At 67.5% G+C, this 55561-nt stretch carries 56 protein-coding genes (1 of these 56 cut by a window edge); 24 read left to right on the forward strand and 32 right to left on the reverse strand.

Annotated elements, in window-relative coordinates; translation table 11 throughout:
* The first annotated feature begins 99 nt into the window (after positions 1 to 99).
* The gene (locus tag E8A74_RS56140) at positions 100 to 510 is read left to right on the forward strand and encodes a transposase (protein ID WP_420814233.1); all 411 of its coding nucleotides are present in this window, start codon (positions 100 to 102) and stop codon (positions 508 to 510) included.
* A 12-nt stretch (positions 511 to 522) separates the two neighbouring features.
* Here the strand turns inward: E8A74_RS56140 and E8A74_RS39175 are convergent, their stop codons facing one another.
* From E8A74_RS39175 to E8A74_RS39190, 4 genes are all read right to left on the reverse strand, one after another.
* A complete protein-coding gene (locus E8A74_RS39175) occupies positions 523 to 846 on the reverse strand; it encodes a DUF1330 domain-containing protein (protein WP_136934222.1) in 324 nt (107 codons plus the stop codon).
* A gap of 1728 nt (positions 847 to 2574) precedes the next feature.
* Positions 2575 to 2928, reverse strand: coding sequence for a hypothetical protein (locus E8A74_RS39180; RefSeq protein WP_136934223.1), 354 nt, complete (start codon positions 2926 to 2928; stop codon positions 2575 to 2577).
* A gap of 178 nt (positions 2929 to 3106) precedes the next feature.
* Positions 3107 to 3454, reverse strand: coding sequence for a helix-turn-helix domain-containing protein (locus E8A74_RS39185; RefSeq protein WP_136934224.1), 348 nt, complete (start codon positions 3452 to 3454; stop codon positions 3107 to 3109).
* A gap of 251 nt (positions 3455 to 3705) precedes the next feature.
* Complete coding sequence (locus E8A74_RS39190; protein ID WP_170229705.1) at positions 3706 to 5136, reverse strand: LA_2272 family surface repeat-containing protein; 1431 nt, start codon at positions 5134 to 5136, stop codon at positions 3706 to 3708.
* Between the two features lie 160 nt (positions 5137 to 5296).
* On the opposite strand from E8A74_RS39190, the gene E8A74_RS39200 reads away from it, so the two are divergent.
* Together E8A74_RS39200 and E8A74_RS39205 are read left to right on the forward strand one after the other, a co-directional pair.
* On the forward strand, positions 5297 to 6580 hold the full coding sequence (locus E8A74_RS39200) for a hypothetical protein (protein WP_136934227.1): 1284 nt from the start codon (positions 5297 to 5299) through the stop codon (positions 6578 to 6580).
* Between the two features lie 63 nt (positions 6581 to 6643).
* Entirely contained in the window at positions 6644 to 8203 is a 1560-nt protein-coding gene (locus E8A74_RS39205) for an aldehyde dehydrogenase family protein (RefSeq protein ID WP_136934228.1), read from the forward strand.
* On the opposite strand, the gene E8A74_RS39210 is transcribed toward E8A74_RS39205, so the two are convergent.
* On the reverse strand, positions 8196 to 8498 hold the full coding sequence (locus E8A74_RS39210; RefSeq protein ID WP_136934229.1) for a hypothetical protein: 303 nt from the start codon (positions 8496 to 8498) through the stop codon (positions 8196 to 8198). The genes E8A74_RS39205 and E8A74_RS39210 overlap by 8 nt on opposite strands.
* 222 nt (positions 8499 to 8720) lie before the next feature.
* Positions 8721 to 9113 (reverse strand): hypothetical protein, encoded by a 393-nt coding sequence (locus E8A74_RS39215; RefSeq protein ID WP_136934230.1) that lies wholly within the window; start codon positions 9111 to 9113, stop codon positions 8721 to 8723.
* A gap of 97 nt (positions 9114 to 9210) precedes the next feature.
* On the opposite strand from E8A74_RS39215, the gene E8A74_RS39220 reads away from it, so the two are divergent.
* The 5 genes from E8A74_RS39220 (at position 9211) to galE (ending at position 14606) form a co-directional block, all read left to right on the forward strand.
* Complete coding sequence (locus tag E8A74_RS39220) at positions 9211 to 9837, forward strand: M10 family metallopeptidase domain-containing protein (RefSeq protein WP_136934231.1); 627 nt, start codon at positions 9211 to 9213, stop codon at positions 9835 to 9837.
* 244 nt (positions 9838 to 10081) lie between these two features.
* Positions 10082 to 10846, forward strand: coding sequence for a hypothetical protein (locus E8A74_RS39225; RefSeq protein ID WP_136934232.1), 765 nt, complete (start codon positions 10082 to 10084; stop codon positions 10844 to 10846).
* 61 nt (positions 10847 to 10907) lie between these two features.
* Positions 10908 to 12371, forward strand: coding sequence for a hypothetical protein (locus E8A74_RS39230; RefSeq protein ID WP_136934233.1), 1464 nt, complete (start codon positions 10908 to 10910; stop codon positions 12369 to 12371).
* A 19-nt stretch (positions 12372 to 12390) separates the two neighbouring features.
* On the forward strand, positions 12391 to 13587 hold the full coding sequence (locus E8A74_RS39235) for a sodium/glutamate symporter (RefSeq protein WP_170229708.1): 1197 nt from the start codon (positions 12391 to 12393) through the stop codon (positions 13585 to 13587).
* Between the two features lie 23 nt (positions 13588 to 13610).
* Positions 13611 to 14606, forward strand: a complete 996-nt coding sequence (gene galE, locus E8A74_RS39240) for a UDP-glucose 4-epimerase GalE (protein WP_136934235.1) — start codon at positions 13611 to 13613, stop codon at positions 14604 to 14606.
* On the opposite strand, the gene E8A74_RS39245 is transcribed toward galE, so the two are convergent.
* From E8A74_RS39245 to E8A74_RS39260, 4 genes are all read right to left on the reverse strand, one after another.
* Positions 14603 to 16021, reverse strand: coding sequence for a glycoside hydrolase family 1 protein (locus tag E8A74_RS39245; protein WP_136934236.1), 1419 nt, complete (start codon positions 16019 to 16021; stop codon positions 14603 to 14605). The genes galE and E8A74_RS39245 overlap by 4 nt on opposite strands.
* 54 nt (positions 16022 to 16075) lie before the next feature.
* Complete coding sequence (gene galK / locus E8A74_RS39250; RefSeq protein WP_136934237.1) at positions 16076 to 17245, reverse strand: galactokinase; 1170 nt, start codon at positions 17243 to 17245, stop codon at positions 16076 to 16078.
* Positions 17246 to 17270: 25 nt separating this feature from the next.
* Entirely contained in the window at positions 17271 to 18296 is a 1026-nt protein-coding gene (locus E8A74_RS39255; protein WP_136934238.1) for a hypothetical protein, read from the reverse strand.
* A 123-nt stretch (positions 18297 to 18419) separates the two neighbouring features.
* Positions 18420 to 18755 carry a hypothetical protein gene (locus E8A74_RS39260; RefSeq protein WP_136934239.1) on the reverse strand — a complete coding sequence of 112 codons (336 nt, stop codon included), beginning with the start codon at positions 18753 to 18755 and terminating at the stop codon, positions 18420 to 18422.
* 365 nt (positions 18756 to 19120) lie between these two features.
* On the opposite strand from E8A74_RS39260, the gene E8A74_RS39265 reads away from it, so the two are divergent.
* A complete protein-coding gene (locus tag E8A74_RS39265; RefSeq protein ID WP_136934240.1) occupies positions 19121 to 20851 on the forward strand; it encodes a c-type cytochrome in 1731 nt (576 codons plus the stop codon).
* On the forward strand, positions 20848 to 21915 hold the full coding sequence (locus E8A74_RS39270; protein WP_170229709.1) for a hypothetical protein: 1068 nt from the start codon (positions 20848 to 20850) through the stop codon (positions 21913 to 21915). The genes E8A74_RS39265 and E8A74_RS39270 overlap by 4 nt, the downstream gene beginning before the upstream one ends.
* A gap of 62 nt (positions 21916 to 21977) precedes the next feature.
* On the opposite strand, the gene E8A74_RS39275 is transcribed toward E8A74_RS39270, so the two are convergent.
* From E8A74_RS39275 to E8A74_RS39285, 3 genes are all read right to left on the reverse strand, one after another.
* Complete coding sequence (locus E8A74_RS39275) at positions 21978 to 23084, reverse strand: M35 family metalloendopeptidase (protein ID WP_136934242.1); 1107 nt, start codon at positions 23082 to 23084, stop codon at positions 21978 to 21980.
* Between the two features lie 188 nt (positions 23085 to 23272).
* Positions 23273 to 23686 carry a SpoIIAA family protein gene (locus tag E8A74_RS39280; protein WP_136934243.1) on the reverse strand — a complete coding sequence of 138 codons (414 nt, stop codon included), beginning with the start codon at positions 23684 to 23686 and terminating at the stop codon, positions 23273 to 23275.
* Positions 23687 to 23932: 246 nt separating this feature from the next.
* A complete protein-coding gene (locus E8A74_RS39285) occupies positions 23933 to 24136 on the reverse strand; it encodes a hypothetical protein (protein ID WP_136934244.1) in 204 nt (67 codons plus the stop codon).
* A 136-nt stretch (positions 24137 to 24272) separates the two neighbouring features.
* Between E8A74_RS39285 and E8A74_RS39290 the strand changes: the two genes are divergently transcribed.
* Both E8A74_RS39290 and E8A74_RS39295 read left to right on the forward strand, forming a co-directional pair.
* The gene (locus E8A74_RS39290; protein ID WP_232379950.1) at positions 24273 to 25982 is read left to right on the forward strand and encodes a PHP domain-containing protein; all 1710 of its coding nucleotides are present in this window, start codon (positions 24273 to 24275) and stop codon (positions 25980 to 25982) included.
* A gap of 57 nt (positions 25983 to 26039) precedes the next feature.
* On the forward strand, positions 26040 to 26402 hold the full coding sequence (locus E8A74_RS39295; RefSeq protein WP_136934245.1) for a hypothetical protein: 363 nt from the start codon (positions 26040 to 26042) through the stop codon (positions 26400 to 26402).
* Positions 26403 to 26405: 3 nt separating this feature from the next.
* Here the strand turns inward: E8A74_RS39295 and E8A74_RS39300 are convergent, their stop codons facing one another.
* Both E8A74_RS39300 and E8A74_RS39305 read right to left on the reverse strand, forming a co-directional pair.
* A complete protein-coding gene (locus E8A74_RS39300) occupies positions 26406 to 26918 on the reverse strand; it encodes a hypothetical protein (protein WP_136934246.1) in 513 nt (170 codons plus the stop codon).
* Between the two features lie 53 nt (positions 26919 to 26971).
* A complete protein-coding gene (locus E8A74_RS39305) occupies positions 26972 to 27589 on the reverse strand; it encodes a rhomboid family intramembrane serine protease (RefSeq protein ID WP_136934247.1) in 618 nt (205 codons plus the stop codon).
* A gap of 200 nt (positions 27590 to 27789) precedes the next feature.
* Between E8A74_RS39305 and E8A74_RS53245 the strand changes: the two genes are divergently transcribed.
* Both E8A74_RS53245 and E8A74_RS39315 read left to right on the forward strand, forming a co-directional pair.
* Positions 27790 to 28185 carry a hypothetical protein gene (locus tag E8A74_RS53245; RefSeq protein WP_170229706.1) on the forward strand — a complete coding sequence of 132 codons (396 nt, stop codon included), beginning with the start codon at positions 27790 to 27792 and terminating at the stop codon, positions 28183 to 28185.
* Positions 28186 to 28370: 185 nt separating this feature from the next.
* On the forward strand, positions 28371 to 29399 hold the full coding sequence (locus E8A74_RS39315) for a DUF3570 domain-containing protein (protein WP_170229710.1): 1029 nt from the start codon (positions 28371 to 28373) through the stop codon (positions 29397 to 29399).
* Positions 29400 to 29412: 13 nt separating this feature from the next.
* Here E8A74_RS39315 and E8A74_RS39320 read toward each other — a convergent pair whose 3' ends face one another.
* The 3 genes from E8A74_RS39320 to E8A74_RS39330 all read right to left on the reverse strand — a co-directional run bounded on the left by E8A74_RS39320 (position 29413) and on the right by E8A74_RS39330 (position 31091).
* Positions 29413 to 30060 carry a hypothetical protein gene (locus tag E8A74_RS39320; protein WP_136934250.1) on the reverse strand — a complete coding sequence of 216 codons (648 nt, stop codon included), beginning with the start codon at positions 30058 to 30060 and terminating at the stop codon, positions 29413 to 29415.
* A gap of 106 nt (positions 30061 to 30166) precedes the next feature.
* Positions 30167 to 30382 (reverse strand): DUF4266 domain-containing protein, encoded by a 216-nt coding sequence (locus E8A74_RS39325; protein ID WP_136934251.1) that lies wholly within the window; start codon positions 30380 to 30382, stop codon positions 30167 to 30169.
* A gap of 46 nt (positions 30383 to 30428) precedes the next feature.
* Positions 30429 to 31091: a DUF2271 domain-containing protein gene (locus E8A74_RS39330; RefSeq protein ID WP_136934252.1), complete on the reverse strand. Its 663-nt coding sequence runs from the start codon at positions 31089 to 31091 to the stop codon at positions 30429 to 30431.
* 88 nt (positions 31092 to 31179) lie between these two features.
* On the opposite strand from E8A74_RS39330, the gene E8A74_RS39335 reads away from it, so the two are divergent.
* Complete coding sequence (locus E8A74_RS39335; RefSeq protein ID WP_136934253.1) at positions 31180 to 31737, forward strand: carboxypeptidase regulatory-like domain-containing protein; 558 nt, start codon at positions 31180 to 31182, stop codon at positions 31735 to 31737.
* Positions 31734 to 32240 carry a hypothetical protein gene (locus E8A74_RS39340; RefSeq protein WP_136934254.1) on the forward strand — a complete coding sequence of 169 codons (507 nt, stop codon included), beginning with the start codon at positions 31734 to 31736 and terminating at the stop codon, positions 32238 to 32240. Before E8A74_RS39335 ends, E8A74_RS39340 begins: the two co-directional genes overlap by 4 nt.
* Here E8A74_RS39340 and E8A74_RS39345 read toward each other — a convergent pair.
* The 3 genes from E8A74_RS39345 to E8A74_RS39355 all read right to left on the reverse strand — a co-directional run bounded on the left by E8A74_RS39345 (position 32228) and on the right by E8A74_RS39355 (position 34213).
* Entirely contained in the window at positions 32228 to 32575 is a 348-nt protein-coding gene (locus E8A74_RS39345) for a hypothetical protein (protein ID WP_136934255.1), read from the reverse strand. The genes E8A74_RS39340 and E8A74_RS39345 overlap by 13 nt on opposite strands.
* 141 nt (positions 32576 to 32716) lie before the next feature.
* On the reverse strand, positions 32717 to 33337 hold the full coding sequence (locus tag E8A74_RS39350) for a hypothetical protein (protein WP_136934256.1): 621 nt from the start codon (positions 33335 to 33337) through the stop codon (positions 32717 to 32719).
* Positions 33338 to 33388: 51 nt separating this feature from the next.
* Complete coding sequence (locus tag E8A74_RS39355; RefSeq protein ID WP_136934257.1) at positions 33389 to 34213, reverse strand: class I SAM-dependent methyltransferase; 825 nt, start codon at positions 34211 to 34213, stop codon at positions 33389 to 33391.
* A gap of 199 nt (positions 34214 to 34412) precedes the next feature.
* Between E8A74_RS39355 and E8A74_RS39360 the strand changes: the two genes are divergently transcribed.
* A complete protein-coding gene (locus tag E8A74_RS39360; protein ID WP_136934258.1) occupies positions 34413 to 35276 on the forward strand; it encodes an NmrA family NAD(P)-binding protein in 864 nt (287 codons plus the stop codon).
* Here E8A74_RS39360 and E8A74_RS39365 read toward each other — a convergent pair.
* From E8A74_RS39365 to E8A74_RS39390, 6 genes are all read right to left on the reverse strand, one after another.
* On the reverse strand, positions 35271 to 36206 hold the full coding sequence (locus E8A74_RS39365) for an alpha/beta fold hydrolase (RefSeq protein WP_211365555.1): 936 nt from the start codon (positions 36204 to 36206) through the stop codon (positions 35271 to 35273). The two genes, E8A74_RS39360 and E8A74_RS39365, sit on opposite strands and share 6 nt — an antisense overlap.
* 93 nt (positions 36207 to 36299) lie before the next feature.
* Positions 36300 to 37121, reverse strand: coding sequence for a helix-turn-helix domain-containing protein (locus E8A74_RS39370; RefSeq protein WP_136934259.1), 822 nt, complete (start codon positions 37119 to 37121; stop codon positions 36300 to 36302).
* Between the two features lie 58 nt (positions 37122 to 37179).
* The gene (locus E8A74_RS39375) at positions 37180 to 37719 is read right to left on the reverse strand and encodes a hypothetical protein (protein ID WP_136934260.1); all 540 of its coding nucleotides are present in this window, start codon (positions 37717 to 37719) and stop codon (positions 37180 to 37182) included.
* A gap of 456 nt (positions 37720 to 38175) precedes the next feature.
* Positions 38176 to 39078 carry a hypothetical protein gene (locus E8A74_RS39380; protein WP_136934261.1) on the reverse strand — a complete coding sequence of 301 codons (903 nt, stop codon included), beginning with the start codon at positions 39076 to 39078 and terminating at the stop codon, positions 38176 to 38178.
* A 44-nt stretch (positions 39079 to 39122) separates the two neighbouring features.
* Positions 39123 to 39953, reverse strand: coding sequence for a hypothetical protein (locus E8A74_RS39385; protein ID WP_136934262.1), 831 nt, complete (start codon positions 39951 to 39953; stop codon positions 39123 to 39125).
* Positions 39950 to 42505, reverse strand: coding sequence for a TonB-dependent receptor domain-containing protein (locus E8A74_RS39390; RefSeq protein ID WP_232379951.1), 2556 nt, complete (start codon positions 42503 to 42505; stop codon positions 39950 to 39952). The genes E8A74_RS39385 and E8A74_RS39390 overlap by 4 nt, the downstream gene beginning before the upstream one ends.
* A gap of 143 nt (positions 42506 to 42648) precedes the next feature.
* Between E8A74_RS39390 and E8A74_RS39395 the strand changes: the two genes are divergently transcribed.
* Positions 42649 to 43941 (forward strand): YncE family protein, encoded by a 1293-nt coding sequence (locus E8A74_RS39395; RefSeq protein WP_136934263.1) that lies wholly within the window; start codon positions 42649 to 42651, stop codon positions 43939 to 43941.
* Positions 43942 to 43949: 8 nt separating this feature from the next.
* Here the strand turns inward: E8A74_RS39395 and E8A74_RS54295 are convergent, their stop codons facing one another.
* The 4 genes from E8A74_RS54295 to E8A74_RS39415 form a co-directional block, all read right to left on the reverse strand.
* Positions 43950 to 44549 (reverse strand): hypothetical protein, encoded by a 600-nt coding sequence (locus tag E8A74_RS54295; RefSeq protein ID WP_211365556.1) that lies wholly within the window; start codon positions 44547 to 44549, stop codon positions 43950 to 43952.
* A 205-nt stretch (positions 44550 to 44754) separates the two neighbouring features.
* Positions 44755 to 44919 carry a DUF1826 domain-containing protein gene (locus E8A74_RS53250; RefSeq protein WP_170229711.1) on the reverse strand — a complete coding sequence of 55 codons (165 nt, stop codon included), beginning with the start codon at positions 44917 to 44919 and terminating at the stop codon, positions 44755 to 44757.
* A gap of 117 nt (positions 44920 to 45036) precedes the next feature.
* Positions 45037 to 45504 carry a hypothetical protein gene (locus tag E8A74_RS39410; protein WP_136934265.1) on the reverse strand — a complete coding sequence of 156 codons (468 nt, stop codon included), beginning with the start codon at positions 45502 to 45504 and terminating at the stop codon, positions 45037 to 45039.
* A gap of 133 nt (positions 45505 to 45637) precedes the next feature.
* Complete coding sequence (locus tag E8A74_RS39415; protein ID WP_136934266.1) at positions 45638 to 46024, reverse strand: MerC family mercury resistance protein; 387 nt, start codon at positions 46022 to 46024, stop codon at positions 45638 to 45640.
* A 537-nt stretch (positions 46025 to 46561) separates the two neighbouring features.
* On the opposite strand from E8A74_RS39415, the gene E8A74_RS39420 reads away from it, so the two are divergent.
* From E8A74_RS39420 to E8A74_RS39435, 4 genes are all read left to right on the forward strand, one after another.
* The gene (locus tag E8A74_RS39420; protein ID WP_136934267.1) at positions 46562 to 47548 is read left to right on the forward strand and encodes a nucleoside hydrolase; all 987 of its coding nucleotides are present in this window, start codon (positions 46562 to 46564) and stop codon (positions 47546 to 47548) included.
* A 20-nt stretch (positions 47549 to 47568) separates the two neighbouring features.
* Positions 47569 to 48696, forward strand: a complete 1128-nt coding sequence (locus tag E8A74_RS39425; protein WP_136934268.1) for an NADPH:quinone oxidoreductase family protein — start codon at positions 47569 to 47571, stop codon at positions 48694 to 48696.
* A 132-nt stretch (positions 48697 to 48828) separates the two neighbouring features.
* The gene (locus E8A74_RS39430) at positions 48829 to 50433 is read left to right on the forward strand and encodes an ABC-F family ATP-binding cassette domain-containing protein (RefSeq protein WP_136934269.1); all 1605 of its coding nucleotides are present in this window, start codon (positions 48829 to 48831) and stop codon (positions 50431 to 50433) included.
* A 1-nt stretch (position 50434) separates the two neighbouring features.
* Entirely contained in the window at positions 50435 to 51226 is a 792-nt protein-coding gene (locus E8A74_RS39435) for an NRDE family protein (protein WP_136934270.1), read from the forward strand.
* Here E8A74_RS39435 and E8A74_RS39440 read toward each other — a convergent pair.
* Positions 51218 to 53260, reverse strand: coding sequence for a cytochrome P450 (locus E8A74_RS39440; protein WP_136934271.1), 2043 nt, complete (start codon positions 53258 to 53260; stop codon positions 51218 to 51220). The genes E8A74_RS39435 and E8A74_RS39440 overlap by 9 nt on opposite strands.
* Positions 53261 to 53386: 126 nt before the next feature.
* On the opposite strand from E8A74_RS39440, the gene E8A74_RS39445 reads away from it, so the two are divergent.
* Together E8A74_RS39445 and E8A74_RS39450 are read left to right on the forward strand one after the other, a co-directional pair.
* Complete coding sequence (locus E8A74_RS39445) at positions 53387 to 54631, forward strand: HlyD family secretion protein (protein WP_136934272.1); 1245 nt, start codon at positions 53387 to 53389, stop codon at positions 54629 to 54631.
* Positions 54632 to 54641: 10 nt separating this feature from the next.
* Positions 54642 to 55561 carry the 5' portion of a DHA2 family efflux MFS transporter permease subunit gene (locus E8A74_RS39450; RefSeq protein WP_136934273.1) on the forward strand. Its footprint extends 670 nt past the window's final position, so 920 of the gene's 1590 nt are visible here — the first part of the coding sequence; its start codon is at positions 54642 to 54644; its stop codon lies off the right edge, out of view.

Here is a 55561-nt window from a genome sequence, read left to right on the forward strand (position 1 = left end):
AAGGCCGAGCTGCTCCTCTCGTTGAAGGAGTCCGGCTACCGCACCTATGTCCCGGAGAGGAGCCAGCCGGTCCGCAAATGGGTGGACAAGGGCTGGGATATGCAGCAAGCGTTTTACGGGAACCGAAACCGCGTGCGTCGTCCGAAGGGGCGCGCTCTTCAACGCAAACGTGGAGAGCTCGTCGAGCGAACATTCGCCCATACATGCGAGACGGGTGGAATGAGAAGGGTGCGAGTCAGGGGCCGGGAGAACGTGCGAAAACGATACTTGGCCCATGTCGCCGCGCTCAATTTGGGGCTCGTGCTACGCCAAATCCTCGGCGCAGGGACGCCGCGGGGTCTGGCCGCGGCCCGGAAGGGCTCCGTCCTTGCAGTTTTGGTGATATGGGCAGCCATGGTGGCTCTGGTGCGGAGCACGCCGAAGCGGTTGGCACGATTTTCCCGGGATGCGTGGGACGGGATGCGACGGGGTCATGTGCGGGGTGTTGGGCTCGCGATTGGGGTGGCGTAGATCCACGGGCTGCTAGAGGAGCTCATCCATCGCGTCTTCGAGACCGAGCTCCGAAAGCACGACCCCCTGGTGGTTCATGCTGTTCGGCCGGAGCGGGCGCACGCTCCGGTGGCGGCACGCGTGCTCGAATGCGTGGATCTCCCGCAGGAGGGCCTCCCTGTACTCGGCCGAGAACAGCGGGAATTCGAGCACGCCGACATGAGGGCGCTCCACGAGCCCTTCGAGGGCCTCAGGCGTCCCGGCCCGCACCGCGCGGACGAAGCCGGGATCGAGGCATCGCTCGGTGAGGTCGGACAGCCACGTCTGGCGGAGCGAATACGAGGGGCGGAGTGTCATGGCAACGAGCTTACATGATCTGCGCGCGCGACGGCTCGCCCCGCTGCGTTCGTGGGCCGAGTTCACGTTGCAAAGGTTACCTTTGGTCACTTTGTGACCGTACGCTCATTGAACGGTAAAGACGGAAAGTCTTGCATGTGTGGCACGAGTGTTGGTAAGTTATCTAATTATGCCCAGCGGAACCTTTTTCAAACACCTCGGAATCTTCGTGTTGCTATCTGCTTGTGGTGGTGCCCAGAAGCCGCCTTGCGAAGGTCCCACGTGCGCCTCGTTGTGCCCCGCGGGAGCGACCGTTGATTGGGACTCGGATCTTGCGCGCACGTGTGACGTGGGCGCCAATGTCGAGGTCACGGTCGAGACGGAGGGGGGGAAGGGGACGCTGACCGCGCGCTGCGAGGAGTCCGGTGGCACCAAGTTCATATGCAGGCCCGTACCTGGCGAGACGATTTGCGGGAAGCGCGGCATCGATTCGATCACGCGTGAGCAGGTAAAGTGCGCGAGCGCAGGTTCATGATGCCGGCCCTCCTGGGCGCGCGGGGCCTGGTCCTTCGAGCGTTCCTTCCCCTTTGCGCGCTGGCCTGCCACGAGCAGCGGCCGCCCTGTATGGGCGCGGAGTGCGGAGCGATGTGTCCGGCCGGCACGCGAATGGACTGGGGCACCCATGTCGATCGAGAATGCAGCACAGGAGGGAGCATCCAGGCGTCCGGCGTCCGAACGGTCTGCGCCGAAAGCAACGGCTCTCGTTACGTCTGCGTACCCATCCCGGGCGCCGATGTTTGTGGTGGCAGCGGTATCGAGTACATCAGCCGGACCGAGGTGCGTTGCGGACCCCAGCCCCAGTGCGCAGCAGCGTCGCGGATGTGCACGAGCGAGACGCAGTTCATCATGTGCCACAACGGCCTCTGGAGCCCGCAGATCATGTGCCCGGTCGATTCGCGGTGTTACGATGGTGACTGCGTCCCGAATCTGCGCCTCGATTGCGCCAATCTCCCACCGTTCAAGGGTTGCGGAGGTGCGCTGGCAGGGAAGTGGGCCGTGTCGAGCTTCTGTATGAACATCGACCAGGGCGGCTGTCCGAGCATTAGGTTCGATCTCTGGGGGAACATCACGTTCAACGAGAAAGGTGTTCCCACGCTCTCCGATATTGGTTCGCGCTCCGTCGCGACCTATCCGTCGACCTGCCCGGATTACGACATGTCGTGCCGGTTCTTCGGGTTCGGAGGCTACGGGCCGGGGTTGCCTCCACCACGCCCGTTCCCCCCGCCAACGCAGCTCCCGCCGACCGCTTTCCCCCCGAGCCCGGCGCCGCCGGGTCCAGCCCCCTCGGGACCGGCACGACGTGGTGGGCCTGTGGCCCTGGATCCAGAGGATGAGGCAGACGTGAAGCTCGGAGCCCGAGTGCCCCGCCCAGTATGCGCGATGCGCGAGGGGGCATGCGTCTGCACGACCGAGAACCCTGTATCGATATCGGAACCGACGGACGCGCTAAAGAAGATTCCCGAGGACGCTTATTGCCGGCGAGGGAATGTTCTCGATCTCAGCTCGGGAACGTTCCGTATGCGCCTGGTTCTCGCACCTTGAGCCGCCCCTGCTCCATCAGGGCCTATTTCCGCGAGGATTGACGAAGAGTCGCCACGGTGGGATGCTCCTCGGGTCCCTCGGGATGGAGGCGCGCACCGCAGCGTTGGAGGCCTGGACCTCCGGTAAGACCCACGGCAGAGGAGCGGCTCAGTCGCGGAGCAGCGAAGGTACGGCGGCCAGGAGGTAGACCGCGGAGGTGCCGGCCATGATCGATTGCGCGATCACCGCCGCAGGCCGCTCGACCGGCTCGCCGCGGAGCAGCGCAGGCAGCTTGCCGAGCCCGCGCGCCGCGCCGGCGAGGCCGAGGCCTGCCACGGCCGTCGCGCCCACGAGCGCGGCCTTCCGGGACGATTCCCGACGGGCGAGCAGGCCGAGCCCGAGCGCCGCCGCGCCCACACCCGCGGGGATCAGCGCCGTCTTGTGCTCCCTGCCTGTCGCGACGAACCCCCCGATGCCGAGCGCGGTCAAGAGACCGCCGTACCCGATCGTCCAGCCTGTCATGACGTTGAACCCTCCTTCGGTCGGGACATGCGGCGCGCCGCGCATCCCGTGCTGCCCATTCATGACACGCCGCGTGGGGCCACGCTCGATACGTCGAGGGCAACGGAGCCGGCGGGCGCGACGGACGCGGACGTCAGCCACCCCCGAGGGCCTCTGCGGCGCCCCGGGGGTGCGCGCGTCATCCGCGCTTCTTCGGCGCAGGCGCGGCCCGGCCTTCGATTTCCTTCCGCAGCTTCTTCCAGTCGCCCTTCGGCAACTTGCGGACGGCGTCGGCGATGCGGGCCCGCTCGTCCTCCGCGGGGAAGGCGAGGATGTACAGGGGCGGGATATCGAGCGCGCGGGCGATGCGATCGACGGTCTCGATCGTGATTGCAGCGAAGCCGTGCTCGATGTTCGAGAGGTGGCCCTTCGAGATCGAGCTCGCCTCACCGAGCGCGGGCAGGGACATGTTGCGCTCGAGCCGGAGCTCGCGGATGCGCGCGCCGACCTTGGAGGAAAAGGGGCTGGGTTCGGTTCGTCGGGGCATGGGTCACCTCTCGTCAGCGAGGATTCCCCCTTACCACAACATGCGCGGAAGACAAACCACCCAGTTCGTCCGACCCGTAGATTTTGGAGAGGTCCTTCGAGAACCAGCCTACACCCCGAGGCGGCGGGGGATCGTTTGGCCCCCCCGTACATAGTTGTTGATCGTTCCCGGGAAAACTGGCAGAGTCCCGGCCGGGCGAGATCCGACCCACGGTCGGAGCGAGGACGGGGAGACGAGGCCGGCGCTCGGGTTCAGAGCCCGACGTTCATCACGGGCAAGAACGGCAGCCCGCCCTCGCTCGAGAGGTTCACGAGGCCGAGCTGCACGCCGCGCAGCCGCGAAGCTCGATTGACGAGCCCGACCTGGAGCCCCGTGACCCTGCCGCCCACGTTCACGACGCCGAACGTCGCGCCCTTCAATTCGCGCGAGAGGTTGACGGCGCCGAGTTGCGCGCCGTACACCTCGCCCGAGCCGCTGATGAACCCGGCTTGCAAACCATAGAGGTTCTTGCCCGTGATGTTCACGGCGCCGAGCTGCGCGCCGTGGTGGCTCTTGAACGTGATGTTCACGGCGCCGATCTGCGCGAGCATATAGGCATCGTCGAGCACGCCATTGAATGCGGCGACCTGCGCGACGCCCCGGAAGTCGTTGCCGACGAGATTGAGGACCCCGGCGACCTGCAAGGCGCCGCGATATTCTTCGAGCGTCGCGTTGAAGGCGGCCCCCACCTGCATGAAGCCGCGGAAGTCCTGCTTGATGAAGCTGGCGAGCCCGACCTGCCCGATGCCGCCGAACGTGCCGGCGCCGTTGTAGCTGCCGACCTGGAACCCGCCGGAAAAGCCGTCCATGACGATGTTGCCGAAGCCGAGCTGCAAAACTTCGTAAGAATCGCCCTTGACCTCGTTCACGATGCCCACCTGGGAGGCGCCGTAAAAGTCCTTCGTGTTCCGATTGGCCGCGCCGATCTGGAGGAGCCCGTGGAAATCCCCGTCGATGACGTGGTTGACCGCGCCGAGCTGGAGCAGGCCGTAGAAATGCGCGCGCTCGAGTTGATTGAACGCGCCGATCTGCGCCGCGGTGACGATCCTGCTCTCCAAGCCGTCCTCGGGATCATCGAGGACATGGTTGTACGCTCCGAACTGCAGCCCGCCCACGAAATGCGCGGCGTTGTTCCAGGGGCCGAGCTGCCCCAGGCCGTACAACGCGGCCGCCGTGTTTTTCCCGAGCGTGACCTGGAAACCGCCGTGGAAGCTCTCCTCGATCCGCGACGTGACCAGGCCGAGCTGCATCACGCCGACGAATCGATCGGCTCGGCTCTCGTACGGGGCAAACTGGAGCAGGCCGTAAAATTCTTTCGAGGTGCTTTTCGCGAGGCCGATCTGGGTGAGGCCCACGAAGGCGTCGGCCTCGGGGAAGATCCCCGGATGGATCACGTACCAGTCCGAGAGCGGCGGAGGCGGTGGAGGCGGCGGAGGCGGCGGGGGCGGCGGAGGCGGGGGCGGCGGCGGCGGGAGAGCGCCGCCCGCGACCTCGAGCGGAGGACGTGTCGGCGCCGAGGGTTCCATCTCGGGGCCGGCGATCTCGGCTCCGTCTTCGCCCACGTTCGCCTGCGCGGGCGCGACGAGCGCCACCATGGAGAGGCAGCCTGCGAGGAGCGTGAAACGCAGAGGTCCGGTTTGCATGCCGTGTACCATGGAACGTCGGGAGCGCGGCGATCTTACATGCCCTCGCGCCCGAGAGGGCCAGGACGTTCTCTGACCGCCCCTCCCTCTCTCTCCCTTGCGGCCCCGACGAATCCGGAATACTCCGTCGGTATCCGAACGTTTTGCCGGAGGTGCATGCTTGATCTCGAATCGATCCTTCGTCGCCATTTCGTTTGCGGTCGTCCCGCTCGTCCTGTTCGCCTGCGCCAAGGGGAATACCCGTCCCGGCGGTGAAGGCGGCGCAGGAGGCGAGGGAGGCGACGGGTGGGGCGGGCCCGCGCAATCCTCGAGCGGCAGTGGAGGAATGGGCGGCAGCGGCGGCATGAGCGGCGCGTCGAGCTCGGGCGCGGGCGCGGGCGCGTCTTCGTCCAGCGCGAGCAGCGGATCGGGTTCGTCCTCGTCCTCCGGCAGCGGCGGCGGCGGAAGCGGCCCTTTGCCCATCGTGCTCCTGCGTATCGGTGACGGCGTGACGGCGCTCTCCTCGGCGGCGTCGCCGGTCACCATCGAGTGGCGCCTCACGGACGGCTCGGCCATGCCAGGCTCGCCGGGGACGACCGCGATGCCGCAAGTGATCTCGGGCTCGAATTACAATCTCACGTTGTCGGGGACGGCGTCCTCCGAAGGACACCTGTCGCTCTCGGCGAATGGCAAATACGTCTTCCTCGCCGGGTATGCCGCCGACGTGGGCGCGCCGAACGTGAGCACGCAGCTCGTGTCGCGCGTCGTCGGCCGGGTGGACGCGTTCGGCAACGTGAACACCTCGACCTTGCTCTCGGGTGCGTTCAACGCCAGCAACGTACGCGGCGCGACGTCCTCGGACGGCACGTCGATCTGGGTCTCGGGGAACAGCACCACGAGCGGCGGCATTCATTTCATCACGCTCGGCTCCAACGCGCCCACGCAGATCCTCTCGAACCCGCTCAATACACGCTGCGTGCAGATCTCCGGAGGTCAGCTCTACGCCACGTCCGGCGCGGGCACGTTCGTCAACGTCTTCACGGTCGGCTCGGGCCTCCCCACATCGGTCGGACAAACCGCGACGTCGCTCCCGGGCCTGCCCACCGCCAGCGCGAGCCCGTATGGGTTTGTCTTGCTGGATCTTTCGGCCGGCATCGCAGGCCCGGATACGCTTTACATCGCGGACGATCGGAGCCCGGCGAACGGCGGCGGAATTCAGAAATGGACGTTCGACGGCTTCTCGTGGTCGCTCGTGGCGACGTGGAACGACGGCACGGCGGGCGTGCGGGGCCTCGCGGCGACGCCCTCGGGCGGCGGCGTGCGGGTCGTGGCGACGACCGCGGAGAACAACGAAAACCGGGTCCTCACGCTCTTCGACGACGGCTCGGCGTTCCCCGAGATCGTCATCGCCACGATCGCGCCGCCGAATACCGTCTTCCGCGGCGTCGCGTTCGCCCCACAATAAAAGAGACGGTGTGCGCGGCGCCGGGCCTTGACAAGGGCCCGGGCGCCCGGGACCCTTCTGCCGATGTCTCCCCTCCTCGCGCACGGGCCGTCGGATCTCCTCGAAGGACGCTGGGTTCCGCTCCCCGGTGACGCCATCACGTCGCGAAACCCCACGCGTCCGTCCGAGATCGTCTGGCAGGGCAGCCCCGTCCCCGCGCATGCCGACGAGGCCGTCGCGGCGGCGCGGCGCGCCTTGCCCGCGTGGGCGGCGCTCCCCGCCGAGCGGCGTTTCGCGGCGCTCCGCCGCTTCCGCGACCTCTGCAAGGCGCGCGCGGCCGAGATGGCCCGCCTCATCACGGACGAGACGGGAAAGGCGTTATGGGACGCGCGCGCCGAGGCCGATCTGCTCGCGGCCAAGGTCGACATCACGCTCGACGCCTCCGAGCACGGCGGGCTCCGGCGGGTCTCGGGCTTCGAGATTCCGCTCTCGGCCTCGCGCGCCGGGCGCACCTGGTTTCGCCCGCACGGCGTCATGGTCGTGCTCGGCCCCTTCAATTTCCCCGCGCACCTGCCAAACGGACACATCATCCCCGCGCTCGCGCTGGGGAACACCGTCGTGTTCAAGCCGAGCGACAAGGCCCCGGCGGTTGGACAAACCCTCGCGGCGTGGCTCGCCGAGGCGCTCGACGCCGAGGGCGCGCCGCCGGGCGTCGTGAACCTTGTGCACGGCGGCGCGAGCGTCGCGTCGCGCCTCGTCGCGAACCCCGACATCGACGGTGTGCTCTTCACGGGCTCGTGGCCCGTGGGCCGGCGTATCCTCGAGGCGAGCCTCGATTGGCCGGGCCGCGTGCTCGCGCTGGAGATGGGCGGCAATGCCCCGTCCGTCATCTTGCCCGACGCGGACCTGCGGCAGGCCGCGATCGAGGTCGCGCGTTCGGCGTTCGTCTCGACGGGGCAACGCTGCACGTGCACGCGGCGGCTCGTCGTGCACAGCGCCGTGGCCGAGCGGTTCGTCCGGACGATCGTCGAGATGGCCTCGAAGCTCCGCGTGGGGGACCCGCTCGCGGATCCGCAGCCGTTCATGGGGCCGATCATCTCGGCGGAGGCGCGCGCGGCCGTGCTCGCGGCGCAGGAGCGGTTCGCGGCCGGGGGCGCCGAGATCCGGCTCCCGGCGCGCGCCCTCGAATCCCCGTCGGGTGGCCATTTCCTTTCGCCGGGGATCGTCCGTGTCGATCGGTTCACGCTCTCCGAGGACGGACCCGGCGCGGACGTCGAGGTGTTCGGGCCGCTGCTCCGGTATGTCGTCGTCGATTCGGTGGACGAGGCGATCGCGCAGGCGAATGCCACGCGGTTCGGGCTCGCGGCCTCGATCTTCACGAAGGACGCGGGCACGATCGAGCGCTTCCTCGCCGAGGCGCGCGCCGGCTGCGTGAACGTCAACACCGGCACCGCGGGCGCGAGCAGCAAGCTCCCGTTCGGCGGGATTGGTTTGTCCGGGAACCATCGGCCCGCGGGGGCCTTCAGCCTGGATTATTGCGCGTATCCGGTGGCGGGGATGATCGAGAGCGGCGCGACGGCGCCGCTGCCGATCGGGATGACGTTCGAGGAGAGCTGGCTCGACGAGGGATCGAACCTCAGTTGACGTTCGGATCCGGCGCGGCGTTCGTCGCGTCGGACGCGGCCGCTTTCGCCTCGTCGGCCTTTTTCGGCAGCTTCTCTTCGAGGGTCGCGAGTCGCTCGGCCGCGCGTTCGAGGGCGCGTGCGCTCGTCGTGAGCGCGGTGCGTCCGTACCCGAGGCCGAAGCCCGCCCATTTCACGGAAGCATCGACCACGACGTCGTACACCTCGCGCGCCTTCTGCTCGACGCGGGCCGACGCGGCCTTCACGTCCTTCAGGCTCGGGATCTTCGTCTCGCTTTGGGTTTGCGTCTCGACCATAAGGGATGCCTCCTGTTCGTTGGAAAGCCCTCGTCCGGCAGGACATGCGCCGCGCGTGGCACCGCGGAGGGACCCGCGGGAATCGCGCAACCAAGCGCCGCCCCGCGAGCGTGAAGCTCGCCCCGGACGTGGTTCGGATGTGTCCGTCTATTTATGACGCGACGTGTTACGTGTCAAGACGCGGCGCGTTGATTCTCCAGATTACCCCTGGATCAGCACGGATCAGGCGGCTCGGCGGGCGGAGGCGGCCCGCGTCACGGCGGAGACGAGGGTGTCGACCGCGTGGGGGCAACTCCGGAGGTCGATCGCCTCGCGGAGGAGCGGCTCGTGCTCGTGCTCCGCCGTCGTCGTGAGGACGAACGTGGGGCGCGAGCCGACCTTCGTTCCGCGGAGGAACGTGAGAAACGGGACGCTCTCGTCATGCGGAGAGACGTCGTAGACGACGACGCGTGGATCGTGCTGGGCGAAGAGCGCGAGCGCCTCCTCGGGCGCCACGACGAGCGAGCTCAGCGCGGCCGTGACCGCGCGGAGGCCCGACGCCTCGATCTCTTCGGCGAGCGACCTCGCCACGGCTTCGTCTTCATGAATGATGGCCACGACGGCAGGGTGCTGCATGCACGGGATCCCAGGCAGGGCGCGTGCCTGGCCGCGCCGCGTCGCGCTCGCACGCTCGCGGTGTCCGCCCGGATCGATTATGCTGTGCGAACTCGCCATGCTTTCCCGCCGCGCCATCCTCTCCTCGGGCCTCGTGTTCGCGGGTTCGCTCCTCGTTTCGCGGCGCGCGCTCGCGAAGAAGGCCGAAAAAGATCCGATCCCCGCGCTCCCGCTCTCGTTCGCCGTCGCCGAGGAGGACGGCGTCGCCGTGCAAAACGAGACGTGGATCGCCGAGCAGATCGCCGAGGCGACGCGGCTCTTCACGCCGATCGGCGTCACCCTGCGCAAGGCTCCCGCGCGCGTGCTCCCGCCGGCGCTCGCCAGGCTCGAGACGCGCGCCGACAGGGACGCGCTCGCCGCGCACCTCGAAGCAAAGCGGATCAACGTGATGATCGTGGCATCCCTGCGGGACGTGGACGATCCGAAGCTCTTCCGGATGGGCGTGCACTGGCGGCACAGAAAGACGCCCGCGAAGCATTGGGTGATCGTCGCGGCGAGCGCACGACCGAGCACACTCGCGCACGAGCTCGGCCATTTCTTCGGGCTCGGCCACAGCGACGTGACCGACAACGTGATGAGTTATTCGCGTACGGGGGTTCCCCCCTTCTTCGACGCCAAGCAAGCTGAGCGGATCGAGAGCATGGCGCGGATGTACGTGGGGTCGAAGCTGCTCGAACCCGCGTGAGCCGCGCGCGCTTCGATTCGCTCGCCACGAGGCCCCGGATCGTTTACCCTACGGATCGCCCGGCCGATCGCGCCGGGGTTCCGGCATGCAAACGCCCCCCCGTCGAACGACCCCCCCGCCGCCGTCCGTCGCCCCGCCCTCCTTGGAGCGCCCGAGTGAGCGTGTGCCCCCGATTCCGCCTCTCAGCAGCGGATTGTCGCGGCCGAGCCGTCCGCCGCCGTCGTCGGGCGAAGGCGCGCTTCGCTTGACGGACACGTGGGGGCCGAGCCGCCCGCCGCCGTCGTCGGGCGAAGGCACGCCTCGCTTGACGGACACCTGGGGGCCGATCTCCTCGGAGCGCCCCTCCTCGCGCCCCTCGACGCGCCCGCCGACGGCGACGGGCGAGCGCGCTTGGTACCTGGAATTGCCATGTCCCCCGGGGGAGGGCACCTTTCGAAGCAAAGGGATCGCGTATCGGGGGCTCGCCCACCTCGTGACGTCCCGCGTCGAGGGAGGCCCGCCGGCGTTTGCCGCGGCATTGCCGACGCCCGCCTTGCAACGTTTTTTCGACCAGCCTTTTCTCGCGAGCAGCTTCTACGACATGTTCCCGCTCGTGGCGGGCAGCGGCGTCCTCGCCTCGCTCGCGCGCATTCCGCTCGACGTCTTCGCGCACCAGCAGGGGCGCACGCAGGCCGCGCACGACGTGGAGCACGCGTACCGGGCCCTCTTGCAGGGCAAATCGACCGACGACATCCATTCACGCCTGCGCCCGCTCGCCGGCCGGTATTACGATTTTGGAGAATGGGACGTCGAGCGGCAGGGCCCGGATCGGATCCGCGTCGTCGAGAGCGCGCTGCCCATCTGGATCATGCCGTGGTTCATCCCGATGCAGATCGGCTACTTCTCGGGCCTCATGGCGGCGATGGGCAAGCCGAGCTCCACTGTGACGATGCAATCGTTTCGCCGCGAGGGGCTCGCGGGGGCGATGCCGCTCGTCGTCCTGGAGCTCGCGGTCGTTTTGCGCGACTGATCGGGCGTTTCACCGGGCGATCGGGGCTTCTCGCGGCCGCCTCGCCGTGGTACGGCGGGCCATGCGGTCCTTCCTCGGTGCTACCTCGATATGCCTCCTCGGGGCCCTCGGCTGCAGCGGCGGCGGCGAGACCCCCAAGCCGCCCTTTTTCGACGTCACCGGCACGATCGTCGATCTCCACCTGACCGAGGGTGGGGACGTCATGAACGTCCGTGATCCCGGGCAATTCGAGATTGCCGCGCTCGTCCCCGGCGAGGACGGCGCGCCGCGGGAGCTCCTCGCCGAGGTGGCCGAGGACGGCACGTTCCGCATTCGTGATCTCCCCGAGGGGCCTTATGATCTCCGCTTCACCGAGCTCTACGGCACGGGGACGAGGCCGCCGCGGTTCATCATGGGCGCGCCGCGCACGATCGATCTCGGGCGCATTTTCGTAGGCCGCCCCGAGGCCGAGTCCATCGCGACGGCGAATACGACAGAGCTCGCCCTCACGTTCGATGGATTGAGCCCCTGGGGGGAAGGGGCGAGCATCGAGGTGTTTTCGCTCGGCGCAGGCACGATCGGGACGCTCCCCGCGGCGGACGGCATGCAGCCTGCCCTGGGCGCCACGCAGGTCACCGATTTCCGCGTGGCCACGTCGGAGCTCGTCGTGCCGAACCTCGTCGCGGGCGACGCCGGGGACCTGGCCTATTTCACGCAAATGGTCGGGACGTCCGGCCCCGGGGCGCCTTATCGCTCGGTGCGCAAGGCCTTCGGGCCGGCGACGTTCACGCTCGCCGACGGCGCGACCACGCCCGTCGAGGGCACGTTCGTGGATGCGACCTCGAAGAAGCTCGCCGTTTCCATCGACGACGCCGCTTTCCAGGCCCTCGCCGCGAGCGTGCATCCCGAGGCGACGATCGCGGGCAAGGACGTTCGAATCGGCGTGGAGCCGGGGGGCGCGGATCGAACGAGCGTCTCCCCCACGCCCGATTTGCTGTTGTTCTCGGGCCTTCCTGCGGTGCAGCCCCCGGCTGAGCTCGTCTATGGCAATCCTTTCCCCGAAGGCTGGGCCGAGGTCGCTGCCGTCCAGGTCTCGTATGCCGTGACGCACGTCATGCCCACGGGTGTCCCGAAGACCACGGCCGTCGCCATTGGCCGTACCGGCCCGGTCTCTTCGTTCTCCGGCGCGGTTGCGCCGCCGCTTGGCCCGCCGCTCGACATTCGCGTGAACGATCAGCCTGCGTATGGCGAGCTCCTCGGCATTGGCAAGACGCCCACCGTGACCTGGAGCGCGCCCTCGCTCGGCAAAGCCGCGGCGTACGTCATCACGCTCCGGCGGCTCGACCCCGGCGGGCAGCTCACGCGGACGATGGCTTCGTTCTCGACGAACGAGCCCGAGCTGCGGATTCCGGACGGATTGCTCGACGTCGGGTATTATTATTACCTCCGCATCGGTGTGCGGGACGAGTTCGACAGCACGGCGCCGCTCCAGGCGCAAAGCAGCCGCGCCTATGCCGAGGCGATCACCGGCGTCCTTTCGCCCTGAATTGCGCGCGAGCCCTGCCATGGATGTCCCTACCTTTCAAGTCTCGTCCATTCAGGTCCTCGGACTCGCTTGTTTCGGGCTCGTCCTCGGCCGAGGAATCCGGCGCGTCTTGCCCGTCTTCGAGCGGCTCAGCATTCCCGCGTCGATCCTCGGTGGCCTCGTGTATGCGATCGTCGGCCTCGCCTTGCGAGATCGCGTCTGCAATTTCAAGTTCGACCTCGCGTTGCGCGAGATCCTCATGATCGCGTTCTTCACGACCGTGGGAATGACGGCGAGCCTTCGGCTGCTCGCGCTCGGGGGCAAGCGCGTCGCCATCTTCCTCGGCGCATCGGTCCTTGGTCTGCTCGCGCAGATGGGCTGGGGCGCGGGGGCGGCGAAGGCGATGGGGTTGCCGCCGCTGCTCGGCGTCATTCCCGGCGCCGTTTCGCTCACGGGCGGGCCCGCGACGGCGCTCGCGTTCGGCCCGGTCTTCGAGCAGGCGGGCGTCCCGGGCGCGACCGCGATTGGCCTCGCGTCGGCGGTCTTCGGGATCATCGTGAGCGGCTTGCTCGGCGGCTTCGTCGGCAGCTTCTTGATTCGCCGCCACTCCTTGCGCCCTGGTGAGAGCGACGCGATGCCCGCGCCCGAGATCGACATCGACGCGGGGCCCTCGGAGAAGCACGGCGATTACCTGATGCATATCATCGTGCTCGGCGTGGCGATGGCGTTCGGCTCGTTGCTCTCGGCGCAGTTCGCGGCCTGGAAGCTCACGCTCCCCGCATACATCGGGGCGATGATCGTGGCCGGCGTGATGCGCAACCTCGACGATCGCCTGCAATTCGCAGGCATCGATCAGAAGAAGATGGAGGAGATCGGCGGCATCGCGCTCGAACTCTTCATCGTGATGGCGCTGCTCACGCTGGAGCTCTGGCAGCTTCGGACGCTCGCGCTCCCTGTGCTCTTCATTCTGATCGGCCAGGTCCTGCTCACGATCGCGCTCTGCTGGACGGCCATTTACTGGATGATGGGCCGCAACTACACCTCGGCGGTCATGGCGGGCGGGTACTGCGGGTTCATGCTCGGCACGACGGCGAACTCGCTCGCCTGCATGAACGAGATCGTTCGCAAATCGGGCCCAGCGCCCCAGGCGTTTTTCGCGGTGAGCATCGTGGGCGCCTTTCTCATCGATTTCATCAATGCGCTGCTCGTCACGCAGGCCTTGAACGTGCTTCGCTGAGCGCGCGCCGTGGCTGGAGGCCCATGATCCCCGACAGCAGGACCGTTCTCGTCACCGGCGGCGCCGGGTACATCGGCGCGCACGCTGCCCTCGCCCTGGCGGAGCGCGGCTACCGGCCCCTCGTGCTCGACAACCTGAGCAAGGGGCACCGCGAGCCCATCGAGCGAGCGCTCGGTACGCCCGTGATCCAGGCCGATACGCGGGATCGCGCTGCCCTCGACGCGATCTTCGCGCGCGAGCGGATCGACGCCGTCATGCATTTCGCCGCGTTCATCGAGGTCGGCGAATCCGTCGTCGATCCGCTCAGGTTTTACGAAAACAACGTCCACGGCACGGTCACGTTGCTCCAGGCGATGCAGGTGGCCGGCGTCTCCAGGTTCGTCTTTTCCTCGACGTGCGCGACGTACGGCGTGCCCGAGATCGTCCCGATTCCCGAGGATCACCCGCAGAACCCGCTGAACCCTTATGGCCGGTCGAAGCTCGTCGTGGAGAAGATCCTCGCGGAGTGCGAGACGGCCTGGGGCCTCCGGTCCGTGAGCTTTCGGTATTTCAATGCAGCCGGCGCGCATCCGAGCGGCCTGCTCGGCGAGGACCACGACCCCGAGACACACCTCATTCCGCTCGTCCTCTCCGCGGCGCTCGGAAAACGGCCGTCGATCCGGATCTTCGGCGAGGATTACGACACGTCCGACGGAACGTGCATCCGCGATTACATCCACGTCTCGGACCTGGCGGACGCGCACGTGCTTGGGCTTGCGTATCTGCTCGGCGGCGGGGCGAGCACGGCCGTGAACCTCGGCAATGGGCGGGGTTTTTCCGTGAAGGAGGTCATCGCGGCGGCGACGCGCGTCACGGGCCGCCCGATCGCCGTGGAGAAGGCCGAGCGTAGGCCCGGGGATTCACCGGTGCTCGTGGGATCGAGCGCGCGCGCACGCAAGCTGCTCGGCTGGTCGCCGCGGTATCCGGAGCTCGAAACGATCCTCGCCCATGCATGGGCGTGGCATCAGAGAAAAACCTAGCGGGCGTCCGGCTGGAGCCCGAGCCCACGCGCGATGTCCTGAAACGTCTCGACCGCGGGCGTGGGCGTGCGCCGTTTCTCGGGGCTTTCGAAGTCGACGCGGAAGAGGCCGAACCGCGGCTCGTAGCCCTCGGCCCATTCAAAGTTGTCAAGGAGCGACCAGTGGAAATATCCGCGCACGTCGATGCCCTCGCGCGCGGCGCGTACGAGCGCCTCGAAATGGGAACGCAGGAACGAGGGGCGGACGTTGCCGTCCTTGTCGGCGATTCCGTTCTCCGTCACAAACACGGGCAGCCCAAGCGAGCCATACCGCTTGAGGACCTGGTAGAGGCCTTCCGGGTAGATGTCCCAGCCGAGGTCGTTGACGGGCCGATCCGCGGGCACGTATTGCTTGGAGAGCGAAGGATCACGGAGATCGGCCCGGACGTGGTCGCGGCCGTAGTAATTGATGCCCATGTAATCGTAGGAGCCGAGCAGGCCCGGGACGGCCTCGTCGATCTCGATGATCCCGGGAATGCAGAGCTCGATGCGGCCCGTGAACGACGCGGACGCGATGGCCTCGTTGAAGAACTGGTCCGTGAAGCCTGCGATCAGCCGATCGAGCGGAGAGCGCGTCGCCGGCTGAAAGATGCGGACGTGATGCGCGATGCCGACCCGCGTGGCGTGCCCGTCGCCGTCCGCGTCCGTGGTATCCGTCTCGCGGATCGCCTCGGTCATGCGCGCGTGCGCCTTGAGCATGCGCGCCATCACCCGCACGGCGATTCGTTGATCCGAGAGCCCGGGCGGAAAGATCCCCTTCACATAGGAGAGCGTCGCGAGCACGTTGGGCTCGTTGATCGTGCACCAGAGATCGACCGCCGATCCGAGCTTTTTTGCGACCCTTCGCGAGAAGGCCGCGAGGAGATCGATCGTCCGCTCGTTCATCCATCCACCCTGCGTCGCGACCCAGCGGGGCAAGGTGAAATGGTGGAGCGTGACCATGGGCTCGATTCCGGCCGCGCGGAGGGCGAGCGCCCAGGCGAGGTATCGATCCGCGGCCTCCTCGTTCCAGGCGCCTTCCGTGGGTTCGAGGCGGCTCCATTCGACGCTGAATCGATACGCATTCGCGCCGAGCTGGCGCAGGAGCTTGATGTCCTCGTCGATGCGGTTCCACGAATCACACGCGGCGCCCGAGACCGTATGATCCTTGATGTGGGGCGCGCCGCCGCTGAACGCCCCGCGCTCCCAGTCGGTCCAGTCGTTGTCGAGGCCGCCCTCGATCTGGTGCGAGGCCGTCGCGGTACCGAGCAAAAAGCCCGCAGGCAAGGCCGAGCGCAACGAAGAAAGCGCGTCCTCCGCGCCGAGGACGCACGGGGGCGGGTGCGGATCTCGGGTGAGCGCGGCGTAACCGAGGCGGGCGAGACGGGCGAGGTTCATGCGGCCGGCGGCGTTATAAGTCGGTGGTCCTCGGGCGCAAAGAGGCTTTGCAGTTCAGCCGCGAATTTCCCGGGCGCCTTCCCCGCCGCGCGTGACGAGGAAGCCGGGCTCGACGCCGAAGCGGCTCCGGTAGCCGTCGCGGACCGCAGCCATGACCGCGTCGAGCGCGGATTCGTCGACGAGGGACACGGTCGAGCCGCCGAACCCGCCGCCGGTCATGCGAGCGCCATGGACGCCTGCTTGGGCGTCAGCGAGGTCGACGAGTGTGTCGAGCTCCGGACAGCTTACCTCGTAGTCGTGCTGCAAAGATCGGTGCGACGCGACGAACAAGGCGCCGACGGCCGCGACGTCGCCGCGGCGGAGGGCCTCGGCGGCGGATTGCGTGCGGGCATTCTCGGTGACGACGTGACGCACGCGGCGGACGAGGGGCTCGGGAAGGAGCGAGGCATGTTCGGCGAACGCCCCCTCGGTGACGTCGCGGAGCGCGCGGATCCGGGGGAGTGCGCCGCGGAGGAGCGCGACGCCGCGCTCGCACTCCGCGCGTCGCGTGTTGTATTCGGACGTGGCGAGGGCGTGTTTTTTGCGGGTATCGCTGACGAGGATCGCGACGGGGCCGCCGGGCAAGGGGACGGCTTCCATCGCGAGCGAGCGGCAATCAACGAGCAAGGCCGCGTCCGCGCGGGCGCACGCGGAGACGAGCTGGTCCATGATACCGCAGCGCGTGCCCACGAAGGTATGCTCGGCGGCCTGTCCGGCGAGGGCGAGGGCCACACGGTCGACCGTCGCGCCTGCGAGTGAGAGCAACGCGAAGCCGGTCCCGATTTCGAGCGCCGCCGAGGAGGAGAGCCCCGCGCCCCGCGGAACGTCGCCTGCGACGAGGAGATCCGCGCCGCGGAGCGCCTGGACCCTCGCATCGACCATGTGCGCGACGCCCTCGATGTAATCGGTCCACCGGCCGGTTTGTCCGGGGCCGGGGTGGTCGAGGTCAAACTCGACGGTCTGATCGAAATCCAGGCCGTGCACGCGAATGCAGCGGTCGTCGCGGGGCGCAGCGAGGACGGTGACGCCGACTTCGAGTGCGACGGGCAGGACGAACCCGTCGTTGTAATCAGTATGCTCCCCGATCAGATTGACGCGGCCCGGGGCAAAAAACACCCGGGGCGCGGGGCCGTTGTATCCGAAGCGGGCGTGGAACGCGGACCTCAGATCGATGGTGTTTCTCATGCGTGCGTAGACCCAACCCTCGGGCTCAGGTCTTCGATTTGTACAGGTTGAAATCCGCGCCTATGACGAGGATCCAGGAAAAAGCATATTGCCACATCGGGTCGATGAGGTTCGTTCCGACCTGGGCGATGGCGAAGGGCGACATGCGATTCGACAGGAACTTTTTCGGCCACCGGCCGAAGGCGACCGCGTGCAGCCCGAGTTGTTCGAGGCCCGTGCCGAGGACGCGCTGATACCGGCCGCTCACGCCGAGCAAGAGCTCGCCGGGGTTGGGGACGGGGACCGAGTAGGCCACGAGGAGCTCGTGCGCGTGGCTGAAATCCTGGAGCTTGCGCAGGGTGAAGGTGAAGTTGTCGTGATACACATCGTCTGCGCCCGCGCCCGGGGCGGTGTAATAATTCCAGTCGGCCGTGAAGTTGTATTGAAAGGCGATGGGACCGACCTTGCCCTGGAGGGTGGGGAGGACCCGGAGACGCAAGCCTCCGTGGTTGATGGGGGCGAGGAAATGGGCTGGATTGTCCATTCCCTCGTCGTCGTCTTGGTTCACCCAGTCGATGGCCGTCCGCCTGCCGCGCCGGATCTGCCCTGCCGCGAGGCGCTCGCGGCCGAGCGGGGTCATGACACGGAGGCCGCCGTTGAAAGGTTCCTTGATGAAATAATCGTAGGCACCCTGGACCTGGAGCCGGAAGAAGGCAATCGGGGTGATGTCGACGAAAGGACCGACGGTATTGTTGACGAAGCCGTAGACATCACGCACGCCGACGGTGATGTTCGTCGAATCCCACAAGATCCCTTTCTTTTGCACGAGCGGAATTTTGTAACCGAGCGTCGCGCCGATGGCCGAGCGGGTGTAGTGCATACCCCACGGGACGTAAAAGACCCCGAGGTCGAGCGAGGTCGGGCGCGGCGCGTCGGGCTTCGCCTCGGCGGGTTTGTCTGGGGCTCGTGGCTCGTCGTCCTTTCGGCTCCGCTCGTCGGCGTCGTCGGCGCGCGCGGGCAGGGAGAGCGAGAGCAGGGTGAGCGCCGTGAGGCCGCGGAGGAGGGTTCGCATGACGTTACGCCGTGCGGCCCGCGCGAGGAGGTTTCGAGGTGCGCCGGGCTTGCTCGGGAGAGCATATCGGGAGTCGCGGGGGGTGTATACATCCCGCCACGCGTCGCCCGGCGCGTGCTGGGATCAGGGGTCGGCGCGCCGACAGGCGACGTCGACGATTTCGCGCTGCCAGCCCACGGACGAGCTCGCCTGGATGCGGCGGAACTCGGCGACGGCGCGGACACGCGCGTCATCCTCGTCGGCGGCCTCGATACGGAACGTGCCGCGGAAGGTCCGAGCCTCCTGGCCCGCGTGCTCGGCGAACGTCGGTTCCTTGTACGATATGACGATCTCGTAGAGAGCGCCGCGCGGGGCGGGGGCGCTCTGGGAAGTGCGCTCGGCCCTCTCGCGCTCCAGCGTATCGGGGAGGACCCGCCGTGTGCTCGGGGCGTCGTCCGTCGCGTCGTTTGGCGTCGTCACGAGGGGCATCCTAGCAGAGGGAACACGCCTCCCCCAAGAGGGTTTCGCGCATGGTCCTTGACGCAGAAAGGAGGCAGCGCGAAAAAATCTCGCGCATCACGCGGACACGAAAGGCCGCGATCGAGATGACCCATCGCTCTCCCTGGAAACACGCGGCTTTCGCCGTGTCCCTCGTCGCGTGTGGCGTCGCGGCAAGCAGTTGCACCTCCAACCATCGTAGCGAAGAAAACGTCGGCGCCGCGTCGAGCGCATCCGCTTCTCCAGCCGCGTCCGCGGTGTCCGTCGCGCCGAGCGGCCCGCCGCGTTGCGCGGCGCGATCGCCCCGCCGCTTCGAGCGCGCTGCGGCCGGCGGCGCGAGTTCAGCGGTGACGCTCGTCCGTGCCGGGGGGCACACGCTCGCGCTCGTCGCGGATCACGACGAGCGGGCGCTTCATGTGGTCGACACGAGCTCGATGCGACAGGTGTCGGTGACGCCGCTCGAAGGCCGGCCAGGGCACGTGCTCGCGCTCGAAGGAGGCCTCATCGCAGTGGGGTTGCGCGATACGTCGCGCGTGCTCTTGCTCGAGCCTGCCGACGAGGCGCTCGCAAAACCCTTCGAGGAGCGATGTGCGGTGGACGTGGCGGCCGAGCCGTGGGCGTTTGCGGAGGAGGGCGGATCGCTGCTCGTGACGAGCGGGTTCGGCGGGGCGCTGACGGTGCTCGCGACCGCCGATCTCTCGGTTTCACGCGTGGTGCCGCTGCCGCGCGAGCCACGCGCGGTGATCGTGGCGAACGCGGGCGGGGCGGCGTTCGTCACGCACGCGGTGGGGGGCGTCGTGTCGGTGGTCGATTGGAAAGACGCGGCGAAGGAGCCTGAAGCGATCTTGCTGCGCGCGGGCCGACGCGTGGGCGCGGATGGAACGTTCGACGACAAAACACCTCGCGCGGCCTCGCAAGGGTATGCGCTCGCGCGTGTGGTCGGGACGCGCAGCGACGGGACGCGGGACGCGCTCCGGATCTTCGCGCCGCACACGAGCGTGGATCCAGGCGCGCCGGCCGTGGGAATGACGATCGGATACGGCGGATCCGGTCAAGGGCCGCGGACGATGGCGCAGCTCGTGAGCGTGGTCGATCCGGGCGCGAAGCGAGCGATCACGAACCACGTGGCGGGCGTATTCAACGCGGCGTTCGGGCAGGATTGTATCCTGCCGCGGAGCGCTGCGGCGGACGAGAATGGCCTCTTCGTTGCGTGCCTCGACATCGACGCGGTGATCGAGATGGATCCATGGGTCGGGGATCCAAGCCTCGCCGAGCGGCGGCGGGCCGCGCTCCCCGCGGGCCCGAGCTCGCTCGTGCTCTCCGACGAAGGAAAACACGTGTTCGTATGGTCGGAGATGGATCGCGCGCTGTCGCGTATCGAGCGTGAATCGTTTGTCGTGACGAGCGTACCGCTCTGGCGGCGATCGGGCGTGGCGCGGGACGCGAAGATCGAACGAGGCCGGCGGCTGTTTCATACGACGCGGGACGCGCGCCTCGGCATGGGCCGCGGATGCGCGAGTTGCCATCCCGAAGGGCGCGAGGACGGGCTCGCATGGACGAGCCCCGACGGCCTGCGACAGACGCCGATGCTCGCGGGGCGCGTCGCGAGCACGGGGCCGTATGGATGGTTCGGGGAGCACGCGACGGTGCGCGACCACTTGAACGAGACGTTCACGCGGCTCGGCGGGACCGGCCTCGCGAAGCATTCGGAGGAGGACTACGAGGCGCTTCTCGCGTACGTCTCGTCGCTGCCGCCTCCGCCGCCGTCGAAGCCGAAGGAGCAAGAGATCACGGAGCGAGGCAAGCAGGTGTACGTGGCCTATGGCTGCAATGGTTGCCACAAGGACGGGGGCACGGACGGAAAGCCGCACGACGTGGGCAGCGGGCAAAAAGGTGAGCGTCGCGCCGATTTCGATACGCCGTCGCTGCTCGGTGTGCGCGGGACCGCGCCCTATTACCACGACGGGCGGTATTCGACGCTCGACGAGATGCTCTCGGCGAAGGATCAACGGATGTTCCCCGGCACGCTGAGCAGCGCGGACAAGAAGGCGCTGCTCGCCTACCTGGAGACGTTGTGATGAAGCGCTCGGCGCGGGAAGGGAGCGAAATGCGATACGTGGCTGCGTTCGTGTTCGGCGCGGCGTTGCTCTCGACGCAGGGAGGGGCGGCGCGCGCGGCCGACGCGCCCGCGCCGCCGCCGGGCTGGGAGGCGCCTCCGCCGCTCGCCACGAAGCCGGCGAAGGCCCCGAAGGCCCCCGCGTGTTGCCAACACGACGCGATTTGTTGCTCGCGACAAACCTCGATCGATCAAGCGCGGATCCGCCGGATCGTGCGAATGATCGAGGTGCGTATGGCCGACCTGCCGAAGGAGGAGGTGCAGGAGGCGCCGAAGGAAGGGCCGGGGATTGCGGGCGTGCGGCCGCTCAAGATCATGGATGGCCGCGGAAGGCCCTATCCGTGGCTCGACGGGCCCGCGGAGGAGATCCGCTTGATGCCGCCGGGACAATGCGGGGAGATGAAGTTCGGGAAGGACGATTGGCCTTCGCCGTTCTACGCCGAACCGGAGTTCCAAGGCATGGGCAGCGGGCAGGTGCGCGGGTATTTCCAGGAGAAACCAGCCGACAAGGGGCGCAGCCTGATTTCGGGGCCCATGTCGTATCTGTCCTTCGACAGGGCGGACGGGGACGGGATCGTCGTGGAGCGCGTGGAAGGGACACTCGAAGGGACGCCCGATCTCCGCGTGATGCGGAGGGCACGCGTGGTGGCCGCGTCGATCCTGGCGGGCCGCGTGAATGCGTACCAGGACAAACAGGAGAACGACGCGCGGGTCGTGTTTGTCTTGCCAGAGGTACTGCTCGGGTTCGAGGCGAAGGAGACGAAGGTCGCAGGCGGATTCCTCAGGGTCCGCGGCGAAACGACGGAGGCGTACACGACGTACACGATCCCGGTGGGATCGGGGCGGAGCGGGGTCGGGACGTTCGTGATCATGAGCCGCTGGCTCCGGAGGTGGTTTCCCCCGAAAAGCCCGGAAAAACTGCCGGCATCGCAGCCGGGAGGCGTCGCAGTGAGCCAGACGTCGGTCGAGGCAGAGCCCCGCGCGCGGGTCTTTTTGTACGAGCCGGAGTCCGACGTCTTCGAGTAGGCCCGTCCGAATCGGGCGGGCCCATCGGGGGCGAGGTGCGGGGGCGCGCGAGCGCCGCTCGGTCACTGGAGGGCGGGGGTGTTCTCGGCGAAGTATTCGTGGTTGTCGGCGTTGTTCAGCGCCTTCGCAGGATCGGAAAGCGCGAGCGACTTCGCGCCGGATTGGCCGTACACCCAGTCGTCCGTGCCGGCGATGACGTCGAAGTGCGAAAGCTCGTGGATGATGGTGCCGCCCTTGGAGTCCGTGCCGGAGAGCGGCGCGCTCCAGAAGACGCTGCAGAGGTACACGTTGTACGGCTGGTTCGGATACACGTACGCGTAGTACTTCTTCTTGCAGCCGCAATCGAAATTCAATGACTTCGAATCGACCGCGTCCTTGATGGCCGCGTAATGGCTCTTCGCCGTGCTCCAGCCGTTCGTCGAGAACGCGCCGAACCACGTGGTGTACCGCGGCGTCGCCGAGGGCGAGCCGCCGAGGTAGGCGACCGCGCCGTTCGCCATCGTGCTGGCCGCGCCGAGCGCTTGCGTGACCGTGGTTTGCTGGTCCGCGCTGCACTTGTTGAAGCCGAGGCTCCCGAAGTTCTGCGGCCCCGGGGCGTTGAGGAACTGGGGCGACGGCGCATTCGCGCGGCCCTCGATCCAGAGGCTCACCTCGTTCGAATCGAGCGAGACCGCCTGCTTCGTCACGGGCGTCAGCATGTCGGCCGCGTACTGGACGGTGTAGGTGCCCGTCTGCGTCAGATCGTAGAAGCCCGAGAGCGTGGCCGTGCGCGTCACGGTCTTGCCCGGGCCGAGCACGACGTAATCCTCGTCCGACATCGCCGCCCGCTTGTAATGCGGACCCGTGAACTCTACTGGTTGCCCGCCGCGGGTCACAAGGAATAGATCCTCTTCGAGGTCCTCGCCAGGCGCATACCACGCAGGCAGGTGGATCGCGCGCTTCGTCGTGTTGGTGAGCTTCACCGTGACCGTCACGCTCTCAGCCAGGCTCACGGATACCTTGTCGACGGAGAGCTCGACCGCGATGTCACCCGCGGCGGGATCCATTCCTTCGTCGACCACGATTTCGCTGCCGGCCCCGTCCTCGTCGTCCTGGACGACGCACGCGCCGAGCAGCAACGCGCTCGCAGCACCCAAAGCCAGCCACCTGAAAGGAAGCGTCTTGCTCATGGTTGGACCCCTGGACAGGAGGAACGACCGGCGGTAACAGCCGCGACCAGGTCGACCCGCACTGTTTTATCGACCCTACCATTTTCGCTTTCGAAGTGAAATCTAAAATCGGCTGAAGGCGCGAAAGAGGACGTGGGGGATGCGGACGGGTGGTCACTCGAGTGACCGAAATGGGTGGGCTCTCGCCATTACGAGGAACGGTTTTGCTTTTCGGCCTTGATGAGCGCGCGTCGCTCCGCGAGCCAGGCGCGGGCCTCGGCTTCGGTCGCGAAATAGCGGGTGGGCACCGCGTCGATTCGCCGGAGGAAACTACCGGCGCGCACGACGAGGTCCGCGAGGACGCGGATCGCGAAGTGCGCCCCGAAGACGGCCACGCCGAGCACGGGGACGTCGTGCACCTTCTCCGCTCCCGCCCTGCGCGCGCCCGCGCTGACGGTTCCGGTGCGTGAAAGATCCACGAGCTTCAGGAGATAGGGGCGGCCGGCGATGAGGGATTTTTCCCGTGACGTCAGCTCGCGCATCTCCGCCTCGCTGATGTCACCGTTGAACCTCCACACGGCCGTATCCGGCGGCTCGAAAAATACCGTATGCTTCTCCCTCATCGGGTGTCTCGCGACACGATCGAGCGTAGATCGTGCCGAAGCCGATAGGTGAAACCAAGCAAAAACAGCGCGCGAACGGCGCTCGTTCGGGAGAGCCGCATTACCTCGAAGCGGCGCGTCAGCGGGATGACGGAAGTGCCTTGCTTGCGCTCGGCACCGCTGGATACGCGTGCGATCAGCGTCGTGGCATGGCGTGGAGAAATGCTGGAATGGTTGTAGAAGGAAAAACGAGCGTGCGGGGAACGATCAGTACCGTCGCCCTGGCGCGGCGGTATCCCGGGGCGGTGCCGGTCTCTCGTCGGAATCGTGCACGGGTGCCATTTCGAGCGTCGATGGATGCACGAGGACAGGCGAGCGGGAAAGGAGCACGTACGCACCGAGCAAACACGTCACGGTCACCACGACGACGGCGAGCGGGTGCGGCTTCGCTTGCAAGAGCGCATGCGGCATGGGGGCCTCCTCGAAGAGAAAAAGGATGGCCGGTCCGGTGCGCCATCGTCCATGAAAAAGAAAACGCGATCGGACATTGCATGTCTCAGGCTTGACAGGGCGTCGGTCCTGTGCCTGTTGGTACTGGCTGGAGAGGATGAGCACGATGGTGGACAAGCTCGACGTCGCCCGAGCGCTTCGCGAGATCGGAGCCCTGCTCCGATGCAAAGGGGAGAGCTCGTTCAAGGTGCAGGCCTACGAGAATGGCTCGGCGGCGGTCGAGGCGATCTCCGAGGACCTCGGCCGGCTGGTCGAGGAGGGGCGCCTGACGCAGGTGCCCGGCATTGGCGTGTCGCTCGCCTCCGTCATCACCGAGTTCGTCCGCACGGGGCAATCCGAGCTCCACGTGAAGCTCCGCGCGGAGCTGCCGCCCGGGGTGCTCGAGCTTTGCGAGATTCCCGGGCTCAGCCCGAAAAAAGTCCAGGCGCTCCACGACGCGCTGGGGATCACGAGCGTGGAGGAGCTGCGGCAGGCGTGCCTCGCGGGCCGCGTCCGCTCGGTGAAAGGATTCGGTCTGAAGACGCAGCAGAGCCTGCTCGAAGCCATCGCGCAGCGGGAGATACGTGAGGCGCGGGTGCTGCTCGTCGACGCGCTCGGCGTCGCGGAGCCGCTGCTCGACCACCTCCGCGCCTTCCCGGAGGTAAAGCAGGCGGATCTCGCCGGCGACGTGCGTCGTTTTTGCGAAACGGTCTCCGATGTGCATGTCGTCGTGGCGAGTGACGAGGCCGGCGTGGTGCTCGATCACGCCGAGCGATTTCCGCGGGTGACGCGGGTGCGGTGCCGAGACGCGCAACGGGTCGATCTGTGTCTCGCGGGAGACGTGCCGGCGTCGGTGCACGTGGTCGCGCCGGCCCATTATGCGGGAGCTCTTTTGATGCGCACAGGCTCCGCGGCGCACCTCGCCGAGCTCGGCCGGGTCGCCACGGAGCAGGGCCTCGCGCTCGATGAGGCGCGCGCGCTCGTCCGCATCGAGAGCGATGCGCAGATCTATCGGGCGCTCGGCCTGCATCCCGTGCCCCCTGAGCTTCGAGAGGGAGACGGGGAGATCGAGGCTGCGCGGCAGGACGATTTCGCCGACCTCGTCACGCAGGGCGACATCCAGGGCATGGTGCATTGCCACACGGTCTTTTCCGATGGCAACGACACGATCGAGGACATGGCGCGCGCGGCCGAGGCGATGGGGATGAAATACCTCACGATCACGGACCACTCGCCGACCGCGCATTATGCGAGGGGTGTGGAGCTCGATCGGCTGAAATTGCAATGGGACGAGATCGCGCGCGTCCAGGAGCGCGTGAAGATCAAGCTTCTGCGCGGGACGGAGTCGGACATCCTCGCGACGGGCGCGCTCGATTACCCCGACGCCATCCTGGAGCAGCTCGATGTGGTGATCGCGAGCGTCCATTCACGCATGAAGATGGACGAGGCCGCGATGACGCAAAGGCTCGTGGAGGCGATGCGGCAGCCGATCTTCAAGATATGGGGCCATCCGCTCGGCCGCCTGCTCTTGCGGCGCGAGCCCTTCGCTTGCCGGGTCGAGGAGGTGCTCGACGTGATCGCCTCGTCGCGGGCCGCGATCGAGGTCAACGGGGACCCGTACCGGCTCGATATGGAGCCTCGCTGGCTGAAGGAGGCGCGAAAGCGAGGGATTCGTTTCGTCATCTCGACGGACGCGCATTCGACGAAGGGCCTTTCGTCCCTGCGTTTCGGCGTGGGCGTGGCGCGGCGAGGCGGGCTCCGCAAGAGCGAGGTGCTCAATGCGCTCGGCCCCGAAGGTTTCGCGGCGGCGGTCAGGCCCATCCATTGATGGTGGGCGCCGAAGTTGCAGGTGCTCCCGGTACGATCCTCGCACCGGCGTATCGGCATGACCCCCAAAGCGAAGAACGACAGCCGCCCCCCGAGCCCGGCCCGTCCGCGGACGCTCCCGGGACGTGCCCCCGCCTCGAACGCCTGCCCGCTGTTTTTCCGTGTCCTCGTGTATGAGGCGCGATCGGGCGAGAAGAGCTTCACCGATTGTGGCTACGAGCTCGGCCGGCAGATCTTCTCCATCGTGGGAAATGAACTCGGAGAAGACGTGCTCGGCGAGCTCGTCGTGCTCATCATGAAGCGCGACACCCTGGCGATCTTGCAATGGCTGAAGAGCCGCGTGCCCCGCATGATGGATATGATTCCGACGCGTGAGTACCGCGCGTTCATGAAGGGATTCATGCAGGCGGTCGTCGAGTAGCCGTCATTTGAGTTCGAGCATGAGCTCGAACTCGCCGGCCTCGTCCATCCACCCGTCGACGATGACGTAATAGGTCGCGTCCGCCTGGACGTTGACTTGATTGACGTCGTGTGCCTCGATCATCGATCCGAACGAGCAATCGAGCACGTCGCCTCCGCTGCCGGGGCAGGTCGTCCACGTGTGCAGCCAGTGGTGCGCATACTGGGGCAGGAGCGTCGCGACGAGCGTGCCCGGCGCCGAGGGCCGGACCGGAAAGACGAGCTCCTTGCCGATTCTCTCGCCAGGCATGCAGCCTTTGAACATCGGGCTCTGCGTGGTCAAGTCCGTCCCCCGGCTCGTGTCGTCGAAGAGGGACAAGGACTCGCCGGGCGCGATCTCGGTGAGCGATGTGCAAGCCTCCTCGTTGTCCTGGTCTGGCGGGGCGGGAGGCGTGTATTCGTCGAGCGTGCAAGCCGAGAGCAAAAGGCCGAGCCCCAGGCAAACCCCGGGACGTACGAGGCGGTAAAGGGTCCGCATGGCCCGCGAGGTTTCCATTGCGGCGCGCCCGACACAAGAGGGAAGTCGGGTGATCAAAAGAAGCTCTTCACCGTTCGCTCCACGCGCGCCGGCTCGAGGAGGTACGTGAGCAAGGCGCCGTAGATCGCGCCGGAGAAATGCGCGTCGTGGTTGATATCGTCGCCCGCGGCGACGGAGTGCCAGGCGCTGTAGGCGAGGTACGCCACGGCGAACACGATGCCCGGCACGGGAATCGGCAGGAACATGAGCTGCAGCTTGAGCTTTGGGACCAGGAGGACGGCGCTGAACATCACGGCGGCCACGGCGCCGGATGCCCCGAGCGAGCTATAATTCGGGTTTCGCATGTGCCGCAGGGTCGTGGGGATGAACCCGACGATCACGGCGGTCACGTACAGCGCGAGGTACCGCGCCACGCCGAGCACACGAATGGTTTGCTCCGTGAAGAAGTACAGCGAGAACATGTTGAACGCGAGGTGCGAGAAGTCCGCGTGCACCCAGCCTGCGGTGAGCAGGCGATGGACGTGCCCGTTCTTGCGCACCTGATAAGGGCTCAAGATCAGCGCTCGCCGCACGGGCTCGGAGGCCAACCCGAGAAGGCTCACGATCGCCACGGAAGCAATCAGCAAAACAGGAACGGGCAAGGCGAGGAGATGCGCCGGGAGATCGTTCATGACCGGAGGATATCACGGTACGGACGCATCGCGGGCCTCCGCTCGTTGTTGAAAATCACTTGCATTTTCATGATTGTTCCGCTAGAAGCAGGCCATGATGTTAGAGGAAGCACGTGTTTGGAGCCGTTTCGCTCGAGGAACACTCATGATGTTCGGGGTGATGTATGCGTGATTTCGTTCTGCGACGTTACCTGACGAGCATGGTCGTCCCGGCACTCGTTGTCGGCTTGCCTGCGTGCGCGGCGCTCGATAGCCACGACCAAGCACGCAAAACGGTGGAGGTATTGGACGAGGGCGCGAACGACGACACGAGCGCGAGCGCCGGAGGCGGTACGGGTGGCGCCGGAGGCACCGGCGGCAGTGGCGCGACGACGTCCAGCTCCACGGGCTCGGGGATCTATATGCCGCCCGACGACGACGACGACGATGACGACGACGACGACGACGACGACGACGACGACGACGATGATGACGATGATGACGATGATGACGATGATGACGATGATGACGATGATGACGATGATGACGATGATGACGACGATGACGACGATGACGACGATGACGACGACGAGGACGAATACGACGGCGAAGGTTGATGTCTTTCCAGCACCGTGAGATCGCGCTCCTCTGCGCTCTCCTTTCGTCAATTCTCTCCCTTCCCCTTTCGTTTGCACGCGACCCGAAAGCTGAGACGCCTGCGAAGCGTCAGGCCACGTCGGGCCTCGACGCCAGCGCCAGCGCCGAGACGTCATTTTATCTCGATGATACCCATGTCGGCGTCGTGACTCCGACGATTGCGGGCACGATTTCGAGCCCGACGGCAGGCTGGTCCCTGAGCGGTCGTTATCTCGTCGACGTGGTGACCGCCGCGTCGCCCGATATCGTGGCAACTGCGTCGCCCCCCTGGACCGAGGTCCGCCACGCCGGAAACCTCGAAGGGGGCTATGAAAAAGGAGACGTCGGGGTCGGCGCGCATGCGTCGCTGTCGCGCGAGCCGGATTATCTGTCGATATCGGCGGGGCTCCGCGGGACGCTCGAGTTCGACGAAAAGAATTACGGTCTGCTGTTCGGGTATTCGTACCGGCACGATACGGCGGGACGCGCTGGGACCCCGTTCGACGTGTTTGGATGGACACTCGAGCGGCACGACCTGAATGCCGGGCTCACGATCGTCGTGAATTCCTCGACGATCGCGGCGATTCAGCTCGACGGGATGTTCGAGCGGGGCAATCAGGCCAAACCGTATCGTTACGTGCCCCTCTTCGAGGTAGGCGCTGCGGAGGAGGTGCCCGTCGGCGCGAGCGTCGCTCTCGTGAGCGCGCTACGCCTGCACGCGCGGCCCCTGGAGGCATTGCCTCTCACGCGGGATCGGTTCGCGCTGACCGGACGTCTCGCGCACCGACGTTCACGCGGCACGCTGCGCGTCGAGGAGAGGCTCTACACAGATTCGTGGGGAATGGCCGCGAGCACGACGGACGCGCGATATTCGATCGACATCGGGCGGTTCGTCACGATATGGCCGCGCCTTCGCTTCCATGCGCAGACCGGCACCGTGTTCTGGCAGCGCGCGACCGAGGTGGCCGTCGCGGCGGACGGATCGATCACGATTCCAGCGATCCGAACCGGGGATCGCGAGCTCGGGCCGCTCTGGACGCTGACGGGCGGAGGAGGGGTGTCCGTGAAGCTCGGCGCGAGGTTCACGGCGAGCCTCCAGGTGGACGGAGTCTTCACGCGTTACCTCGACGCGCTCTACCTCACGCGGCGGAATGCTTTGTTCTCGGCGCTCGCCCTGCAAGCGACATTCGATTGACGTCGGTGGCGCTTCAGAAAGCGTAGGAACAGGAGAGCTCGGGCGAGAGGAGTGTGCCGGTCGAGGGAAAGGGCTTTGTGAACTTCAGGGCGGCGGAGATGCCGAACGAAGGTGAGATCGCATAAGCCGCCGCGACCCCAACGCCAACGAAGCCCGTTCCGGATTTTCGGTACGCGCTGAGCGTCTGCGAGGGGGGATTGTCGAGCTGGCTCGCAGGCGGCGGCTTCGTCGTGTCCTCTTCGACGACGACGCGGTACGCGGTGTCGAATTGAGCGATGCCGGCGGCGACGAAGAAAGAGCCCCGGAACCCCGACCTGGCGAAGGGCCGGACGCCGAACGTATATCCCGCGCGGATCTCGCCGTGAAATGGCAAGAATTCCGGCGCCTCGGCGCCGCTCGGCCGCGGCCCGCCTCCCCGGAGCACCCATCCGGCGCGCAATCCGAGCGTGACATTGTCGAATACCACGCGGTCGAAGCCGAGCAAGATCCGCGTCGTCGCGATCTGGAGGCCTGGCCGCACATCCCCGCCGCGCGCGACGAGCGGCGTGCCGTGGTATTGCGTACCCGAGTCACGGAAGCAGGCGTAGTCGCCGTGGAGTTGGCTCTCCGGCGAGCAGACGTCGTTGCCCGCGTGGATCCCTAGATCCTGGACGAGCGACAATGAGAGGCCATTGTTCAGGCTGGGGGTCTTTTTCGGGGGCGTGTCCGCGGCCAGCGTCTCTTTCGGAACGAGCAGGAGCGCCGCGACGAGGAGCCACGCGCGCGCGTCAATTGCAGCCGCAGCCGCCCTCGGCGCTCGCCGACCCGCCGGTCGCGCCTTCGTGGACCGCTTGCATGTGGGATTCGCCGGGGCCGGAGACGGGGCCGACCGCCATCGTCGGATGCGCGAGGCGCCCGCGCTCGTAAGGCGCGACGTGTGTGCAGGCCGCGAGCCCGTGCAGGAGCCCGAGCAGGCAAACGAGACGCGTGATGCGCAGGACCATGGATACCTCTCGTCGAAACGGGGTTGATTGGAGGGATCGACCCTCGTCAGGGTGTCCAAGAAAGATACCTTCCGATGAATGCCGGCTCGTCCGGCAAGGTCGTCTCCTGGGCGCTCGGGCCCTTGACGAAATCAAGCGTCATCCACGGCCCGGGATCCTCGCCGGAGTCCGACGAGTTCCATTCGGTGAATTCGACGTGCACGCGATACGTGCCGTCTGGAGCCTCGAGGCCGGCCGTGTTCGTACCATTCCAGGACACCGCGTGCTCGATGTGCGATTTCCTCGTGGCGCCGGTGACCGCATCCACGACATTCGTGCCCGATGCAGCTCTCCAGCGCACGAGGTGCTCCACGCGTTTGGCCGCCCATACCTCGAGCGTCTTCACGAACGTATCCTGCGCGTTCGTGATCCAGATGGCGCCTATGTTTTTCGGGGCATACTCGCCGTCGAGGGAGACGGTGGTGACGCGAAATGATAGCGTGCCGCCGGCGGGCGGCCCGCCGCCGGTTCCGCCCGCGCCGCCCATACCCGTTCCCGTGCTGCTCGCCGCTTCGGAGGCCGTGCTGCCTGCGCCGTCATCGCCGGTATAAGGCGTCCAGAACGCAGGGTCGCTGCGGGCCGCGGGACCACAAGCGAGAAGCATGGGCAAGAAGAGGCCTGACGCCCACGCGAGGGCGATACGTTTCGCGTTTCTCGTTGACCTGACCATCGGCGCCGGGTACCCTGTTGATGTTGATTTCTACTTTCATCTTCAGTTTAGAGGAGATCACGCCCTGGAGACAAGAGGAAAGTTGTTCGTGTCGACGCTGACGCAGAAGCCTGCTTCACGAAGGTCGGTCCCTCGCTGGTCCTCCGCGGTGCAATTCGCGGGGGTCTTTTTGGGGATTGCGGGTATGGGATGCACGAACCCGCTCCAGGAGGGCGCCATTGCGGATCTCGGGCCCGAGTCCCCTGCCATTCCTCTCGGCCCCTTGCACCGCCCCGGACAGCCATGCCTCGTCTGTCACGACGGCGCCGAGGCCACCGAGCTCACCGTCGCCGGGACGATCTACGAGCGCGCCGATGCGACAAAGCCGATCCCCGATGTACTCGTGCATCTCGTCGACGCGCGCGGGACGGCCTATGTGACGGCCACGAACTGCGCCGGGAATTTTTTCGTGAGGCCCGGCGATTTCACGCCCGAATATCCGATGCGGGTGGCGATCGAGCGTGACGGGTTTCGTCAGGAAATGGAATCGCCGGTGAATGTCGATGGGTCATGCGCGAGCTGCCATACCAACGACCCCAGTCCACGTTCCGCCGGCCGCGTCTATTTGCTCTCCGTCGCCGCGACCCTGGAGGACCGTTGTCCGTGAGACGAATGCTCCTGCGCTCGTTGTTCCCGCTCGTGCTCCCCGCGCTCGCCGTCGCCTGCGCGCCCGAAGCGGAACCGACGGATGTCTTGCTCGTCCCGAGCCGTATCACGTATCCGAGCGTCGGCGGCGCGCTGGAGTACCGATGCGCGACGCTGGATTGTCACGGAAAACCCGAGCGAAACCTGCGACTCTACGGGAGCTCCGGGATGCGGCTCGCCGCGGAGGACGTGCCGGGTGACGGCGAGACGACCGACGCGGAGCACGATGCGAGTTATCGATCGGTGATCGGGCTCGAACCCGAGGTGCTCAGCCTGGTCTGCGCGGAGGGCGGCAACGAGCCGGAGCGGCTTTCGTTGATTCGAAAGGCACGCGGCGAGGAGGCGCACAAGGGCGGCGCGCGGATCGTCCGCGGGGACGACGCGGATCGATGTCTGATAAGCTGGTTGGCGGCCGCGACGGACGAGGCCGCGTGCGCGCGGGCGGCCGAGGATCAATCGGAATGAGCGCCGAGCATGCGGCGGAGCTCGGGGATGGCGGCGCGGGCCTCGGCGAGGTTACGCACGAAGCGGGTGGGGCTCGGGTGCGTGGGGCGGAGCGCTTGGACCGCGCGAAAAAGGAGATCGGCGAGGTTTCGTAACATCGCATTGGCCCCGATCACGACGATGGCCCGCGGAGGCCCCACATTCCGTGTTTCGGCAAATTTGCGGCGAGCCGCCATCGATATCCACTCCAGGCCGGAGACATCACAAAGCACGATGGCATGCGGCCACGTCCCGCCGGCCGCGAGCTGCGCGGCGAGGAGCGGCATCGCCTCCGCCACGTCGACGGTGCCCCGCATTGTGACGTGCAGGAGATCGGGGGGCTCGATCCAGACGTCCGGGTGACTCGTCGGGATGCTTAGGGCGGGGGGCTCCAATTCGTCAGGACTCCGAGGATGCGGCAATGAGCATCCCAGGCTACCGCGAACGAAGGCGTCGCCTCAACCGGATTTTCCCCAGCGGGCGATCGCTGCCTTCAGCCACGCCGGCGCATCGGTCATGGGCGGCTGCGGCTCCGTGCGGGTCATTTCTTCCGCGCGGCGAAGCTGCGCGGCGAGCGGCGGCACATCCCACGCAGCGCGCTCCGCGTCGGTCGTCGTCGGGTCCGTATCCCAAAGGCGATGACGCACGCCATCGGGGACGAATTGCGTCCCGTATTTCTGCGGCCGACCCTCGTACATGCACCGTCGGTCGTAGGCCGCGGCGGCGAGCCAGCGCGCCTGCGGAAAACCTCGCTCGGCCGCTTCTCGCGCGAGTTCGTGCGCGCGCCGCGCCTCGGCGGGGTGATCCCCATGATTGAACAACCACGCGGCGTGAAACAAGTCCTCGGCCGAGGCACCTCCGCGCTCCTGCAAGAGGCTGAGCGACGATTCCGCCTGCGCACGGCGCGCGCGGTCGCGTTCGCGGAGCGCGCGATAATCGGGGGTGTCGACCGGAGGAACGGACGCGTGCTCGCGCGTGTCCTCAGCGTGGAGCGCGGCGAGCGTGCGTGACGGGTCGAGGTCCGAGGCGTCACGTTCAGTTTCCTTCGTGGCATGTTCGAGCGCGGCTTTTTTTGTCATCGACCGTCCTGGTTCCGTTTGTCGCGCAAGAATGCAATGGCAAGCGGGCGTCTAAAACGCATAACGCAGGTGGCGGACGAGATTCCGATAAAATGGAAGCCGCCCCATGAGCCCGTGCATCACGCCGGAGAACCAGCTCTTCGACAGCCGGTCGACGAGGTCAGGCATCGTCAGAAACGCGACGCTCTCGACGAGCCGAAGCTTCGGGACCTGTTTTTCGAGGTCGTGCGGGTCGTCGATCCCCCAGACGAGCTCGACCTTGGCGCCGCGCACGGTCGCCAAGCGGGAGACCAGGCGCACCATCGCGGCGCTGTAGCCGTCGAAGACGACCTCTCCGCGCGGGAATTGCTCGGTGATCCGTCGTAGCATTGCGGCCCCATCCCTCTCGCGGAGGTACATGAAAAGGCCCTCGGCGACGACGAGGACCGGCGTGTCTCCGGGGATCGTGTCGAGCCAGGCGAGGTCGGTCACGGAAGCGCCGATCCGACGATAACCTTCGCGTTCCGGATAGAGCTTCTCGCGCAGCGTGAGGACGTCGGGAAAGTCGACGTCGTACCAGCGGACCTCCGGGCCCGGATCGATTCGATAGACGCGGGTGTCGAGGCCGCAGCCGAGGTGCAGCACCGTCGACGCGGGGTGTCGAGCGAGAAACGCGCGCGTCCATTGGTCGAAGTGCCGGGCCCGCAGCGGCAAGGTGATATGGCCTCCGCTCGGGAGCTTCAACGCCTCGAAATCGTAGTCGATATGCGCGACCGCGTCCGCGGCGAATCGGTCGCCGAGAATCGTATTCGGAGCCGTCGCATCCATCGCTTTGCCGTGCAACGTGGCGAGGTACGTCTCCTTTTCCTTGGTCAGGCGAACCTTTTTCGTTTCCATCGTCGCCTCGGGCCGCGGCGCGAGCGCGCGGCCTGGAGATTTACATCAGGCCCGGTCGCCTCGGTCAAGCGACCTGATCGGCGCGACGAGGGCCCCGCGTTCCGTGCGCCGAGCCGTTGCTGGAAACGTCTTACATAACGGACGTGTGTCCGCTATGTAGGATGATGTCTCGGGAGAGGTGCATCGAAAGGAGTCCAGAATGTCTTTCGTGGTCGCAGGCGTGACGGGTAACGTCGGTTCGGTCGTCGCAGCGGAGCTGCTTGCCAAAGGACAGAACGTCAAGGTCCTCGTGCGCGACGCGGCGAAGGGCGCTGCATGGTCCAAGAAGGGCGCGGAGGTCGCGGTCGTCGCGCTCGGGGACAAGGACGCGCTCGCCGCCGCGCTCGCAGGCGCGCGAGGCTTTTCCGTGCTCCTTCCGCCGAATTATGCAGCGCCGGATTTTTATGCTTATCAGCGTGAGACCGCGGATGGCATCGCCGCCGCGGTGAAGGCGAGCGGCGTTCCGCACGTCGTCCTCCTTTCCTCTGTGGGCGCAGATTTGCCGGACGGCACGGGGCCCATCAAGGGCCTTCATTACCTGGAGAATGCGCTCCGCGCGACGGGCACCACGCTCACCGCGATTCGAGCGGGTTCCTTCCAGGAGAACGTCGCGAACTCGCTCGTGCCGGCGCGGAATGCTGGGATCTTCCCGAACTTCAACCCGTCGGCCGATTTCCCCGTCCCGCAGATTGCCACCAAGGACATTGGCGCGCTCGCCGCAACGTCGCTGCTTGAAGGTGGGCAGAAGAGCGAGAACATCGATCTGCAGGGGCCCGCGTATTCAGCGCGGCAGATCGCCGAGAAGCTCGGGGCCGCGCTCGGCAAGCCCCTCCAGATCGTCGATGTTCCGCCAGATGCCTATGTGAGTACGCTCGTGCATGCCGGGGTGCCACAGCACCTCGCGGAGGTCTATGCCGAGATGTACCGTGGTTTCGGGAGCGGCGCCATTGCCCCGCGGGGCGACCGCCTGGTCGAGGGAAAGACACCCATCGACGAGGTGATCGTGGCGCTCGCTCGTTCATGAGGAAGGCGTCGTCGCCGATTCCGCGGGCGCGTGTGCGCGGAGAAACGATCCCACACGCGCCCGGACCTTGTCGCGATCGGTAAAAATGCAGACGTGCTCGCCTTGTTCGATGGCGAGGAGTTCGGCCCCGGGAACGCGGGCCGCGAGGATTTGCGCTTGCGCAAAGGGTGCCGCTTTGTCGCTCGTCCCGTGCACGACGAGGAGCGGCGCCGTGATTCGTTCCAGGGCAAACCCTTGATCGCGACGGGTTACGGCGACGTCGTTCTCCGAGCCCGGGAGCCGGAGCTGCATTCGATCGAACGAGCTGCGCTGCAACTCGCGCAAGAGCGGGCCCGCCTCGGGATCCGCGAGCGTGCGTGCGCGCACGATCGGATCCAGAATCGAGCGGCGCGCCGATCGTTCCGGATCCTGCTCGGCCTTTCTCCGCATGGCGGCGACGAGCGGGCCGCAGCGCGCGGTGATCCGCATGAGGTACCACGCGAGCGGCAATCGTGTCTCGACGCGGGTGCAGACGGACGAAAGGATGACGAGTCCCCCGCAGCGATCCGGATGGCTGAGGGCAAACTGGAGCGCAGACGGGCCGCCGCCGGAGATGGCCATCACGGCGACTCGTTCGATTCCGAGCGCATCGAGGAGATCGCGGTAGAGATCGGCCTGCTCCGCGGGGGCTCGCCCGAGCGCGAGGCGCGTCCCGAGGTAACCGGGGCGAGAGGGCGCGACATACCGGAAGCCCGGAACCCCCGCGGTGCGCGCGAGGAGCAGCGCCTGATCGTAGCCACCCATGGCGCCGTGGAGCGCGAGCACCGGAGGGCCATGGCCGAGAAAGGCGCATTCGACGTCGCCGCGCCGCGTTTTCACCACCACCGGGCGTGAATCACCCGACAGCATTGCCGTTCCCTTCGACGGCTCTCGTTCCTCCGAAGCTTGCATGGGGGTCTCCTTCCGAGCTGGTCGCCCCGTCCTAGCGCGCGCCCGGCGGGCCGTATTGTGAAAATGCGACACGCCGCGCGAGCCCGCGGAGGGCTACGGGCGAACCCGGTGGACGATCCGCGTATCGGCGCGCACGAGCTGCCGGCTCCGGTGCGCGCCTTTCTCGCCGGGAAGGCGATCGGTCAGCGTCTTGAAGTCCCGGATCAGGTGCGGCTGGTCCGCGTAACCGCACGTCTGGGCGAGTTCGGCGAGCGTCGCGAAGGCGCCGCTATGCAGCGCGCCGAGGACGTTGCGGAGGCGGACGAGCCGGGCCATCCGCTTGGGCGTCATTCCAAACTGGTCGAGGAACAGGCGCTCCAGGCTGCGCGTGTGGAGACCGAGTGCGTCCGCGAGCGCGTCGACCCGGAGCTGACCTCCGTGCGCTTCGAGGAGGAGCGTGGCCCTGCGGCAGCGGGCATCCGTGACGAGCGGCGGCGCGGCGTCCCTGACCAGATTCGCAAACGCGCGTTGCCGCGAGCCGAGGTCCGGCAGCGCGCGCAATTGCTCGGCCAGCGATTCGATCGGGATGCCTCGGACCCGCGTCACCTCGACGCATCCGTCGGTGAGCTCCGAGGAGCGAACGTCCGCGAAACGCGGCGCCTGGCCGGCCCGGAAGCGGATGCCAAGGTACTCGCCACCGGCGACGCGTTCGACGGTGGCGCGTTCGGTGGCAGGCCCGACCAGCACCATTCGACAGCCGGCGGGAGAATGGCGGAAGATGAGGTGTGCGCCAGCGTCGGGGAAAAACTCGTGAAACGTCGTGCCCGAACCGCCGCTGCGTTTCGTCGCCCAGCAAAAGTCGATCTGCGTCGAGAGATCAGGGGGCGGAAGCGCGAAGATGCTCGGCGTGGCATCCGCGGTGTGCGGCGTGGGCATGGGGCAAGGCTCCGCGATCGTGATAGCGCAGCGTCGCGCCGGGCGGAAGAGGGCGGCTTCAGCGGCCGTCTCGGCGTCGCCCTCGTTGCAGCCTCACGAGAGCCACGGCGAGCAGCAATCCGAGCGCGCCTCCGACATACGAGCCGATGTGCACACGCCACACCCGCACGAACGCCGCGGCGTGTGTCGAGCCGGCGAGCATCTCTGCAACAGTGCGTTGATCCAACGGATCGATGCTCATCGGCGACGTACCGAGCAGCAGCGCGGCGAGCGTCGCCGTCACCATGGGAATGGCCACGAAGTGGAGCAATCGTCGAAGGGGCAGCCGCTGCGGGAGCCGCTCGGACGGCTCGTTTGCGAACCGAAGCGCCATGCCGGCGAGCAGACCCAGCGGCCAGGACGCCTTGGCCGCGAGCGCCGTCACGGCCCATCGGAACGGGCGTGGGTCGCTCGCGAGGTCCTTGCCGAAGAGGAAATACTCCGGCGAGAGCGTCGCGGTCAGGTGGTCGTGCGTGATGCAGTAGGCGAGCGTAATGCTCGTCGTCATGACGAACAGGACGGCGTCCTCGCGCCCGAACCGTGGCAGAACGAACTTCACGCTTGGATCTGCGGTAGCACGCTGGAAGCCAACCGCACGAGCCCTAGCGCGCCAGGGAGACGTTCCGCATCGGGAAGAGCGGCGGCACAGGCGTCATCCACAGCGGTGACAGCGTCGTCCTCCAGAGCTCGAAAGGTAAGTACGCCGCGGCTGAAGGCGGCGGTGGGGGCGAGGTGAACGCGAACTGCGCACGTCGATCCGCCTTCCGCCAGCGCGCGAGGTCCTCACGACGTCAGGCTACCTCGACGTGGTCCTCGGGCCGTCGGGACGGCGCGGATGGCTTCTCCGACGGAGCCATGAGGGCGACTCGAAAATCGAGCCCTTGCGCTTTGACGATTGTGGCGCATCTCGGCGATCGATGCGGCGAACACGTCGATGAAGATGTCGTGCGTTCGAGGACGCATGAACGGGAACACAAAGACGTCGCGGCCCCCCTGGACGGCGTTTTCGCATATGTCAAAGCGCGCTGACGGTGCAGAGCCCCTCGCCGTTGAGGTGGCCCATCGACGCCGACGACGCGAGCAGGAAGGACAGGAGATCCTGAGAGGCGAGCGGAACGCTCCCGGGGTTGTAGACGATAGGCTTGCCCTCGGCGTCCACGAGCGGCATCCCGTCGAGTCCTTTCAGGTCCGACAACTTCTGCGTCGCGAGATCATCGAGCGAAATTTCTTTGTCGGTACCGGCGGCCGCCGCGAGCGCATCGAAGCGGAGCGACGCCTCCTCGGTGCCGAGCGTGTCCCAGAAGAGATGGTCGAGGTGAATCGTGATCTCCGCTTCGGTCGTCGTATTGCTCCGGATCACCACCCCGTCCGTCCCGTCGAGCCCATTCGTGCAGTTCGCGTTCCGTGTCGGGTTCGCAAGGCCCCAGGCGAACGTGTATGTGTCGCCCGCCTTCGTCGCGGTCCCCTCGAGCCAATAATTGAATGTTCCGTCGATCATGGCCTGCACTTCGGCCTCGGCGACACCGTCGAGCGCCACGGCGCTCGCGTCGGGCGCGGCGATCTCGTACCTGAACCGGTCCCAGCGCCTCGCCTCGATCCCCTCGAACACCGGTAAGGATGCGTCTCCGGCGTGGAGATCTGCCACCCACCGCTCCCTCGATTCGATCGCCACCGCGCCGTCCGCGCCGCGCACGTCGAGCGCCCCGAACGAGACGAGCACCTTCGAGAACTGCACGGTCCACCCGTCCGCGAAAGCAATGGCCTCCCCCTCCTCCTCGACAGGGAACCCCGTCTTCGCCGCGTCCTCGCCCGTGATCCGGATGGCGAGCGTGCCTGCGCCGCTCGAGGTGTCCTCACCGCCGCAGCCGACCACCATCGCAGAGAGAAGAGAAAAGACAAACCCCACCATCGTTTTCATCGTATATCCTCCGATAGGACGCGCCGAGGGGCGGCGGATCCGCCTCAACGCGCGTCGCTCGTCTCCGCCGAGAATGCGGAGAAACTTCTGGCGCCCAGGAACCAGGCCGTTCGCACCTGGCTCTCGGGCGTGATCACGAACCGACCCGCCGCGTTCTTCTTCGTCAGCCGGTCGAAATGGGCACCGTCGAACCATGCGCTCGGGTGGATCACGATCCCCACGGCGGCCCCGTCGACGAGCGACACGTCGAGAGGAATGCCGTCGACGCTGCGCTTCGTGCCCTCGTCCTCGATATCGAGCCCCCCTTCGAAGGGGACGACGAGCCCGTCCTTCTCCGCCACGCCGACCACGTACGCGTGATGACCGCGCAAGGCGCCGCCGTCGCCTCCGATGGACGCGCGCGGCGGATCGAGCCGGATCGAGAGGGAACGCGCGCGCCCCTCCGTTCCCGGCACGGGGCCGATATACACGCCGCCGGGGTCGAGCACGTCGAAGGCGAGCTGACCCAGCCATTCCCCTTTGACCTCGCCGCCGTCGAAATGCTGGTCACCCGCGTGGGCGCGCGCGTCGGGGACGAGCACGTCCCACAGCATGCCGGACAAACCGTTGCCCCTCGGCGCGCCGAACTCCGCGAGCGGCGGCGGATTTTCGTGGACGTAGATGGGCCCGAGCGCCACCACGGCCTCGCCGAGCTCGACCTTCCAGCCGGTGCTCGTCTCGAACGAGCCGGGCGGGAGCCCGGGCGATCGCGCCCCGCCGAGCCGCATTTCGAATTCTATCGCGCGCCCGCCGGTTCCGCTCGGCAGGTCACAGCCGGCGGAGCCGAGGCTGCCGAAGGCAAGCACCACGAGCGCGAAACGAGCATCCGGGTTCATCGTCCTGCCTCCTCCTCGCCCTTGGCCGCCTCCAGATGGAAACGGATCGTCCCGAGGATCTGGCGCGGCGACGCCGCCGCGAAATGCGGGTGCGCGAGCCGCGAGGCCGGCGCGTCGGGCAAGCTGAAATTCGACGCGTAATTGAACTCGGCCGCGCGGTTGCGCCGATCGAGCACGTTTGTCGCCTCGATTCCCACCTCGACGAAGCGATACCGGAGGCGCGCCGCGACATCGACCGTAAAGATCTCGTGGCCGAACTGCTCGAGCGGCAGGGGCCGCGGCGCCACGTACGTCGTCCCGAGCGCGCCCGTGGCGCGGAGACGCACGCCCGAGATCCGGAGATCCTTGCGGAGCGAGGTATCGAGCCGCGCCACCCAGCGGGGGATGTAGGGGAGCCGCTTGCCGCTCGTGAGTGCATACCACGGCGCGCCCGCCTCGGGCAGGTAGGCCTCGGCGTACGTCAAGCTCCCTTGCGTGTCGATGCCCGCGCGTGACGTGAGCCTCCCCGAGATGGACGCGCCAAACCGGTTCGACGTCCCCACGAGGACATTCCGCCCGCGTGCCGCGTCGAAGACGAGATCCCGATCTACCCGCGTGAAATAGGCGAGGGCGCGCGCCGATACGTCGAGGGTCCTCCCCTCGGATCGCTCGAAGACCACGCCCGTCTCGAAGGCATCGACCCGGGCAAACGGCGCACTCTCGCCGTCCGAGAGCGCCTGCGCGTCGCTCGATCGCGATCCGGCGCCGTAACTCGTCATCCACGCGAGCCCCTGCGCGAGGTTGATCTCCACCGAAGCGCGGGGCCCGAGCGTGAGCCCGAAGGCCTCGATCGTATCCGACGGCTCCCGCGGGCCGCTGCGATCCTTCTCGGGCTTGTTCCGATCCTCGACCGCGAAGCCAAAGGTATCGAGCCGGATCCCGCCGCGGAGCGTGAGCCACGATGCGGGCCGGAGCTTGCCCGCTGCGTATCCCGCGATATTCGTGATCGCGATGCCGCTCTCGAAATCCACACGGTAGGGCACGCCCCCCACCCGCCGGAGCCTCCGTTGCAGGGTGTCGCCCCGATCGTGTCGCGCGAAATAACCGAGCTCCAGCGATTGCCTGTGTCCCCACACGTCCACGGTTCGCGTAAAACTCCCCCGCGCGCCGAACGTCGTCGTATCGTACATTTGCTCGACCCCGTCTCCGCGCTGCGGTTCGCCCGAGGGACGCACGTCCGTGACGAACCCGGTGAAGTTTTCGCGGAGCCGGGTCTTTCGGATCGTGGCGAAGACCTGGTGTGTATGCTCCTCGCGGGGGCCCTTGTGCTCGAATCGGAGGGACGCGTCGAGCCGCGCCGTCGCCCCGCCCTGGTTCGGGTCGTAGGTGCAGAAGAACTGGCTGTCGTGGTCCTTGGGGCAGTCGAGGCTGCGCGCCTCGAAATCGTCCTGACGCACCACACCGGCGCCGTCGAAACGCGTGGTGTACGCCGAGACGAGCGCGACGAGCCGCCTCCCCGCGCCGAGGCGATGCTCGTATTGCGCCATCGCGCGGGCCGCCGTGCTCGCGCGGTTTCGCCCGAACCCGTCGCTGTCGGTCACGGAGAAGCCGACGAACGTGCCGCGCGGCGCGCCCCCGGGGCCCCAGAGCAGGAGGAGCCGCTTCGCGCCGAACGAGCCGAGCCCCGCCTGCGCGACGATCCCCCGCCCCGCCCCGAGCGTGTATTCGACCGAGCCCGCGACCGCGAAATCGCCCTGACGCGGGTCGAAGGGGCCCTCCACCACGCGCAGCTCCTCCACGAGCTCCGGGATCACGAAATGCGTATCGGCGTATCCGTGGCCGTGCGCGTTCGACGGCTCGTTCAGCGGGACGCCGCCCACGGACATCTCGAGGTCCTGCCCCTCGGCCGCGCTGAAGCCCCGCAGGAAGATGGCCGACGGATGCCCTTCGCCGCCGTGGTTTTGCAGGAGAAACCCGGGCGCCAGCGTCAGCAATTGCTCGGCCGAGCGCCGCGGCACGTCGACGAGCTGCCCCACGCGGACGCGGTGATCCCCCGCCGCGCTGGGCGGCGGGGGCCGGGACGGGCCGAGCACGACCACCTCGCCGCGTGGCTCCCCGCGCTCGTCCGGCCTGCTCGTCGCCGGCAACGCCGGCTTTTTCGGCTCGCTGATGGGCGCATTCGTGCTCGCATTCTTGCGCGGCGGCCCCACGTACACGCCGGCCGGCACGTTCGTCGCGAGGGGCGCGGACAGAGCGCGGGGTTCTTCTCCGACGAACCGCACGGCGACCTTGATCTTCGCGGCGATGGGCCGGCCCCCTCGCGTGGCGGGCTCGAACGTCCAGCGCAGGGCGGCCTGGATCGCGGCGCTTTCGAGCTCGGGATCGCCGCTCGCCTGCGCCTCGACCTTCCCGACGGTCCCGTCCGCCTTCACCGTGACCAGGAGCGGGACGATCGCCTCGCTGCGGTCCACGCGCGCCGCGGGCCACGCCGGCTCGGGCGCGTCCTTTACCCGCGGCGACGACAGCTCGTCCGCAGACGCGAGCCCGGGCGCGCAGGCGAGCACCAATGGCACGAGACGGCACGCGCCGCGCCTCGCGACACGAGCCCAGATCGGGGCCTGTCCTTTCCCAGACGAACCGAGGGTCACGGTGGATGCTCTGTACTGTTGAAGTATCCAAGTTGCAACAACAATCCGTACGTGATAAGAGCGGACGAATGTTCGACCGGTTTTGTCACGCAAAACGTGCGGGTTTGTCGCGCTTCGGGTTCGTCCTGGCCGCGCTCCTGGGGGCGGCGTGTGGCCCCGACGACGAAGGCGCGGGCCCCGCGGCGGCCGTCGAGGCCCGCCACCCGTCGTGGCGTCGCGCGCGGGTGGCCGTCGCGGACGGCGTTTCGGGCGCAGTCTCGATCTTCGATGTCGAAGAGGACGCGTGGATCGCCACGCTCCCAGGGGACGGCCCCGTATCGATGCACGCGACGGAGTCCGGCGATTTCGCGGTGCTGGTCTCCCCAGGGCGCGACGAAGGGTATTTCCTGCGCGCGGGCGTGTCCGTCGCGCCGCACGACGACCACCTCCACATCTACAAATTCGAGCCGAGCCGGCACGAGTTCACGATCGAGGGCGCGGCGCCGGGGGCCGTTGTCTCCAGCGCAGGGCAGGTCACGCTCTTCTTCGAGGGATCGGCGGCGGACGGGACACCTGCGCAAGCCGCCGTGGTCTCGGAGGAGGAGCTACGGATTCGCGGCGAGACGCCGGTGCCGAGGTGGTTTGTCGCTGAGGCACCCCACCACGGGGCGGCGGCGGCCGTGGAAGGAGGAGCCCTCCTCACGCGCCCCCTTCCGGGCGATCCGGAAGGGCAAGCCGAGGGCGTCTCGTTCGTGAACGACAGCGGCAGCGCGGAGGTGATCATGCCGGGCTGCCCCGCGCTTTCGGGGGCGGCGCCCATCGACCGCCGCGTGGCCTTCGCATGCGAGGACGGCGTGCTCGTCGTGGAGCCTGCCGAGGGCGGCGGGGGCATGGTCGGCACCAAATGGCCCTATCCCGGAGACGGGCGCGCGCGCACATTGGTGGGGCATGGCCCGAGCGGCTTCGTCGTCGGCGATCTCGGCCCCTCGGCGGTGTTTCGTATCGATGCAGCCACGGGAGCCTCGGCGCGCTTCGACGTGGGCGCAGAGATGTGCCTCTTCGGGACCGAGCCGCGCGGCGAGGCGCTCTTCGCCTTGACGAGCGACGGCGCCCTTCGGCGGATCGAACTCGCGACAGGCGCGATCACGTCGCTCGACGGCGTCGTTCCGCCGTTTGCCTGCGAGGGCCAGGGGCCGAGGCACGGGCTCGCGCTCACGCCCGATCGCGCGTTCGTGACGGCGCCTGGCTCGGGGGAGGTCCTGGAGATCGACGTCGAGCCGCTCGTGATGGTCGAGCGGCACGTCATCGGAGGCGCGCCGAGCGGGGTCGTGGTGCTCGGGCTCGACGCGAGGAACATCGACCTCGCGCCCGGCGCGCACTGAGGAGCCGCTCAGTGGCAATGATCCACGTGGCAATCCATCGAGCAGCAATCCTCGGGCTTCTGGCACGGCCCGCCCGCGGGTGAACAGGCGTTCGGATCACGGCAGAAGCCGAGGGTCCCGAGCGCCGCGTCGAACGGCTCGCACGTCTCGCCCTCGGCGCACTCGGTGCTTGCGCAGCAGAACTTCTTGCACGTGCCATAGCAATGCAACGTCGGCGCGCAGAACGGACCGCTGGCATTGCTACACGCCTCCCCCTCCTTGGCCTCGTTCGGAGGTGGGTAACAATAGAACCCTGGCTTCCCATGTTTCTCGCCGAAGTCGCAGGCTTCGCCGGCACCCATGCACCCCTGGTTTGTCAGAGGATTGCATGTCGCCGTGCCCGTGAAGCACGCAGGCGCGACGGCTCCGCCGCCTGCGCCACCCTCGCCGCCGGCTCCGCCCTGGCCGCCTTGGCCGCCCGTCCCGCCCTGGCCGCCTTGACCGCCGGCGCCGCCGTGGCCGCCTGTCCCACCCTCGCCACCGGCGCCGCCCTGGCCATTGCTCCCACCGTCCCCGCAGCCAAAAGCGATGACGAGGGACACGACCAGCATCCACCTGAAAGTTCGCATGACGCTCCTTTGGAAAAGAAAAGGGCGCGGACGTCACCATCGCTCGCTGAGGAGGGCCGAGCGTGGAGGAGGGAGACGTCCGCGTCCGGGGCAGACCCTAGCAGTCGTAAATTGCAGTTGCAACTAAGATGCGACTTGCTCCATCAAAGCCAGGACGCACCGATGCGGTTCTCGGCGGGAGCGAGCGCGATCACGAGCCCTTGTCTTAGGTCGTCGCGACGAGCGCCACGCGGGTGAGTCCGAGCGCCTGGATCGGCGGCGATCGATGTCCCGCCGCCCGTTCCTTGCCCGGATAACGCTCCTCTTTGAGGAGCACGATGTCGCCCGCGTTTGCACGGCGAATCTTGCTGGTGACGAGGCGGAGGCGCACGACCGCGTGATCGCCTGCGGCGCGCAGGATGAGAGGGCGCCCCCTAAGCCGCGACGCGGCGCACGACGGCGCTGCTCGGCCGGGGAGCTGGCTCGAGCGGGAGGGCCGCAAGATTTGTCATGAGGGCGCTCCAGCGCGCACCGGCAGGATCGGCGCCCAGGTGAGCTTCGTGAGTAGCTCGTCGCTCACGAGCACCCCGCGGTCCGAGAAGACGAGCACGTTGTGCGGTTCGCCTTCGTGGTCCTCAGCGACGAAGAGGATCCCGCGCCCCTCTCCGTTGTATCCGAGCTGCACGATCGCGTTCTTCAGCCAGCGCCCGCCGCCGTCGAGCGTGAGGTCGTGGGGGAGCGTGTAAAAGCCCTCCGAAGGCAGGCGCATCAGCGACTCGGCCCAGCTCGCGGAGCGGAGGACGTAGGTGGGTTTGCCCCAGAACCAGCGGTTCCGGCGGTTCTGGCCGGGGCGAACCACGAAGGCGACGCCGTCCTCGGCGCCGACGTACACGAGGACGCCGGCAGGGATCGCCTCCTCCTGGCCTGGGTAGGGTTTCGTGGTCCGGTAGAGGCCGGGCTCGGGCAGCTTGATCATGCGAGCGCTTCTATATTACAAAAGTATCATTGTTGCAACTAAAGTTGTCCTCACGCTCGTCATGCCGCAGGAGGCCCGCGTGATGCCACAGGAACAGGGGCTTTGGGCAGAGGGCGCTCGCTACGCCGGGCGCTCAGGCGGCTTGTTTTGCCAAGCGCGCGTGGCTCGGCGAGGCGCGATGCTGCCAGATGGACGCCGCCACGAGGACCCCGATCGACGCCCAGGCGAGGGCTTCGATTTCTCCGAGGAGGTGGCTCGCGACGAGGCCGACGGAGCCGGCGAGGGAGAGCGCAAGCGGGCCTTTGCGATGGGTCCGCGCGTAACGACGGACGCTCACCATGAGCGTCACCGCGACCGCGACGACGAGCAGGGCGTGGTGCTGCGCCTCGGTGACCACGAAGCCGACGCCGAGGGCGGAGAGCGCCTGCGCCCAGGCGCCGAGGCACGTGGGGCAGACGGCGCAGGCGAGGACCGGGAGCACCACGCTGAGGAAGGACGAGCGGCCAGACCCGCCCTTCACGGCATGACGATGAGGATGGTGGTGGTGGTGTGCGCAGCAAGCTTCATGGGCGTTCTCGGCGTGCGCTCGATGCTCCGGACGGGCGGGCTCGGCGCATGCGGCCTGCGTGGCGTCCGACGGAAAGCTTGCTCGTGCGTTCATGGGGCCATCATGAACGTGCCTGTCTGATGTTGCAACATAGATGTATCTGCTACGAGGCGCACACGCGCTCGTACACACCCTTGCTAAAAAGTTCCTGGAGCCCGCGCGCGGAACATCCTTGGCGCGCGCCTCGCCGCAGCGGCTCGCGCAGGTGGCGTGATTCGAGGCTGCTCGTTTACAGGCGAACCTCCCCGGCTCCCAATACACGCCCTCCTCGAACTGCGCGCCCTCGACGAAACCCGTCGCCCGCTACCGCCACGGTGACCTTGGCTTAACCGAGCACAGCCAGAAGCCTCGCGGCGCTCGGCCTCGCCTCGCTCCTCCTTGCGCGGCGGCGCCGTCGCGTCTAGAGAGTTCATGGATCGAACCAACACACCCCGCGGGACCGGAAGAAACATGCTCGACGTCGTGTGGGACATGGAGACGGGGGATCCGGATGATTTCATCACGCTGCTCCTCCTGCTCGGCCACCCCGAGGTCAACCTCAAGGCGGTGACCATTACGCCGGGCACCCCCGATCAGGTGGGGGTGGTGCGCCAGGCCCTCCGCTGGTTTGGCCGGGACATCCCGGTGGGGGCGTACAACCTCGACCATCAACCGAAATCGGTCCGGGAAGGCACGGGCCCGGGGGAGGGGCGGCACGGGCCACGGGGCGTGTGTGTGTCTTCGTGGCATTACAAAGCCTACGGCGAGATCCCGCCCTCGCGAGACGCCGCGCCCGGCCCCGAGGTCTTGCGCGCCGTCTGTGACGCGTCGACCACCTTGATCACAGGCGCTCCGCTCAAAAACCTGGGCGGCGCCATGAAGCTCCCCGGCTTCCAGGTCGGACGCATCGTCGTTCAAGGAGGCTTCGCCGGCGAGGGCGTCGTGCCGCCCGAACGCCAGCTCCCGAAGTTTCGTGGGATGGTCACCTGTCCGACCTACAACCTCAATGGGGATCCCAAATCTGCGCTGGAGGCGCTGCGATATCCCGGGATCGGGGCCCGTCGATTCGTCTCGAAGAACGTGTGCCACGGCGTGATTTACGACCACGAGATGCACGATCGGATCGAGACGTTGAAGGACAAGAGCCCATCCCTCCGCCTGATCTGGCAGGGGATGGACGTCTATCTGGAAAAGAAGGGGGAAAAGCGCCAAAACCGCCCCTCGCCGCCCGAGGTCGAAGAGTCGGCGCCGGAGGCCATGGGGGGCAAGGCGTTCCATGATCCTTTGGCGGCCTGCTGCGCGATCGATCCCTCGATCGGCGCGTGGGCCGAGGTCGAGCTTTATCGTGAAAAAGGCGCCTGGGGCTCCCGGCTTGCTCCGGGGTCGGGCACGTGGATCATCACCGGATACGATCGGGAGAAATTCCTCCGAACCCTGACCGCCCTGCCGGTCGGGTGAAATGAGCATCGAGGTATCGTTTGGAAACGCCCACATCGCTTCCCCTCGGCAAACGGGTCGTCGTCGCCGAATTCGGCGAGACCCCGCTCGAAGCCCTCGAGCGCCATACCTCGCTCGTGGACATGCCTCCGCCCGATCCCGCGACGCTCTCGGCGCGTGACGTGATCGTGTCCGTCAAAAGCGCGTCCGTCGGCTGGGTCGATCTCTTGATGATGAGCGGTCAGTACCAGCACATGGCGCAACCGCCGTACTGTCCTGGCCTCGAGTATGCGGGCGTCATCGCCTGGATGGGCGAGGAGGCCGCAGCAGCGGGGCGTTTGGCCGTGGGGGATCCCGTCCTCGTGGACGGCTTGCTCGCCGGTCCGCGTTCCCTGGGCGCGTATCAGAAATACGGGGGGTTTGCCTCGTACGCCGTCGCGCCGCTCGAGGCCGTGCACCGGATCCCCCAGGGGCTCGGGTTCGACGAGGCGTGTAACCTGCTCGGAAACTACGAGACGGCATACCATTGCCTCGTCACGCGCGGGCGCCTCCGCGCGGGCGAGAGCGTGCTCATCCACGGCGCGTCCGGCGCGACCGGGCTCGCTGCGGTGCACATCGCCAAGCTCCTCGGCGCGAAGGTGATCGCGACGGGTCGCTCCGACGAGAAGCTCGCCCTCGTGGCCGCGCAAGGCGCGGATCACGTCGTCAACTGCAAAGGCGAAGGCGGCGGCATTCGAGCCTTTCGCGCCGACGTGAAGGCGTTGACGGGCGGCGAGGGCGTGGACGTCGTGTACGATGGCGTCGGCGGCGAAATATCGGTCGAGAGCTTGAAATGCGTGCGTTTCGGCGCTCGGTTCCTGATCGTCGGATGGGCCTCGACGCCTTTCGTGGCGCGGGGCAAGGGGCAACGCGGCGCGCCGAACGTCAACGTGCTCCCGACGAACCTCATCATGATGAAGGGCCTCGACGTGCTCGGTTGCCCGGCGGCCATCTCGACGCTGCACGATCCCTCGATTCGCGCCCCGCGGCTCGAGCAGATCTTGCGCTGGGCGAACGAGGGCAACATCCGGCCGCTCGTCGCGAAGCATTCTCCGTTGGAGCAATACGCCGAGGCGATGCGATCCAAATGGAACGCGGAGTTCGTCGGTGGGATCGTGCTCCATCCGTGACCCCATGCCGGGCGAGGGGGCTCGGGTGACTTCGGCGGCCCGTACTGCGGCCCACGTCTGCCGGCCACCTTCCCCCCATCCTCTTCATGGCTGCGGCGAACGTCCGGAACACGTGCTAGGTCGGGCGCCGCGATGATCACGCTCGACAAGCTCTCCAAGCGCTTCGGCCCGAAAATTCTCTTCGAAAACGTCTCGATGCGGTTCGATCCGGGCAAGCGGTACGCGCTCGTCGGGGCCAACGGCGCGGGAAAGTCGACGCTGCTCAAGGTCATCTCGGGGGAGCACGAGTCGGATCAAGGCTCGGTCGAGATCCCGAGCAAGCTCAAGGTCGGCGTGCTCTCGCAGGACCACTTTGCCTACGAGTCCGTTCGCATCCTCGACGCTGTGCTCATGGGCAACCGCGTGCTCTGGGACGCGACGCAAGAGAAGGAGCGGCTGCTCGAAGGCGAGATGGACGACGAGGTCGGCATGCGCCTCGCCGAGCTCGAAGGGACGATCGGCGAGGAGGACGGCTACACGGCCGAGGCCCGCGCCGCGGAGATCCTGGAGGGTCTCGGAATCACGTCGTCCCGGCACCTCGACACCGTGAGCACGCTGGCAGGCGGGTACAAGCTGCGCGTGCTCATCGCGCAGACGCTCTTCGCGGGCGCCGACGTGCTCTTGCTCGACGAGCCGACGAACCACCTCGACCTCGACTCCATCCGGTGGCTCGAATCGTACCTGACGCGCGACTTCCGCGGGACGCTGCTCGTCGTGAGCCACGATCGCCATTTCATGAACGCGATCGCGACGCACGTCGCCGACGTCGATTACCAGACGGTCACCGTGTACACGGGCGACTACGACGATTTCATCGAGCAGAAGACGACCGGGAAGCGCCAATCGGAGGCCGACGCGGCGCAGAAGAAGAAGAAGATCGCCGAGCTCAAGGACTTCGTGGCGCGCTTCGGCGCGAGCGCGAGCCGGTCGAGCCAGGCGCAGTCGCGCGTCAAGGAGATGGAGAAGCTCGAAAGCAGCATCCAGGTGCGGCGATCGAGCGTGGTGCGGCCGTACATCAAGTTCGAGATCGAAAAACCTTCCGGCCGCGACGTGCTCCGCGTGGAGGGGCTGTCGAAGAGCTTCGAGGATCTGCGGGTCATCGAGGGGCTCGGTCTGAACCTGAACCGCGGCGACAAACTCGCGGTGATCGGGCCGAGCGGCATCGGCAAGTCGACGCTGCTCAAGCTGCTCGTCGCAGAACACGCGCCGGACGCGGGGACCATCGTGTGGGGCCACGACACGAGCGTGGGGTATTTCGCGCAGGATCATCACGAGGCGCTCGAGCCCGGCTTCTCGGCGTACGAGTGGCTGCACCGCTTCGATCCGGACGCGCAGCTCGAAGACGTGCGTTCGGTGCTGGGGAAGCTGCTCTTCAGCGGAGAAGCGGGGCTCAAGAAGACGGAGAGCCTGTCGGGCGGGGAGGCTGCGCGGCTGGTCCTGGCCAAGCTCATCCTGCTGAAGAACAACGTGGTGGTGCTGGACGAGCCGACGAACCACCTCGACGTGGAGAGCATCGACGCGCTCCTGCAGGCGCTCATCGCCTTCAAGGGGACGGTGGTGGTGACGAGCCACGATCGGCATTTCATCGGCAAGCTCGGGACGCGCGTGCTCGAGCTGTCCCGCAAAGGGCCGCGGCTCTTCAATGGAACCTACGACGAGTTCCTGGAGCGGTTCGGGGACGAGCAGGGAAATCGTTGACATGTGCGTGCTGTTCCTGGGTTTTCGGGCGCATCCGGAGCACGACGTCGTGCTGGCCGCCAACCGCGACGAGTTTCACGCTCGTCCGACCCGGGAAATGCACTTCTGGGACGATCTTCCCGACATTCTGGCCGGGCGTGACCTGCAGAGCGGCGGGACCTGGCTCGGCGTGACGCGGTCCGGGCGCTTCGCCGCCATCACGAACTTCCGGGACCCCGCGGCGCAGCGTGGGGACGCGCAATCACGCGGCGCGCTCGTGGTGGAGTTTCTCCTGGGCGACGGCGCGCCGCATGCGTTCACGGAGAGCCTGCGCCCGCGCGCGGGCGCGTTCAACGGGTTCAACCTGATCGTGGGCACGCGTCGCGAGGCGGCCTATTTCGCGAGCCTGACGGGCGAGTCGCGTGTCCTCGCGCCCGGCGTGTACGGGCTCAGCAACCATCTCCTCGACACGCCCTGGCCGAAGCTCGTGCAAGGCAAGGGCGCCTTCACGAAGCTCCTCGAATCACATCCGCTCCCGGAGCCCGAGGCGTTTTTCCAGATGTTGCGTTCGGATCAGGGCGCGCCGGATGCGGAGCTCCCGGACACGGGCGTGGGATTGGAGATGGAGCGGATGCTCGCGCCGCTGTTCATCGAGGATGCGCGGCGGCCGCCCCATTACGGGACACGGTCGAGCTCGGTGGTCACCTTCTCGAAAACAGGCGAGGTCAGGTTCTGGGAGCGGAGTTACCTGCCGGGGACCGAGCCTCGGCAGGTGGAGAGGTCGTTCCGGACGCTCGACGCGTCGTTAGAATAACACCGGCAGCTCGCGGAATCCGCGCAGCCCGGCCGCGCCGCCCCAGCGCAGCGTCTCGGCCGGCACAGCGAGGCGCAGATCGGGGTAACGCCGGAACAGGGTTTCGAAGGCGATTTGCCCCTCGATGCGCGCCAGCGGCGCCCCGAGGCACAGGTGAATCCCCTTGCCGAAGGCGATGTGCCGGTGGGCGCCTTCGCGCCCGATGTCGTACGCGTGGGGATCCGCGAATTGCTCGGGATCCCGATTGGCCGAGCCGAGGCCGATCATCACCTGCCCGCCCTTCGGGATCGACACCCCGGCAATCTCCAGGTCCTCCCTGGCGGTGCGCACGGCGCCCAGGTAATCGACCGGCCCCCAGTAGCGGAGCGTCTCCTCGACGACGCCCTTGGCGAGCCCCGGATCCGCCTTGAAGCGCGCGAGCTGCTCGGGGTGGGTCAAGAGCGCGACGACCCCGTTGCCGATGAGGTTCACCGTCGTCACGTGCCCGGCCAAATAGAGGAGGAAGACCATCGAGAGCAGCTCTTTGTCGTTGAGTTTGTCGCCGTCCTCCTGGGCGTGGATCATTTGGCTTATCATGTCGTCGCCCGGCGCGCGCCGCTTCCGCTCGAACAGATCGACGAGGTAGTGGCTGAACGCCACGAGCATTTTGCGGGTCTCCTGCATGACCACGGGGTCCCGGTTGTCGATGCGGAGCTCGCCCAATCGGCTGACGGTCTCGCGGTCTTCCTCCGGGATCCCGAGCATGTCGCTGATCACCGTCACCGGCAGGGGGTACGCGAATGCCTTGACCAGATCCATCCGCCGCTCCGGCGCCGATTCGCCGCGCGCGGCGGCGTCCCGCTCGGCCTTGTCGAGCAGATCGTCGGTGAGGCGCTGGATGCGCGGCCGGAGCGCCTCCATCGCGCGGGCATTGAAGCTCGGCTGGACCAGCTTGCGCAGCCGCGTGTGGTCGGGCGGATCGAGCATGAGGAGCGAGTAGGCGATTGGCCGGAGCTCCTCCGGCACCGGCGGCACGTGCGCGCGTTGCTCCGGCGTCATCCGCGCGAAGGGGTCGGACGCGAGGCGATCGTCGAGGAGCGCGCCCGCCGCCTCTTCGTAATGGCTTACGAAGAGCACCTCGCCGACGGGGCGTTCGCCCGCCATGATGCTCTTCCGCTCCTCCTCGTCTCGCGGGAAGGGGTAATGACGGGCGCGCACGACGGGCCCCTTGGCCCGCGCCTCCTCGTAGATTTCGGGGGACCTCGCGAGAAAGGCCGGATCGGATCGGTCGAGCACCACGGACCCGAGCACGGGCGCTTCCTTCGTGGTGCCCCGCGTGTCCTCGTTACCATCGCGCTGCGCGCGCGTTTCGTTGGATTGCATGGTCATATCGTCCTCTCTTGGTTCCTTCTGCTGTGACTCGTTCGGCAGTCGCGCCGCGCCCGCGCAGGCGCCCGCGAGCACGGTGTCGATCGCCGCGGCGGCGTAGTCCTCGCGGATGTCCTCGCCGCGATGGATGAGGCGCGCATAGATCCCCCCGAGGATCAAATCGAGGAGGAGCTCCGGATTCACGTCCGCGGGTAGCTCGCCGCGCGTGATGCCTCGCTCGACCAAGGCCCGATTGCGCTGCCAGCGTCGGTCGCGCAGGCTCCTCGAAAGGGCCTCGACGTCCGGGTCCGCGCGCTCCGTTTGAAGCATGCGCACGATGCCCCGGCCCGTAGGCGTCTTGCACGTCCGCACGGTCCGCATCACCACCACCAGGAGATCCCCGCGCAGCGTGCCCGTGTCCGGCTGCTCCTGCTCCTCGTTGGCCGCGCGCAAGGACGCCGCGACGAGCTCCGCTTTGGTCGGCCAGCGCCGGTAGATGGTCGTCTTGTTCACCCCCGAGCGCGCGGCCACGTCTTCGACGCGCAGCGCGCCGTAGCCCACGCGCCCGAGCTCCTCGTGCGTCGCGGCGTGCACGGCCGCGACCACGCGCTCGGCGCGCCCGCGGACACGTGTGCCTTCGGTGCGGCGAGTTCGTGGAACGGGCGGGGGCGTGTTCGCGCGGCGCATGGCTCTTGGTCGATCGAACGGATTCTCCGAAGTTTTTGTGCTGATCTGCCTCAAAGGCAACTTGTTGTTGCCAATGTACCCACCGATGGGTACTATGGCAACAACAAGTTGCCTTGAGGGTCACGCATGAGCACCGCGACATCCGCTTCCGACGTCGTTCCCCAAGCCCCCTCCGTCGAGGGGAGCGCTGCCGCGGGCGCCTCCGCGAAGCCGAAGAGCAAGGGGCGCACGCTCCTGTTCGTCCTGCTGCTCGTCGCCGTCGTGGGCGGCGGGGGGTACTGGTGGACGCACCGCACCGTGGAGAGCACGGACAACGCGCAGGTGGACGGCGAGGTGATCGCGGTGCCGGCGCGCACGGGCGGGACCATCGCGCAGGTGCTCTTCACGGAGAACCAGCAGGTCAAAGCCGGCGATACGCTGGCCGTGCTGGATGACGAGAGCGCGAAGGCGAAGGTCGCGCAGGCCGAGGCAAACGTGGAGGCGGCCGAGGCGGCGGCCGAGGCGGCGGAAGCGGACGCGCGCGTGGCCGCGATCAACGCGCTCGGCAACAAGTCCGTGGCCGAGGCGTCGCTGCAAACGGCGCAGGGGGGCGTGGTGTCGGCGGCCGATCAGCTCAAGGAGGCCGAGGCTTCGGTGAAGTCCGCGGACACGGCCTTCAAGCAGGCCGAGACCGATCGCAACCGCAACCGCAAGCTGCTCGAGCAGGGCGCGCTTCCGCAGGCCTCGTTGGATCAGGCGGAGACGAGCTTCGCCGTGGCGCAGGCGAACCTGGAAGCCGCGCGGGCGCGGCTCTCGACGCTGCGGGCGAACATCGCCGTGGCGCGGAGCCGCACGACGGAGGCCTCGGCCAAACTGGAGCAAACGAGCAACGTGGACGCGCTCGTGGCGCAGGCGCAGGCGCGCGCAAAGACGGCGCGGGCGCAGGTGGCCATCGCCAAGGCGACGCGGGATCTGGCGAAGCTCGAGCTTTCGTACACGCGCATCGTGGCCCCCGCGGACGGCGTGGCTTCGAAGAAGACGATCGCCGTCGGGCAACAGGTCGCGTCGGGGCAGGCCATCGTGCAGCTCGTGACGCCGCTCCTGTGGGTGACGGCGAACTTCAAGGAGACGCAGGTCGCGAAGATGCACGCGGGCCAACCTGCGCGTTTGGTGGTCGTCGCGCTGCCGGGCGTCACCTTGCACGGTGAACTCGAGAGTTTGTCCGGCGCGACGGGCTCGCGCTTCACGCTGCTGCCGCCGGACAACGCGAGCGGCAACTACACGAAGGTGGTGCAGCGCGTGCCCGTGCGCGTGAAGCTGCGCGACGTGCCGCAGGGCCTCGTGCTGCGGCCGGGCATGAGCGTCGAGCTGTCCATCGATACGCGCGGTTAGGAGGTTCGTCGTGGTCCAGGCTCAGCTCGCCCTCGCACCGCCCGCGCTCGCCGTCGCCGCGCCTCAGAACAACAAGTGGGCCGTGGCCATCGCGGTGGCCATCGGCGCGCTCCTCGAGGTCATCGACACGAGCATCGTCAACGTGGGGCTCGCCGACATGCAGACCTCGCTCGGCGCGTCGCTCAGCCAGGCGAGCTGGATCGTATCGAGTTACGCCGTCGCGAACGTCATCATCCTGCCGCTCGCCGCGTGGCTCGGGCACAGGTTTGGCAAGAAAAAGTATTTCATCTTCTCGCTCGTAGGCTTCACGGTGGCCTCGCTCCTGTGCGGGCTCTCGACGAGCCTGCCGATGCTGGTCGTCGCGCGTGTGTTGCAGGGGATCACGGGCGGCGGCCTGATGGCCAAGGCGCAGTCGATCCTCTTCGAGACGTTTCCCAAGGAGGAGCAGGCGACGGCGCAATCGTTTTTCGGGGCCATCGTCATCGCGGGCCCCGCGATCGGCCCCACGCTGGGCGGTTACATCGTGACGAACATCGGCTGGCGGTGGATCTTCTTCATCAACCTGCCGCTCGGCGTGCTCGCGGTCCTGCTTTGCCTCTCGGCGCTCCCGCCCGACGAGCCGCACAAGACGCGGCCGAAGGGCATCGATTGGGCCTCCATCGCCATGCTGGCCCTCGGGCTCGGTTGCTTGCAGACGTTCCTCGAGGAGGGAAACTCCCACGACTGGTTCGATGATCCGATGATCGTCGTCCTGTGCATCACGTCGATCGTGTCGCTCGTGCTCTTCGTGCGTCGCGCGCTCGCCTCGGACGAACCCGTCGTGGACCTGCGCGTGCTCCGGTATCGCTCGTTATGGGCAGGCAGCATCCTCTCGGTGGTCGTGGGCATGGCCCTGTATGGCGGGCTCTTCGCGGTGCCGATCTTCGCGCA

It is taken from the genome of Polyangium fumosum (assembly GCF_005144585.1).
GTDB lineage: Bacteria > Myxococcota_A > Polyangia > Polyangiales > Polyangiaceae > Polyangium > Polyangium fumosum.

Excerpts from the sequence above, each read along its gene's own strand:
- E8A74_RS56140 (WP_420814233.1), top strand. The coding sequence starts at position 100 with ATGCAGCAAGCGTTTTACGGGAACCGAAACCGCGTGCGTCGTCCGAAG.
- E8A74_RS39175 (WP_136934222.1), bottom strand. The coding sequence starts at position 846 with ATGACACTCCGCCCCTCGTATTCGCTCCGCCAGACGTGGCTGTCCGAC.
- E8A74_RS39180 (WP_136934223.1), bottom strand. The coding sequence starts at position 2,928 with ATGACAGGCTGGACGATCGGGTACGGCGGTCTCTTGACCGCGCTCGGC.
- E8A74_RS39185 (WP_136934224.1), bottom strand. The coding sequence starts at position 3,454 with ATGCCCCGACGAACCGAACCCAGCCCCTTTTCCTCCAAGGTCGGCGCG.
- E8A74_RS39190 (WP_170229705.1), bottom strand. The coding sequence starts at position 5,136 with ATGCAAACCGGACCTCTGCGTTTCACGCTCCTCGCAGGCTGCCTCTCC.
- E8A74_RS39205 (WP_136934228.1), top strand. The coding sequence starts at position 6,644 with ATGTCTCCCCTCCTCGCGCACGGGCCGTCGGATCTCCTCGAAGGACGC.
- E8A74_RS39210 (WP_136934229.1), bottom strand. The coding sequence starts at position 8,498 with ATGGTCGAGACGCAAACCCAAAGCGAGACGAAGATCCCGAGCCTGAAG.
- E8A74_RS39215 (WP_136934230.1), bottom strand. The coding sequence starts at position 9,113 with ATGCAGCACCCTGCCGTCGTGGCCATCATTCATGAAGACGAAGCCGTG.
- E8A74_RS39220 (WP_136934231.1), top strand. The coding sequence starts at position 9,211 with ATGCTTTCCCGCCGCGCCATCCTCTCCTCGGGCCTCGTGTTCGCGGGT.
- E8A74_RS39230 (WP_136934233.1), top strand. The coding sequence starts at position 10,908 with ATGCGGTCCTTCCTCGGTGCTACCTCGATATGCCTCCTCGGGGCCCTC.
- E8A74_RS39235 (WP_170229708.1), top strand. The coding sequence starts at position 12,391 with ATGGATGTCCCTACCTTTCAAGTCTCGTCCATTCAGGTCCTCGGACTC.
- galE (WP_136934235.1), top strand. The coding sequence starts at position 13,611 with ATGATCCCCGACAGCAGGACCGTTCTCGTCACCGGCGGCGCCGGGTAC.
- E8A74_RS39245 (WP_136934236.1), bottom strand. The coding sequence starts at position 16,021 with ATGAACCTCGCCCGTCTCGCCCGCCTCGGTTACGCCGCGCTCACCCGA.
- galK (WP_136934237.1), bottom strand. The coding sequence starts at position 17,245 with ATGAGAAACACCATCGATCTGAGGTCCGCGTTCCACGCCCGCTTCGGA.
- E8A74_RS39255 (WP_136934238.1), bottom strand. The coding sequence starts at position 18,296 with ATGCGAACCCTCCTCCGCGGCCTCACGGCGCTCACCCTGCTCTCGCTC.
- E8A74_RS39275 (WP_136934242.1), bottom strand. The coding sequence starts at position 23,084 with ATGAGCAAGACGCTTCCTTTCAGGTGGCTGGCTTTGGGTGCTGCGAGC.
- E8A74_RS39280 (WP_136934243.1), bottom strand. The coding sequence starts at position 23,686 with ATGAGGGAGAAGCATACGGTATTTTTCGAGCCGCCGGATACGGCCGTG.
- E8A74_RS39285 (WP_136934244.1), bottom strand. The coding sequence starts at position 24,136 with ATGCCGCATGCGCTCTTGCAAGCGAAGCCGCACCCGCTCGCCGTCGTC.
- E8A74_RS39290 (WP_232379950.1), top strand. The coding sequence starts at position 24,273 with ATGAGCACGATGGTGGACAAGCTCGACGTCGCCCGAGCGCTTCGCGAG.
- E8A74_RS39295 (WP_136934245.1), top strand. The coding sequence starts at position 26,040 with ATGACCCCCAAAGCGAAGAACGACAGCCGCCCCCCGAGCCCGGCCCGT.
- E8A74_RS39300 (WP_136934246.1), bottom strand. The coding sequence starts at position 26,918 with ATGCGGACCCTTTACCGCCTCGTACGTCCCGGGGTTTGCCTGGGGCTC.
- E8A74_RS39305 (WP_136934247.1), bottom strand. The coding sequence starts at position 27,589 with ATGAACGATCTCCCGGCGCATCTCCTCGCCTTGCCCGTTCCTGTTTTG.
- E8A74_RS53245 (WP_170229706.1), top strand. The coding sequence starts at position 27,790 with ATGGTCGTCCCGGCACTCGTTGTCGGCTTGCCTGCGTGCGCGGCGCTC.
- E8A74_RS39325 (WP_136934251.1), bottom strand. The coding sequence starts at position 30,382 with ATGGTCCTGCGCATCACGCGTCTCGTTTGCCTGCTCGGGCTCCTGCAC.
- E8A74_RS39330 (WP_136934252.1), bottom strand. The coding sequence starts at position 31,091 with ATGGTCAGGTCAACGAGAAACGCGAAACGTATCGCCCTCGCGTGGGCG.
- E8A74_RS39345 (WP_136934255.1), bottom strand. The coding sequence starts at position 32,575 with ATGCGGGGCACCGTCGACGTGGCGGAGGCGATGCCGCTCCTCGCCGCG.
- E8A74_RS39350 (WP_136934256.1), bottom strand. The coding sequence starts at position 33,337 with ATGACAAAAAAAGCCGCGCTCGAACATGCCACGAAGGAAACTGAACGT.
- E8A74_RS39355 (WP_136934257.1), bottom strand. The coding sequence starts at position 34,213 with ATGGAAACGAAAAAGGTTCGCCTGACCAAGGAAAAGGAGACGTACCTC.
- E8A74_RS39360 (WP_136934258.1), top strand. The coding sequence starts at position 34,413 with ATGTCTTTCGTGGTCGCAGGCGTGACGGGTAACGTCGGTTCGGTCGTC.
- E8A74_RS39365 (WP_211365555.1), bottom strand. The coding sequence starts at position 36,206 with ATGCAAGCTTCGGAGGAACGAGAGCCGTCGAAGGGAACGGCAATGCTG.
- E8A74_RS39370 (WP_136934259.1), bottom strand. The coding sequence starts at position 37,121 with ATGCCCACGCCGCACACCGCGGATGCCACGCCGAGCATCTTCGCGCTT.
- E8A74_RS39380 (WP_136934261.1), bottom strand. The coding sequence starts at position 39,078 with ATGAAAACGATGGTGGGGTTTGTCTTTTCTCTTCTCTCTGCGATGGTG.
- E8A74_RS39385 (WP_136934262.1), bottom strand. The coding sequence starts at position 39,953 with ATGAACCCGGATGCTCGTTTCGCGCTCGTGGTGCTTGCCTTCGGCAGC.
- E8A74_RS39395 (WP_136934263.1), top strand. The coding sequence starts at position 42,649 with ATGTTCGACCGGTTTTGTCACGCAAAACGTGCGGGTTTGTCGCGCTTC.
- E8A74_RS54295 (WP_211365556.1), bottom strand. The coding sequence starts at position 44,549 with ATGCGAACTTTCAGGTGGATGCTGGTCGTGTCCCTCGTCATCGCTTTT.
- E8A74_RS39410 (WP_136934265.1), bottom strand. The coding sequence starts at position 45,504 with ATGATCAAGCTGCCCGAGCCCGGCCTCTACCGGACCACGAAACCCTAC.
- E8A74_RS39420 (WP_136934267.1), top strand. The coding sequence starts at position 46,562 with ATGCTCGACGTCGTGTGGGACATGGAGACGGGGGATCCGGATGATTTC.
- E8A74_RS39430 (WP_136934269.1), top strand. The coding sequence starts at position 48,829 with ATGATCACGCTCGACAAGCTCTCCAAGCGCTTCGGCCCGAAAATTCTC.
- E8A74_RS39435 (WP_136934270.1), top strand. The coding sequence starts at position 50,435 with ATGTGCGTGCTGTTCCTGGGTTTTCGGGCGCATCCGGAGCACGACGTC.
- E8A74_RS39440 (WP_136934271.1), bottom strand. The coding sequence starts at position 53,260 with ATGCGCCGCGCGAACACGCCCCCGCCCGTTCCACGAACTCGCCGCACC.
- E8A74_RS39445 (WP_136934272.1), top strand. The coding sequence starts at position 53,387 with ATGAGCACCGCGACATCCGCTTCCGACGTCGTTCCCCAAGCCCCCTCC.